Genomic DNA, 57,025 nt, shown 5'->3' on the forward strand with positions numbered 1-57,025 from the left:
CACCTCGATGACGCAGACCGGCATGGTCGTCGGCACCCCGCAGTACCTCTCGCCCGAGCAGGCCCTCGGCCGGGCCGTGGACGCCCGTTCCGATCTGTACTCGGTCGGCATCATGCTGTTCCAGTTGGTCACCGGGCGGCTGCCGTTCGACGCGGACTCGGCGCTGGCGATCGCGTACGCGCATGTGCAGGAGGAGCCGGTGGCGCCCTCCTCGGTCAACCGTGCCCTGCCGCCCGCCGTGGACGCGCTGGTCGCCCGCGCGCTGAAGAAGAACCCGAACGAACGCTTCCCGACCGCCGAGTCCATGCGTGCCGAGTGCCTGCGGGTCGCGGCCTCCTTCCAGGCGGCCCCGCCGAGCATCGTGCCGGGAGCCGGGCCGCAGCAGAGCGGCTCGGGTGTCGGCTCCGCGGTGTTCCCGCCGGTCGGACAGGCGACCCCGGCGCCGCAGGGGCAGGTGCAGACGCCGTACCAGCCGGCTCCGGTCCCGAACCCGTACGGCCACCCGACGCCCGCCCCGGCCTACGGCTACCCGCAGCAGGGCGGTTACCAGACGCCTCCCACGGGCTACGGCCCGCAGGCCGCGGCCCAGACCCCGCCGCCGTACACCATCTCGCCGCAGCCGGCCGGACAGTCCGCCGGCGGCGGCCGGAGCAGGCGGCCGGTGGTGATCGGCTCGGTCGCGGTGGCGGCCATCGTGGTGGTCGGGCTGATCGTCGCGCTGACACTGAAGAACGGCGGCGACGACACCGGGGGCGGTGGCGGTGGCTCCAGCGCCTCGGCGGCCTCGTCGCACCGCGCGGGCTACCGCGGGCCGGACCACACCCGGCGGATCGACACGGAGAAGTGCACCGATCCGCAGGAATCGTGGAAGGACCCGAAGAAGGCCGAGATGCCCGACTTCCGCTACAAGGACATCGACTCCGTGAAGCAGTGCCTCCAGGCCGCGGGCTGGAAATGGGACATCAAGGACCAGGAGGAGAACACCTGGGGCGACGGAACCGTGCTGAACCAGTTCCCCGCCGCGGGCACCGACATCGACCCGAAGGATCCGGACAGCATCCAGCTGAGCGTGTCGACGGGCAATCCCGCGCAGTGATCCCCGCGAGGCCGGCCGGGCGAGAGCTCCCGCCGGTCCGGCGGGCCGGGGCACGGCCCGGGACATAGGTCGGGCCCGGCGGTCGTCCGCCGGGCCCTTCGTGTGTCATGGCCGACCGGGGTGTGGGGGCCGCGTACGGGTACGGCCCGCCCCGACTACAGGTACGGCCCGCCCGAGCGGCCGCCCACGTGAGGGTCGTCCCCGCCCTCGTGACCGGAGACTCCCGGCGGGAGCGCGCGGCGCATCTGCTCCAGCTGGGCCCGGGCGGCCATCTGCTGGGCGAACAGCGTCGTCTGGATCCCGTGGAAGAGGCCTTCCAGCCAGCCCACCAACTGTGCCTGCGCGATCCGCAGTTCGGCGTCGCTCGGGGTGACGTCGTCGGTGAACGGCAAGGAGAGCCGCTCCAGTTCCTCGACCAGCTCCGGGGCCAGACCGTCCTCCAGCTCCTTCACCGAGCTGGCGTGGATCTCCTTCAGCCGTACCCGGCTGGCCTCGTCGAGGGGAGCCGCACGCACCTCCTCCAGAAGCTGCTTGATCATGCTGCCGATCCGCATGACCTTGGCCGGCTGTTCCACCTGCTCCGTCACCGGGGTCTCACGGGAGTCCTCGTCCCCGCCGCCGCCGAGCGCCATCCCGTCCTGACCCACGACGAGGATCTGGGGATTCTCCGGCGACCGTTCGTTCCTCGGCATCTCCATGCCGCCATTCTCTCGCACGCCAACACCTCATCACCGTGGTGCCCCCTCATGGGGTTGATCCACCGTTTAGACCCTACGGCCCAATCCGAAATGCCCGATGAGGCATTGAATGTGAGGCTTATTCCCGTCGGTTATCCATAAGTCACGACACCTGGGCTCCGGGAGGTCACCGACGTGACTCCACGCCTACGCCTCGCATTCCGCTGGCTGAGGCTGCTGGCCGTCCTGACGGCAGCGGCTCTGCCGGTGTACGGCGCCGCCGCCGCGTACGGCGGCACGGCCGCGTACACCACAGAGCCGGACCCCTCCCGTGCCTCCGGCACGGGCCACGGGGAGAAGCAGCACGGGCCGGCGCGGCACGCCTCCCCGGAGCACTCCGCCCCGCGGCACGGGCCGCCGGACCACCCCTCCGCGGACCACTCGGCCCCGGCCCGGGGCCACGCGCAGGAGCAGCGGCCGGGGCACGACGGCCCGAGCCCGGAGCCGTCCGCCCCCGTCGGCCTCCAACTCCCGGACTCGCCCGTGCCCATGCCGTCCGACTCCGCGTCGGCGTCGGTCATCCCCTCTCACTCCCGCGCCTCCGCCTCGCCGTCCCGGGCGGGCAGCCAGGCCGGTGAGGGCCGGATGCGGCCGGGCCGGCCGGACGGACCCGGGACCGAGGTGGAGGGCGACGACCCCGGTTCGGCCACCCCCGCCGCACAACCCGCCGAGCCGGAGACCACGAACCTGCCCACCGCCTCCGAGCCGGCCGTCGAGACCGGCCTCGACTCCGCCACGCCTCCGCCGACGCCCGACGCCCAGCAGGCGGCCGATCAGGGCGAGGCTTCCACGGAGCCGGTCCTGCGGATCCTCCCGCTGGGCAGCGGCCTGGTCCTCATAGGCCTGGGCCTGGGGCTGGCATTCCTGGGCCTGCGACTCCGCAGGAACTGACCGCCCGGCACCGGCCCGGCCGCTACGGCGCCACCAGCAGCACCTTGCCGACGTGACCGCTCGCCTCCACCAGGCGGTGCGCCTCGGCCGCCTCCGCCATCGGCAGCTCACGGTCCACGACGGGGCGGATCTGTCCCGTGGCGAGCAGGGGCCACACATGCTCACGGACGGCGGCGACGATGGCCGCCTTCTCGCCCAGCGGCCGGGCCCGCAGCGAGGTCGCGCTGATGGCGGCCCGCTTGTTGAGGAGCGCGCCGATGTTCAGCTCGCCCTTCGCTCCGCCCTGCATGCCGATGATCGCGAGGCGCCCGTTGACGGCGAGGGCCTGGACGTTGCGGTCCAGGTACTTGGCGCCCATGTTGTCGAGGATGACATCGGCACCCGCGCCGCCGGTGGCCTGCTTGATCTCGGCGACGAAGTCCTGCTCGCGGTAGTTGATCAGCACGTCCGCGCCCAGTCCGGCGCACTGGTCCAGCTTCTCCTTCGTGCCGGCGGTCACCGCGACCCGGGCGCCGAGGGCCTTGGCGAGCTGGATCGCCATCGTGCCGATGCCGCTGGAGCCGCCGTGCACCAGCAGCGTCTCCTCCGGACGCAGGTGGGCGACCATGAACACGTTGGACCAGACCGTGCAGACCACCTCGGGCAGCGCCGCCGCCCGGGTGAGGCCGACGCCCTCGGGCACGGGCAGCAGCTGCCCGGCCGGTACGGCCACCTTCTCGGCGTAACCGCCGCCCGCGAGCAGTGCGCACACCTGGTCGCCGACGGCCCAGCCCGAGACGCCGGGGCCGAGCGCGGCGATCGTGCCGGAGCACTCCAGGCCGGGATAGGGGGAGGCGCCGGGCGGCGGGTTGTAGAAGCCCTGACGCTGCAGGATGTCGGCACGGTTGACGGCGCTGGCCGCCACCTCGACCAGCACCTCGCCCTCGCCGGGCACCGGATCGGGGACCTCGTCCCACACCAGCGCCTCGGGACCACCAGGTTCGGGAATCGTGATCGCATGCATGCCGGTGACGCTACTCCTCACCGGTCCCGTCACCCGTGTGGCAGGGGACGGATGTCGGGGGTGACCCGGGTGCCCGGGCTGGCCCGGACGATGGTGATGAGCCGGTCGGTCAGCTGCAGGGTGCCGACGGACGGATCGTCGTAGCCCAGCACCCGGTGCCCGCGGACGACGCTCACCACGAGGTCGTCCGTCTCGCGCGGTTTCCTGCCCACCTCGCCGCGGACCACCGGGCGTTCGATCAGGTCCAGCCCGCTGCCCTGCTGGATGAGGTCCTCCATCACCATGCCGGCGGCTGGGCTGAGCACGGACAGGCCGAGCAGCCGGCCGGCCGCGCCGGAGCTGGTGATGACGGCGTCGGCGCCGGACTGCTTGAGCAGCGGGGCGTTCTCCTCCTCGCGCACGGCGGCCACGATCTTGGCGCCGCGGTTGAGCTGGCGGGCGGTCAGCGTGACGAGGACCGAGGTGTCGTCGCGCTGCGGGGCGACGATGATCTGCCGGGCCTTGTGGACCTCCGCCCCCTTGAGCACGTCACTGCGGGTGGCGTCGCCTATGACCCCCGCGTAGCCCTCGGCGGTCGCCGCCTCGATCGCCTTGGAGCTGGGGTCGACGACGACGACCTGCTCCTTCTTCAGCCCGGTCGCGCAGACGGTCTGGATGGCCGCCCGCCCCTTGGTGCCGAAGCCGATGACGACGGTGTGGTCGCGCAAGGTGGACCTCCAGCGGTTCAGGCGCCATTCCTCCCGGGTGCGTTCGGTGAGGACCTCCAGCGTGGTGCCGACCAGGATGATCAGGAACAGCACACGCAGGGGTGTGATGACGAAGATGTTGGTGAGCCGGGCGCTGTCACTGACCGGGGTGATGTCGCCGTATCCCGTGGTGGAGAGGGTCACGGTCGCGTAATAGAACGCGTCGAGCAGGTCGACGGGGCCGTCGGAGTTGTCCTGATAGCCGTCGCGGTCGGCGTAGACGACGAGCGCGGTGGCGACCAGGACCACCAGGGCCATGACCAGCCGCTTGACGACCTGGCGGATCGGGCGCTCCACCACGGCTCTGGGGAGTTTCACCCGATGGGCCACCAGATGGTCGCCCGGCTGGCGGGCGATGGCGTCATGGCCCGGAAGTTTCACGTGAAACACACCCCGATTCCGGCGGTCGCCCATGGCAGGTCCAGCAGTTCCGCCTCCTCGCCCTGCCGGGTCCCGCCCGGCGGTACGACGGCCAGCGCGTCGGCGGCGGCGATGCCGCGGAGCATGGCCGGGCCGTTGTAGTGCAGCGGCGTGGCGTGGTCACCCCGCAGCACCACGGGGATCAGCCGGGTGTCGTACGGGTGCCCCTGCACCGCCTCCCCCAGGGGCAGTGTGTACGGCTCGGGGGCGGGGTGGGCGGCGAGGGTGCGCAGCAGGGGCTCGGCGAGGGTGAGCAGGCCGGAGACGGCCGCGAGGGGGTTGCCGGGCAGGCCGACCAGGTGCTGGTGGTCCGTGACGCGGGCCAGCAGCATGGGGTGCCCGGGGCGCACCTTGACGCCGTCGACGAGGAGTTCGGCGCCGATGCGTTCCAGGATCGGGTGGACATGGTCGACGGGCCCGGCCGCGGTGCCGCCCGTGGTGACGATCAGGTCGGCCTTGGAACCGGTGACCGCCTTGCGGAGCGCCCGGGCGTCGTCGCCGATCCGGCGAACGGCCACGACGTCGGCGCCGAGCGCGCGCAGCCAGGGCGGCAGCATGGGGCCGAGCGCGTCCCTGATCAGCCCGTCGTGCGGCAGGCCCTCGGTCAGCAACTCGTCTCCGAGGACGAGTACTTCGACGCGGGGGCGGGGTACGACGGTGACCGTGTCGTAGCCGGCCGCCGCGGCGAGACCCAGGACGGCGGGGGTGATCAGGGTGCCCACGGGCAGCAGCTGGTCGCCGCTGCGGCACTCCTGGCCGCGCGGGCGGATGTCCTGGCCGTGGAGCATGTCGCGGGTGGTGTGCAGACGCCCCTGGGCGTCGATCCGGCCGTGTTCGGTGCGCAGGACGGCGGTGGTGTCGGCGGGGATGCGGGCGCCGGTGGCGATACGGACGGCCTCGCCGTCGGTGAGCGGCTCGGGCTGCGCGTGCCCTGCGAGCACTCCCTCCTCCCGGACCTGCCAGGGGCCGGGCCCGGCGACCGCCCAGCCGTCCATCGCGGAGGTGTCGAAGGAGGGCAGGTCGGTGAGCGCGTCCAGGGGGGCGGCCAGGACCAGTCCGAGGGCGTCGCCGAGGGGCACGGAGACGGGGGCGCGCCGGGCACCGGTGGGGGCGCCTCCCGCGCCCTTCGGGCCCTGGCCGCGCGCGGCGCGGGCCGCGATCTCGCGGGCCCGGGTCCAGGGGGTGGCCCTGTGCCGTTCGGCGGGCCGTTCACCGGCGGGGCGCGGGGACGGGTTGGACACCTGACCCGGGCCGTCGTCCGTGCCGTCGTCCCGGGACTCCCGGTGGCCTTCCCTCACCAGCGCCAGGGCCTCCTCGACATCGAGGTCGTCGGTGTCCCCGGCGGGCGCGTCGGCCCGGGTGCCGGGGGCGGTCATCCGGCGTCCGGGGCGCTCGGGCCCCCGGTGCTCTCGTCCTTGCCCCCGGCGCTCTCCTCTTCCCACCTGAGGGCCAGCGCGGCTGCCTTGCGGGCGGCCTCGGCGACGGCCTCCGGGTCGCCCTTGCCCTTCGCCGCGGCGTAACCGACGAGGAAGGTGGTCAGCGGGGCGGCGGGGCGGGCCACATTGTGTGCGGCGTCCCGGGCCAGGTCGAGCAGGACGCCGGTGTCGACGTCCAGGTCGATGCCCAGTTCGTCCTTGACTGCGGAGATCCATTCATCCAACACGTGGCCATGCTCCCTGATCCGTGCCCTGGCGGCGGCGATGTCGTCCCAGGTGTCGCAGTCGAACGAGGCGAGCGGGTCCGGGACGCGGGTGAGGCGGAGGGCGCCGGTCAGCCGGCGCAGGGGCAGCCCGGTGAGGCCGTCGTGCGTGGTGGCGAGGGCGGTCAGCTCGCGGCGCAGGGCCGCGGTGCGGTAGGCGGCCACGAGCGGCTGGTCGCGGCCGTCGGCGTCGGTGAGCAGCGCGCCGTCGGCACCGGTGTCCTGAAGTACGGTCAGCAGCCGCTCGACGGTGCCTCGTTCGAGGAAGGGCAGGTCGGCGGAGAGCACGACGGTGTGCCCGGCGGTGGTGTGCCGCAGTCCGGCCTCCAGCGCGGCGACCGGCCCGCCGCCGGGCGGCTCCTCGCGCGCCCAGCGCACCGGGCGGGCGGTGGGCCGGGGTGCGGCCACGACGACGGTCGTCCGGGCGTCCGTGCAGGCCGCGAGCACCCGGTCGAGCAGCGCGCGGCCCCCGACCCGGAGCCCGGGCTTGTCGGCCCCGCCGAGCCGCCGGGCGGCCCCGCCGGCCAGCACGACGGCGTCGTACGGCGCGGGCGCCCCGGAAGCGGCGGGTGGGGTCTCGGTCACCCCCCGAGTATGTCCTGCCCGCCGCTCCTTCCGGACCCGTCGTACGTCACAGCGTGCGCACGCTCATCTCTCACAGCGTGCGCAGCAGCACCGCCGGCTGTTCCACGCAGTCCGCCACATACCGCAGGAACCCGCCTGCCGTGCCGCCGTCGCACACCCGGTGGTCGAAGGTGAGCGAGAGCTGGACGACCTGGCGGACGGCGAGTTCGCCCTCGTGCACCCACGGCTTGGGGATGATGCGGCCGACGCCGAGCATGGCCGCCTCGGGGTGGTTGACGATCGGGGTGGAACCGTCGATGCCGAAGACGCCGTAGTTGTTCAGCGTGAACGTCCCGCCGGTGAGGTCCCCGGGGGTGAGCGTCCCGGTGCGGGCCGCCTCGGTGAGCCGGGCGAACTCGGCGGTGAGGGATTCGGCGTCGCGCGTGTGGGCGTCCCGGACGACCGGCACGACCAGCCCGCGATCGGTCTGGGCGGCGAACCCGATGTGGACCTGGTCCAGCCGGACGATCTCGCGGGCGTCGGTGTCGACGTAGGAATTCAGCTCGGGGAACCGGGCCAGGGCGGCCGTGCTGATGCGGGCGAGCAGCGCGAGGAGGGAGATCTTCGGTGCTCCGGCGGCGTTCATGGCGGCCCGGGCGCGCATGAGTTCGGTCGCGTCGGCGTCGACCCAGCAGGTGGCGTCCGGGATCTCCCGGCGGCTGCGGGACATCTTGTCGGCGATGGCACCGCGGACGCCCTTGAGCGGGATCCGGACCCCGGCCTCCGCCCGGGGGGCCGGCGCGGGGGCCGGTACGGCCTGCTCGGCCGCGGTGAGGGCAGGGGCGGTGCCGGCCCGCAGCGCGTTCTCGACGTCCGCGCGCAGGATGAGTCCGTCCGGGCCGGAGCCGGCGAGCCGACGCAGGTCGACTCCGTTGTCCCGGGCCAGCCTGCGCACGAGGGGGGAGATCACGGGGACCGGTCCCCCGGCGAGCGCGGCGGCGGGCACGGGCGCGGCCGGGGGCGCGGCGGCCGGCGCCTGCGCGGACGCGGACGTCTGTGCCCGGACCGGCACGGACCCGCGCGCGTGCGGTGGCGCCGGGACGGACTCGGGAGTCCTGGTGTGACCGTTGGCGGTGGTGGTGGCCGCGGCCGACCGGACCCGGCGCCGGCGTGCCGCCGGGGCCTGGGTGCCGTACCCCACGAGGACGTTGCCCGAACCCTCCGGCTCCGTCGCCGGTTCGCCCACGGCGACCGTCAGGAGCGGGGCACCGACGGGCAGTTCGGTGCCCTCGTCGCCGTAGCGCGCGGTGACCACGCCGCCGTACGGGCAGGGCACCTCGACCATCGCCTTGGCCGTCTCGACCTCGACCACCGGCTGGTCGACGGTGACCACGTCACCGACCTGGACCAGCCAGCGGACGATCTCCGCCTCGGTGAGTCCCTCGCCGAGGTCGGGCAGCTTGAACTCCAGCACCTGAGCCATCAGCCCTCGGCCTCCCACTGCAGCCGGGCCACGGCGTCCAGGATGCGGTCGACGCCGGGCAGGTGGTGCCGCTCCAGCATGGGCGGCGGGTACGGGATGTCGAACCCGGCGACGCGCAGCACCGGCGCCTCCAGGTGGTGGAAGCAGCGCTCGGTGATCCGGGCCGCGATCTCGCCGCCCGGCCCGCCGAACCCGGTGGACTCGTGGACGACGACCGCGCGGCCGGTGCGCCGGACGGCCGCGCAGACCGTCTCGTCGTCGAACGGCACCAGGGAGCGCAAATCGAGGACCTCCAGGTCCCAGCCCTCCGCCCGGGCGGCCTCGGCGGCCTCCAGGCAGACCGGCAGCGAGGGGCCGTAGGTGATCAGCGTGGCGCTGCTGCCCGGGCGGCGCACGACGGCACGGCCGATGGGCTCGACGTCCGTCGGCTGCTCGGCGTTCCAGGTGTCCTTCGACCAGTACAGCCGCTTGGGCTCCAGGAAGACGACCGGGTCGTCGGAGGCGATGGCCTGGCGCAGCAGTCCGTAGGCGTCGGCGACGGTGGCCGGGGTGACGACGTGGAGCCCCGGGGTCGCCATGTAGTAGGCCTCGGAGGAGTCGCTGTGGTGCTCGACGCCGCCGATGCCGCCGCCGTAGGGGACGCGCACGGTGATCGGCAGGGGCATCCGGCCGCGGGTGCGGTTGCGCATCCGGGAGACGTGGCTGATCAGCTGCTCGAACGCCGGGTAGGCGAAGGCGTCGAACTGCATCTCCACCACGGGCCGCAGGCCGTACATGGCCATGCCGACGGCCGTGCCGAGGATGCCGGCCTCGGCGAGCGGGGTGTCGGTGCAGCGGTCCTCGCCGAACTCCTTGGCGAGCCCGTCGGTGACGCGGAAGACGCCGCCGAGGGTGCCGACGTCCTCGCCCATGACGTGCACGGTGGGGTCGGCGGCCATGGCGTCGCGCATCGCGCGCGTGAGGGCCTGTGCCATGGTGGCGGGCTTGACGGCGACGGTCGTCATCGGGCGCCGCCTTCCCGCGCGCCGGGCTCCTCGCCGTGCTGTTCCTGCTCGGCCTCCAGCTCGGCCCGCAGCAGGGCGCGCTGCTCGCGCAGTTGCGCGGTGGTCTCGGCGTAGACGTGGTCGAAGAGGTCCATGGGGTTGAGTTCGGGGTCCCGGTTCATGCGTTCCCGCAGGGAGGCGGCCATCGTCTCGGCGTCCTGGCGGGCGGCGTCGACGGCGGCCTCGTCCAGCAGTCCGCGCGCGGTCAGTTCGCGTTCCAGCAGCTCGATCGGGTCGTGGGCGCGCCAGGCCGCCACCTCGGCGTCGCCGCGGTACCGGGTGGCGTCGTCGGCGTTGGTGTGGGCGTCGATGCGGTAGGTCACCGCCTCGATCAGGGTCGGTCCGCCACCCGCGCGCGCGTGCCGTACCGCCTCGCTGAGGACCTCGTGCACGGCCACGGCGTCGTTGCCGTCGACCAGCCGGCCCGGCATGCCGTACCCGACGGCCTTGTGGGCCAGCGAGGGGGCGGCGGTCTGCTTGGCGAGCGGGACAGAGATGGCGAAGCCGTTGTTCTGCACCAGGAAGACGACCGGTGCCTGCCAGACGGCGGCGAAGTTCATCGCCTCGTGGAAGTCGCCCTCGCTGGTGCCGCCGTCGCCGACCATGGCGAGCGCGACCACGTCGTCGCCCTTGAGCCGGGCGGCGTGGGCGAGGCCCACGGCGTGCGGCAGCTGGGTGGCCAGCGGGGTGCTGAGGGGGGCCACGCGGTGGGTGTAGGGGTCGTAGCCGCTGTGCCAGTCGCCGCGCAGCAGGGTGAGCGCCTCGACCGGGTCCACGCCGCGGGCGACGACGGCGAGCGTGTCGCGGTAGCTGGGGAAGAGCCAGTCGCGCTCCTCCAGGGCCAGGGCGGCGGCGATCTCGCAGGCCTCCTGGCCGGTGCTGGACGGATAGACGGCGAGCCGGCCCTGCTTGGTGAGGGCGGTGGCCTGCACGTTGTAACGGCGCCCGCGCACCAGCTCGGCGTAGAGCCGGCGCAGCAGGCCGGGGTCGGCCTTTCCGGCCGACTCGGTGCCGAGGACGCGGTAGGGCTCGGCGTCGGGCAGCAGCGGCGCGGGGTCCATACGGGGCTGCCAGGCGGGCGGCGGCGAAGGCCGGTACGCGCCCCGCTGCTCCAGAACCGTCATGACGGCACCTCCTCGTGGGAGCGGCTACGGGAGACGTGTCGCCTGTGACCCGCCTCACCTACCGATTGTTCGGTCGTCGGCACATTTTGGCTACAGGCCCCGTCAGGCTGTGGACAAACGGTTCTCCACAGCCTGGAATGAACGCAGGACGTCCACGGCGAGGGAGCGGGGGGACATGGAGCCTGAACAAATGGCCGAAGGGCCGCTGGATGGTGTCGCGCTTCCGCCGCCGCGCCCGCTGGACTCCATCGATCAGGACATCCTGCGGATCCTGCAGGCGGACGGCCGCTCCTCGATACGGTCCGTCGCCGAACGTGTCCACGTCTCGCGCGCCAACGCCTACGCGCGGATCAACCGGCTCGTCGAGGACGGGGTGATCCGGGGCTTCAGCGCCCGCGTCGACCACGAGCGGGCGGGCCACGGCACGTCCGCGTACATCACGCTGAAGATCGTCCAGAACACCTGGCGCACGGTCCGCGACCATCTCAGGCAGCTGCCCGGCGCCTCCCACATCGCTCTGGTGGGCGGCGACTTCGACGTGCTGCTGCTGGTGCACACGCCCGACAACAGGGCGCTGCGCGAGCTGGTGCTGACCCGGCTCCAGGCGATCCCCGAGGTGCTCAGCACCCGCACGCTGCTGGTGTTCGAGGAGGAGGACCTGGAGCCGGACAGCTGAGGTCAGTCCTCGCGCAGCCCCGAGAAGACCAGCCGGACGACGGCGTCGGCCACCTCCCGGTCGTTCGCGCCGCGCGCGTCCGGCCGGTACCACTCCACGATGGAGTTGACCATTCCGAAGACCAGCCGGGTCGCCAGACGGACCTCCACGTCACCGCGCACGTCCCCGTCGGCCGCCGCCGCCTTGAGCAGCTCGGCGACCCGGTGGTCGAAGTCGCGGCGGCGTTCCAGCGCCCACCGTTCGGTCTCGGTGTTGCCGCGCACGCGCAGCAGCAGCGTCACATAGGGCAGTTCGGATATGAGCACCTCGACCATCCGGCGCACCACGTGCTCCAGCCGGTCGACGGCCCGCCCCGCGCACGCGTGCTCCTCGTCCAGGATGGCGAACAGGCCGTCCAGGGCGCGGCTGACGGCCCGGCGCAGCAGCTCCTCCTTACCGCTGACGTGGTGGTAGATCGACGACTTGGAGATGCCGGCGGCCTTGGACAGATGCTCCATGGAGGTGCCGTCGTAGCCGCGCTCGTTGAAGACCCGCACGGCGACGGAGAGCAGCGTCTCGGGCGTGTAGGTGTCGCGTCTGGCCGTGGTCATACGGTGCCCTCCCGCTTGTCGATGGCGTACGCGTGGCGGTAGAGCGCGAGGGAGGGCGCGTAGCGTCCGGAGGGGTCGCGCTCGTGCATCTCGTCCAGCACGTCGAAGGCGAACTCGCGGCCGAGCCCGCGGTCCCACCGGAAGGGGCCGAGCGGGTAGTTGACGCCCAGGCGCATCGCGGTGTCGATGTCCTCCTCGGTGGCCACGCCCTTGGCGACGGCGTCGTGCGCGAGGTCGATGATCCGGGCGACCGTACGGGCGACGATCATGCCGGGGACGTCCCCGATGACGCTGACGTCCTTGCCCAGCGCCTGGAACAGACCGGTGGCCTCGGCGAGCGTCTGCGGCGAGGTGTCCTGGGAGGCGGACAGGGCGATCCGGGTGGCCGCGCGGTAGTCCAGGGCGAGGTCGAAGTGGACCACGTCCCGGAACTCCGCCGAGGTCTGGCCGTCGGCGAGGACCAGATGGCCCCCGCTGGGCAGCACCAGGCGGCAGCCGTTGTCCTCGTCCTCCTCGCGGACCTGGATGCCCGCCTCGCGGATCAGGGTGACCAGCGCGGCGGCCGGGCCCAGGCCGCCCTCGGCGACGACATGGGCCGGCGGCTGCTCCTTGTCGGCCGTGTGCGGCTCGGGCCGCTCGGCGCCGTCGGCGTAGTCGTACCAGCCGCGTCCGCTCTTGCGGCCGAGCCGGCCGGACTCCACCAGCCGGCGCTGGGCCAGGGAGGGGGTGAAGCGCGCGTCCTGGAAGAAGGACTGCCACACGGAGTGGGTGACGGACTCGTTGACGTCCTGGCCGATCAGGTCGGTCAGTTCGAAGGCGCCCATCCGGAACCCGCCGCACTCGCGCAGGACCGCGTCGATGGTGGCGGGGTCGGCGGCCTGCGCCTCGTAGACGGCGAACGCCTCGGCGTAGTAGGGGCGGGCGATGCGGTTGACGATGAAGCCCGGGGTGTCCGCGCAGGCCACCGGGGTCTTGCCCCAGGCCCGGGCGGTCTCGTACGCGCGCGTGGCCGACGTGACGTCGGTGGCGAACCCGGAGACCACCTCGACCAGGGGCAGCAGGGGCGCCGGGTTGAAGAAGTGCAGGCCGACGAAGCGGCCCGGGTGGCGCAGGGCACCGCCGACGGCCGTCACCGACAGCGAGGAGGTGTTGGTGGCGAGCAGGCAGTCCTCGGCGACGACCTCCTCCAGCTCGCGGAAGAGCTCCTGTTTGACGTCCAGCCGCTCCAGGACGGCCTCCACCACCAGGGCGCAGTCGGCCAGCTCCGTGAGGCCGTCCACGGGCCGGAGGCGAGCACGGGCCGCGTCGCGGTCGTCACCGGCGAGCCGGCCTTTGTCCACGAGCCGGTCGAGGCGCGTGCCGATCGCTTCGGCCGCCTCCCGGGCCCGCCCGGGAGCGGCGTCGTAGAGCCGCACGGGGTGGCCGGCGACCAGCGCGACCTGGGCGATTCCCTGGCCCATGGTGCCGGTGCCGACGACGGCCACGGGGCTGCTGAGGTCGAGTGCTGTCATGTGCGCGATCCTCCCGCACGGTGTTTTCCACAGATGCGCCGGACCCCTTGTCCCGACCGATCGTTCGGTTACTCTATCTCTGACGGGCAGCCCCTGCCCAGGTCACGGACTCGACGAAGAGCTCTCCAGACGAGGAGTTGGTCCCGCATGGCCGCCGAACTGACCGCCCACGAGCTGATCGAGAAGCATCGGCCCACCCTGGACCAGGCACTGGAAGCGATCCGCACCCGCGCGTACTGGTCCCCGCACCCCGAGCACCCGAAGGCGTACGGCGAGAACGGCAGCCTGGACGCGGCGGCGGGCAAGGCCGCCTTCGACGCCCTGCCGGGCTCCCGGCTCGACCTCGGCCAGCCCGGCACGGACGACTGGGTGGGCGGCGAGGTCTCGCCGTACGGCATCGAGCTGGACGTGTCCTACCCGCACGCGGACGTCGACGTGCTGATCCCGGCCATGCGGGCCGGGCAGCGGGCCTGGCGGGACGCGGGACCCGAGGTCCGTGCGGTGGTGTGCCTGGAGATCCTCAAGCGGATCAGCGACCGGACGCACGAGTTCGCGCACGCGGTCATGCACACCAGCGGCCAGGCGTTCATGATGGCGTTCCAGGCCGGCGGCCCGCACGCCCAGGACCGCGGCCTGGAGGCGGTGGCCTACGCGTACGCGGAGCAGGTCCGCACGCCCGGGACGGCGGAGTGGACCAAGCCGCAGGGCAAGCGTGACCCGCTGGCCCTGACCAAGCGGTTCACGTCCGTCCCGCGCGGCATCGGCCTGGTCATCGGCTGCAACACCTTCCCGACCTGGAACGGCTACCCGGGCCTGTTCGCCTCCCTGGCCACCGGCAACGCGGTCCTGGTCAAGCCGCACCCGCGCGCGGTGCTGCCGCTCGCGCTGACCGTTCAGGTCGCCCGGGACGTGCTGGCCGCGGCCGGCTTCGACCCGAACCTGGTCGCACTGACCGCCGAGCGCCCCGGCGAGGGCGTCGCCAAGACCCTCGCCACCCGCCCCGAGATCCGGATCATCGACTACACGGGGTCGACGTCCTTCGGCGACTGGCTGGAGGCCAACGCCCGTCAGGCGCAGGTCTACACGGAGAAGGCCGGCGTCAACACGGTGCTCGTGCACTCCACGGACGACTACAAGGGCATGCTGTCCAACCTGGCCTTCTCGCTGTCCCTGTACAGCGGCCAGATGTGCACCACCCCGCAGAACCTGCTGGTTCCCCGCGACGGCATCACCACCGACCAGGGCCCCAAGACCTTCGACGAGTTCACCGCCGACCTCGCCCGCGCGGTCGACGGCCTGCTCGGCGACGACGCGCGCGCCAACGCCCTGCTGGGCGCGATCGTCAACCCGGACGTCAAGGCCCGCCTGGAGGCCGCGGCCGGTCTCGGCGAGGTCGCCCTGGCCTCCCGCGAGATCACCAACCCGGAGTTCCCGGACGCGGTGGTCCGCACCCCCGTCATCGTCAAGCTGGACGGCGCCAAGCCGGACGACGAGGCCGCCTACATGAGCGAGTGCTTCGGCCCGGTCTCCTTCGCGGTCGCCGTCGACTCGGTGACCGACGCGGTGGAGCTGCTGCGCCGCACGGTCCGGGAGAAGGGCGCGATGACGGTCGGCGCGTACACGACCGACACGGAGACCGAGCGGGCCGTCGAGGACGTCTGCCTGGAGGAGGCGGCCCAGCTCTCCCTGAACCTGACCGGCGGGGTCTACGTCAACCAGACGGCCGCCTTCTCCGACTTCCACGGCTCGGGCGGCAACCCGGCGGCGAACGCGGCCCTCACCGACGGCGCCTTCGTGGCCAACCGCTTCCGGACGGTGGAGGTGCGGCGGGAGGCGTAGCAGCTCCCGCCGTCACCGGCGAAGTGCCGCGGACCGGCTCCGGACGGACCGCGGCACGGGGCCGTCCCGGCCGTCCGGCCGCCACCCCGCCCCGGTACGGTCCGCGCTCCTCGCCCCTTGACCGCCGTTGCGCGGGCCGGAGCCGGCTAGAGCTCGTCCCCGGGGACGCCGGCGCCGGTCGCGCTCCAGTGGTACAGCGTCATCGCCACACTGGTGGCCAGGTTGTAGCTGGAGACCTGGGGGCGCATCGGGAGGCGCAGCAGGTGGTCCGCGCGGGCACGGAGCTCCGGCGACAGGCCGGTGCGCTCCGAGCCGAAGGCCAGCACGGCGTCGTCGGGCAGCCGGGTGCCGCGGATGTCCTCGCCCTCCGGGTCGAGGGCGAACAGAGGTCCGGCGGGCAGCTCGCCGACGCCGAGGCGTTCCACGGCGGTCGCGAAGTGCAGGCCGGCGCCGCCGCGCACCACCGTGGGGTGCCAGGGGTCGAGGGTGCCCGTGGTGACCACCCCGGTCGCCCCGAAGCCGGCGGCCAGCCGGATCACGGCACCGGCGTTGCCCAGGTTGCGGGGGTTGTCCAGGACCACGACGGGGGCGGTGCGGGGCGCCCGGTCGAGTGCGCGCAGGTTGGCCTCGCGGGACGGCCGTACCGCGAGGGCGGCCACGCCGGTCGGATGGGGGCGCGGCACGAGGGTGGCGTACGCCTGCCCGGACACCTCCGTCAGGAGGGCGTCCAGGGTGGCGCGTACGTCCCCGGCGAGCTCCTCGGCGAGGGCCAGTGCCTCCGCCCGGTCGGTGGTGACCGCGACCGGCACCTCGGCGCCGAAGCGCAGCGCGTGCTTCAGGGCGTGGAAGCCGTCGAGCAGGACGGCCCCCTCCGCGTGCGCGCGCCAGCGGCTCAGCGGGTCGGTCATGCCGTGAACCCTACGTGGTCGGCCGTGCTGTCCTCCGGGGAGCGTGGCGCCGGGACCGTACCGCCGGTGCTCCGCGTGAGCCGTCCACGCGCGCGTGCGGCCAGGTCGCCGAGCCGGCGCAGGAACGACGTCGGCAGGAAGACGGCGTCGGCGGCGATCATCGCGAGCGAGAAGAACGGCAGGCCGAGGACGACCGCGATCACCGCGTGCTCGGTCATCATCAGCACCAGCAGGACGTTCTTGACCCGCCGGTTGAACAGGGTGAACGGGAAGGCGACCTGCACCATGACCGTCCCGTAGGCCACGATCATCATGATCGTGCCGCTGGAGGACATCAGGTCGGCGAGTCCGGGCCAGGGGGAGAAGTAGTCCAGGTGGAGCGGGTAGTAGACGGCGGTGCCGTCCTGCCAGCGCGAACCCTGCACCTTGTACCAGCCGGCCGTGGCGTAGATCAGGCACGCCTCGGCCATGATCACGACCAGGGCGCCGTTGTGCAGGACGTTGGCGATGACGTCCAGCAGGGCGCGGGGCTCGTGCCAGGCCGCCCGGCGTCCGACGGCCCACCACAGGCCGAGCACCGCCCACGCCGTCCACAGCAGCGCCGGGATCAGCCAGCCGTTGTCGAACCGGCCGGTCAGCGTCGCCGTGCCGAGCGCCAGGCCGAGCACCGCCCACAGCACCGGCCCCACCCGGTCGGCGGGTACCCGCTCCCCTCGCGCGCGCGTCGCCGCGACGCGTGCCGCGCGGCGGGCGTCGAGGGACCACACCTGTCCGCAGCGCGTGAACACCAGGTAGATGGACATCAGGTGCAGGACGTTGTCACCGCCGTCGCCGACGAAGACGCTGCGGTTCTGCAGCGAGAGCACACCGACCATGAACAGCAGGGAGGCGGTCCGGGTGCGCCAGCCGAGCATCAGGGCCGTGGCGGCGAGGACGGCCAGCGTGTAGCAGAACTCGAACCAGAGCCGCCCGTCGGACCACAGCAGTGCCGTGAAGGCGTGGTTGTCGGCGGTCAGCTCCTTGGCGAGGTTCCAGCCCCACGGTCCGGAGGGGCCGTACAGCTCCTGGCGGTGGGGGAACTCGCGCAGCAGGAACAGCAGCCAGGTGCCGGCGAAGCCGATCCGTATCACGGCGCTCTGGTACGGCCCGAGGGCCGCCTCGGTGACCCGGGCGACACCGCGGGACAGGGTCAGGGAGAGACCGTTCACCGCACGCCTCCCGCGGCCTCGTCGGACGTCAGGGACCACCAGGGCAGCACGCGGTAGACGGGCTTGTCGGAGATCTGCTCGCGGCTCCACGACGGCGGCGGCACATTGGTGGTGCTGGAACGGACCTGCACGCGCTGGATCACGCCTTCCCGGCTCGTCGGATCGTCCCGGTACAGGCGCATCGCCACGAGGCGGCGCAGGTACTGCTCGGAGAGCGAGCCGCGCATGCCCACGGGACGGTTGTCGCCGCCGTGCGTGGCGGCGAAGAAGTCCCAGGCCCGGCGCAGCTCGTTCTGCTGGGTGTGGCTGGGCACCGGGTTGCCGTCGATGGCCCGGCCGTCCTGGGCGGACAGGTCGGTCCAGCCGGTGGTGCGCAGGCCGCCGTCCCGCATCCGCACCTCGGCACGGACCTGTACGGCGATGTTCTGCTGGAGCGGGTTCGGGGCGAACAGCTTCCAGTTCTGCTCGAACTCCGGGTACACCCAGTCCTGTACCGCCTGGCCGTGCTGCTTCGTCACCGTGTTCGCCGGGGCGAGGCTGAGGAACACCATCAGCAGATGCACACAGCCGGCGACGGCGACCACCGCGAGCGCCAGTGCCGCGGCGACCTGGTAGCGGGGCGAGAGCGCGGCGACGCCGGTGCGCGGCGGGGACGGCGGATGGTGCTCCGGGGGTTCTTCCGGGAGACGCGTCCCGGCCGACCCGTCGGGTGCCTGGGGGCCCCGCGAGTCCTCGTCGTACGCGTCCATTCCGTTCCGTCCCCCGTCTCGGCTCATGCGGTCGGCTCGTCGTCCAGCTGGGTCGTGCGGCCGGGCCGGCCGGCTCAGCGGTGGGCTGAACGGGCCGGCCTGTGACGCGGCGCCCGTCACAGGCGCCGCGGGCTTCACGAGCGCCACGTCTCGGCACTCGCACGGAACGGTACTCAGCCCCGGGCCCCGGGCGCAGCCCCGGGTACGGGCCGATGACGGTGGTCCTCGCCACGCGGTGCGGCTCCCGGCGCCGGCCCGCCCGCCCCTCCGGCCTGCTCCGGGGCGTTGTCCACAGGCGGATCCGCCGAGTTTTCCACAGCGGTTGACACCCCGTGGCGCCCCGGCACACCATGGATACGCACGGACCGAACGATCGGTCGGGACAGATCGAACAGTCAGTGCTCACCGCAGAGCCCGAGGTCAGGGGGACCGCATGGCCATAGCAGCCGCGCAGCGCACGGCCCGCACACCGGCGGACGGCGCGCCGGACACCGTCGACACGGCGGCCTACCAGCACGCCTTCGACACGGCCGTGGCCGCCGACGAGCGCATCGAACCGCGCGACTGGATGCCCGACGCCTACCGCGCGACCCTCGTCCGGCAGATCGCCCAGCACGCGCACTCCGAGATCATCGGCATGCAGCCGGAGGCCAACTGGATCACCCGGGCGCCGTCCCTGCGCCGCAAGGCGATCCTGATGGCCAAGGTCCAGGACGAGGCCGGCCACGGCCTGTACCTGTACAGCGCGGCCGAGACCCTCGGCACCAGCCGCGACGAGCTGCTCGACAAACTGCACGCCGGCCGCCAGAAGTACTCCTCGATCTTCAACTACCCGACGCTGACCTGGGCCGACGTCGGTGCCATCGGCTGGCTGGTGGACGGCGCCGCGATCACCAACCAGGTCCCCCTGTGCCGCTGCTCCTACGGCCCGTACGCCCGCGCGATGGTGCGGATCTGCAAGGAGGAGTCCTTCCACCAGCGCCAGGGCTACGAACTGCTGCTGGCCCTCAGCAAGGGCACACCGGAGCAGCACGCCATGGCCCAGGACGCCGTGAACCGCTGGTGGTGGCCGTCGCTGATGATGTTCGGCCCGCCGGACGACGAGTCCCAGCACTCCGCGCAGTCGATGGAGTGGAAGATCAAGCGCCACTCCAACGACGAACTGCGCCGGCGCTTCGTGGACATCTGCGTCCCGCAGGCCGAGTCCCTGGGTCTCACCCTCCCCGACCCGGAGCTGAGGTGGAACGAGGAGCAGGGGCACCACGACTTCGGTCCGATCGACTGGACGGAGTTCCAGGAAGTCCTCAAGGGCAACGGCCCCTGCAACGAACAGCGGATCACCCAGCGCAGGCGGGCCCACGACGAGGGCGCCTGGGTACGGGAAGCCGCCGCGGCCTACGCGGCGAAGCACACCGGCGACACCGGTGAGACAGGAGCGACGCGAGCATGAGCACCACCGACTGGCCCCTGTGGGAGGTCTTCGTGCGCTCCCGGCGCGGCCTCTCCCACACCCATGCCGGCAGCCTGCACGCACCCGACGCCGAACTGGCCCTGCGCAACGCCCGCGACCTGTACACCCGGCGCGGCGAGGGCGTCTCCATCTGGGTCGTACCGGCCGCCGCGATCACCGCCTCCTCGCCGGACGAGAAGGACCCCTTCTTCGAGCCGTCCGCCGACAAGCCCTACCGGCACCCGACCTTCTACGAGATCCCGGAAGGGGTGAAGCACCTGTGACCGCCACCGGCCCCGCCACCGTCCCGGTGACCGCCGCGCTCGCCCTCGGCGACGACGCCCTGGTGCTCTCGCACCGCCTCGGGGAATGGGCCGGGCACGCCCCCGTGCTGGAGGAGGAGGTCGCCCTCGCCAACATCGCCCTGGACCTGCTCGGCCAGGCCCGGGTGCTGCTGTCGCTGGCCGGCGACGAGGACGAGCTGGCCTACCTGCGCGAGGAGCGCGCCTTCCGCAACCTCCAGCTGGTCGAGCAGCCGAACGGCGACTTCGCCCACACCATCGCCCGCCAGCTGTACTTCTCCACGTACCAGCAGCTGCTCTACGCCGAACTGGCAGCGGGAACCGGACCGTTCGCACCCCTGGCCGCGAAGGCGGTGAAGGAGGTCGCCTACCACCGCGACCACGCCGAGCTGTGGACGCTGCGCCTCGGCGACGGCACGGAGACCAGCCATGAACGGATGCGGCTGGCCTGCGACGCGCTCTGGCGGTTCACCGGTGAGATGTTCCAGCCGGTGGAGGGCCTGGACGCGGGCCTCCCCGCCCTGGAAGCCCGTTGGCTGGAGTCCGTGACCGACGTGCTCGGCCGGGCCGGTCTGACCGTCCCGGAAGGCCCGCGCACCGGAGCCTGGTCGGCGGGAGCCGGCCGGCAGGGCCTGCACACCGAGCCGTTCGGCCGGATGCTCGCCGAGATGCAGCACCTGCACCGCAGCCACCCGGGAGCGTCATGGTGACCGCCACCGCCCTGGAGGCGGAGCTGCTGGAGCTGGCCGGATCGGTGCCCGACCCCGAACTGCCCGTGCTCACCCTGCGCGAGCTGGGTGTGCTCCGCGCGGTGCACCTGCACGGCACCGACGCGGTGGAGGTCGACCTGACCCCCACCTACACCGGCTGCCCGGCCATCGAGGCGATGAGCTCCGACATCGAGCGGGTGCTGCGCGCCCACGGCATGCGCGAGGTCACGGTCCGCACGGTGCTCACCCCGGCCTGGTCGACCGATGACATCACCTCCGAAGGACGCGACAAGCTCCGGGAGTTCGGTATCGCCCCGCCGCGGGTGCGGCACGACAGCGGCCCGGTGACGCTGACCCTGGGCCCGACCCGCACCCAGGACGAGGGGAGCGCGACCGAACCGGTCCGCTGCCCGCACTGCGGCTCGGCCGGCACCGAGCTGCTGAGCCGGTTCTCGTCCACCGCGTGCAAGGCGCTGCGCCGCTGCCTGGACTGCCGGGAACCGTTCGACCACTTCAAGGAGTTGTGATGGCGCGCTTCCACCCGCTCCCGGTGGCCGCGGTCGACCGGCTCACGGACGACTCCGTCGCCCTCACCTTCTCCGTCCCGCCAGAACTGCGCGAGGAGTACCGGCACGCGGCCGGCCAGCACCTCGCCCTGCGCCGCCGTGCCGACGGCGCGGAGATCCGGCGCACCTACTCGATCTGCTCGCCCGCCCCCGACCCGGCCGGCGAGGGACCGGCCGTCCTGCGGGTGGGGGTGCGCCTGGTCGACGGCGGCGCCTTCTCGACGTACGCGCTGAAGGAGATCGCCGTCGGCGACGAGCTGGAGGTGATGACCCCGGCCGGCCGCTTCACCCTGGACCCGGCGCCGGGCCTGTACGCGGCGGTGGTCGGCGGCAGCGGCATCACCCCGGTGCTGTCCATCGCCGCCACACTGCTGGCGCGCGAGCCGGCGGCCCGGTTCTGCCTGGTCCGCAGCGACCGCACGGCCGCGTCCACGATGTTCCTGGAGGAGGTCGCCGATCTGAAGGACCGCTATCCGCAGCGGCTTCAGCTGGTGACCGTGCTCTCCCGGGAGGAGCAGCAGGCGGGTCTGCCGTCGGGCCGGCTCGACCAGGAACGGCTCACCGGGCTGCTGCCCGCGCTGCTGCCGGTGGAGCAGGTGGCCGGCTGGTTCCTGTGCGGACCGTACGGGCTGGTGCAGGGCGCGGAGCGGGCGCTGCGCGAGCTTGGCGTGGCCCGGGGCCGGATCCACGAGGAGATCTTCCACGTGGACGCGGGGTCGGCCCCGGCGACGACGGTCGCGGCGCCCGCGCACAGCACCGTCACCGCGCGGCTCGACGGTCGCGGCGGCAGCTGGCCGGTGCGGGACGGGGAGTCGCTGCTGGAGACGGTGCTGCGCAACCGGCCGGACGCGCCCTACGCCTGCAAGGGCGGGGTGTGCGGGACGTGCCGGGCCTTCCTGGTCGAGGGCGAGGTGCGCATGGACCGCAACTTCGCGCTGGAGACGGAGGAGACGGACGCCGGGTACGTACTGGCCTGCCAGTCGCATCCGCTGACGGAAAGGGTGGAGCTGGACTTCGACCGCTGAGGGCCGTCGCACGGGGAGGGACGGACCAGGCGGCCTGCCGCCGCGGCCGTCTTCGGGGCACCCGAGCGCTCCGGGGCCGTTCCCTTCTTCTAGAACCTGTTCTATCTTGACGCACCGTCAGGTCGCTGGCCGTCAGACCGTCGTCCGCATCGTCCGCCGGACCGGCCGGTCAAGTGACCACACCCGTCGGAAGGACAGGCTGTGGACTTCACCTTCAGCGAGGAGCAGCTGGCCGCGGCCGAGGCGGCGCGAGGAGTGTTCGCCGCGGTGGTGCCCGACTCGGTGCCCAGCCCGGCGCTCACCACCGGCGCCGTGGCCGAGGGCTTCGACCGGGCGCTGTGGTCCCGGCTCGCCGACGCGGACCTGCTGAGTCTGCTGCTGGCCGAGGCGCACGGCGGCTCGGGCCTCGACGCCGTCGCGCTGTGCCTGGTGCTGCGCGAGGCCGGCCGGGTACTGGCGCGGGTGCCGCTGCTGGAGCACAGCGCCGCCCTGGCGGCCGTGCAGGTCCACGGCGGCCCGGAACACGCCGGCCGGCTGCTGGCCCGGGCGGGCCGCGGCGAGCTGGTGCTGACCGTCGCCGCGCACGGACGTACCGGTCACGACCCGGCCGAACCGGCGGTCACCGCGCGGCGGGACGGACCGGCGTGGCTGCTGGACGGGGTGCAGACGGCGGTGCCGTGGGCGTACGACGCGGACCTGGTCGTCGTACCGGCGCACACCGAGGGCACGGCCGCCGGCCGGACCGTGCTGGCGCTGGTGCCGCGCGAGGCGGACGGGCTGTCGGCGGCCGAGCAGATCTCCACCAGCGGTGAGCGGCTGGCCGAGCTGCGGCTGCGGTCCGTGCGGGTCGGTCCGGAGGACGTGATCGAGGCGGACGGCGCCTGGGAGTGGCTGCACTCCCTGCTGGTGACCGGGACGTGCGCGCTGGCGCTCGGACTGGGCGAGCGGGTGCTGCGGATGACCGGTGACTACACCGGCAAGCGGGAGCAGTTCGGGCATCCGATCGCGACGTTCCAGGCGGTGGCCGTGCAGGCAGCCGACCGGTACATCGACCTGCGCGCCATGGAGGCCACCCTGTGGCAGGCCGCGTGGCGGATCGCCTCCGGGGCACCCGGGGCGCTGCCCGCCGCCGGGGACGTCGCCGTGGCGAAGATCTGGGCGGCGGAGGGGGTACGGCGCGTGGTGCAGACGGCACAGCATCTGCACGGCGGGTTCGGCGCGGACACCGACTACCCGCTGCACCGGTACCACGCCTGGGCCAAGCACCTGGAACTGGCACTCGGCCCGGCGGCGGCGTACGAGGAGAGGCTCGGCGACCTGCTGGCCACCCATCCCCTCGGCTGACGAGAGCGGCCTCCCGGGGGCTGCGGCACAGTGCCCGACGGCTCCGGATGCGGGGGCCGCACGGTCAGGAGGCCTGGACGGCCCGGAAGCCCCCGGACGGCCCGGGAGGCTTCGGCTCAGAGGACGAAGCCCGGCTTGCCGTCGTCGGTGACGACCGCGCGGCCCGTCTGCTCCCAGTACTGCATGCCGCCGTCGACGTTCACCGCGTCGACGCCCTGCTGGGCCAGGTACATGGTGACCTGGGCCGAGCGGCCGCCCGAGCGGCAGATGACGTGGACGCGGCCGTCCTGCGGGGCGGCCTCGGTCAGCTCACCGTAACGGGCCACGAACTCGCTGATGGGAATGTGCAGCGCTCCCTCGGCGTGGCCCGCCCGCCACTCGTCGTCCTCGCGGACGTCCAGCAGGAAGTCACCGTCCTTGAGGTCCGTGACCTGGACCGTGGGCACACCAGCTCCGAAATTCATGGCCCCGACGCTACCCGAAGCGAGGGCTTCGCAGCCCTGGCCCGGCTGGACGGCTCAGCCCTGCCCCAGCAGAGCGGCCAGCTCGGCCTCGCGCTGGGCGATGTCGGCGCGCAGCCGGTCACCGATCTCCTCCAGCAGCCCGTCCGGATCGTCCGGAGAGAGGCGGAGCAGGCCCGCGATCGCGCCTTCCTCCAGCTCACGGGCGACCAGAGCGATCAGTTCCTTGCGCTGGGCGAGCCATTCGAGGCGGGCGTACAGCTCCTCGGCGGGGCTCGGACGGCGCTCGGGCGGCACCGGCCCGGCGGCCCACTCCTCGGCCAGCTCCGTGAGAAGGGTCTCGTCACCGCGGGCGTACGCGGCGTTGACCCGGCTGAGGAACTCCTCGCGCCGCTTGCGCTCCTCTTCCTCCTGGGCCAGGTCGGGGTGCGCCTTGCGGGCGAGGTCGCGGTAGAGCTTGCGGGCCCCCTCGCTGGGCCGCACCCGCGGCGGGGGCTGCACCGCCTGGCCGGTGAGCATGGCGGTGGCCTCCGGGAACAGGCCGTCCCCGTCCATCCAGCCGTGCAGCAGCTCCTCCACGCCCGGGATCGGCTGCACGCGGGCGCGGGCCTCCTCGGCGAGGCGGAGGTCCTCGGGATCACCGGTTCGGGCGGCCTTCGCCTCGGCGATCTCCGCGTCCAGTTCCTCGATCCGGACGTAGAGGGGGCCGAGGCGCTGCTCGTGCAGGCGGGAGAAGTTCTCGACCTCGACGCGGAAGGTCTCCACAGCGATCTCGTACTCGATCAACGCCTGCTCGGCGGCCCGTACGGCCTGTTCCAGCCGTTCCTCGGGACGCGGCGGCCGGGACCGGTCGGCTTCGGGGGTCGTCACCCGCCCAGCGTAGCGCTGCGCTCGGCCTGGGCCGGGGTCCGAGGTTCCGGTCCGGTGAGGATGCGGTGGGCGTGGGTGGGGATGCGGTGTCTCGCCGTGGGGCGATGGGTCCGCTGCCGGGTGCCGGGCCGTCGTGGCCGCTCGCGCAGTTCCCCGCGCCCCTCAGGAAGCCGCAGTCACGCCTGCTCGACAGCCCCCACCGACCCCAGGAAGCGGCAGGCACGCCTGCTCAGCATCTGCCCACGAGCCTCAGGGAACTGCGGTATCGCCTGCTCGACAGCTCCCCACCGGCCTCAGGGAACTGCCCTCTCGCCTGCTCAGCACTGCCCGCGTCCCCACCCAGCTGCCGCGCCGTCCGCTCAGTGGCGGCCCGGGCTTCCTCACGCCTCCGTCTCGGCCGCCAGCCGGCCCGTGCGGATGGCTGTGAGGAGGTCGGTGTGGTCCGCCTCGGTGCGGTCGGCGTAGGAGACGGCGAACGTGGCGATCGCCTCGTCGAGCTCCTCGTTCTTGCCGCAGTACCCGGCGATCAGCCGCGGGTCGGCGCTGTGGGAGTGGGCGCGGGCCAGCAGCGCGCCGGTCATGCGGCCGTAGTCGTCGATCTGGTCGGTGGCGAGGGCGGCCGGGTCGACGCTGCCCTTGCGGTTGCGGAACTGACGCACCTGGTACGGGCGCCCCTCGACGGTGGTCCAGCCGAGCAGGATGTCGCTGACGACCTGCATCCGCTGCTGGCCGAGGACCACCCGGCGGCCCTCGTGCGCGACCGGCCGGGTCGCGAGCCCGGCCGTGGCCAGGTGCGGGACGAGCACGGAGGGCCGGGCCTCCTTCACCTGGAGGACCAGGGGCTCTCCGCGGTGGTCGAGCAGCAGGACGACGTACGAGCGGGTGCCGACACTGCCGGTGCCCACCACCCGGAAGGCGACGTCGTGCACGGCGTGCCGGGCCAGCAGCGGGCGGAGGTCCTCGCCGAGGGTGTCGACGTACGGCTCCAGGGCCGCGACGACCGCCGCGGCCTCGGCGTCCGGGATGCCGCGCAGCACCGGCGGCGCGGGCACGAACCGGCGTCCGCCGTCCTCGGCCGCCTCGGTCGACTTCGCCGCGAACCGGCCGCTGGTGTTGGACCGGGCCTTCTCCGAGACCCGCTGCAGCGTGCCGAGCAGGTCGTGGGCGTCGGTGTGGGAGACCAGTTCCTCGTCCGCGATGGCGTTCCAGGCGTCGAGCGCGGGCAGCTTCGCGAGCAGCCGCATGGTGCGGCGGTAGGCGCCGGCCGCGTCGCGGGCCGCCGCGTGGCAGGTGTCCTCGTCGGCGCCCGCCTCCCGGCCGGCGAGCACCAGCGAGGTCGCGAGCCGCTTCAGGTCCCACTCCCAGGGGCCGTGCACGGTCTCGTCGAAGTCGTTGAGGTCGATCACGAGGTCGCCGCGGGCGTCGCCGTACAGCCCGAAGTTGGCCGCGTGCGCGTCCCCGCATATCTGGGTGCCGATCCTGGTCAGCGGAGTGCGCGCGAGGTCGTACGCCATGAGCCCGGCCGAGCCGCGCAGGAAGGCGAACGGGCCGGCTGCCATCCGGCCCACGCGGAGCGGGGTCAGCTCGGGGATGCGGCCGGCGTTGGACTCGGTCACCGCGCTCACCGCGTCGGGCCGGGCGGGGTCAAGGTCGAGGGCGCTGTGCGCGGAGCGGGGCACGCTCGACCGGAGCGCCTTGCCCTCCTCCTTCGGCGAACCCTGCGAGCCCCGCGGCGGCCACTCGGCGAATCCGCGCACCCGGGGCAGCCGGCGCGCCGCCCGGTCCGCCACGTCCGCCGCTCCCACACCGGTTCCGGTCACCGTGACCGCCTCCCCCGTACTGTCCGCACGCCGTGAACAGGCGTCCCCACGAACATCAACTCGAAGAGACCGTACAGCCGGTGGCCGAAACGCGTCAGACCCTGTGGACAACTCCGCCGGACGGCCACCGGGGAACGGCCCCCCACGGCCTCACCCGCCGCATCACCCCGCCGCCACCGCCCCGCCGGCACCGCCCTGCGACCCCGCCGCGAAATGCCCTGCCGCCCCACCTGATTGGGGACGCACGCGGAGAGCGCGCCGACGGAAGACACCGCGCACACCGCCCACTGCACCCACCCGCACCACCCGGGTGACCCGGCTCTCATGAGGCGGACGCCACCCCGTGACACCGGTCATGTGACCCGCGCCTCGCCCGGCCGCCACCTGCCCCCGCACTCGACGCACCGTCAGTCCGCACTGCCCCCACCGGCCTGAGAGCTTGCTCACAGCCGAGGCCCCCACGCGCGGGCGGCACGAAAACGACCAAGGGCCCATCGTTTTCACGATGGGCCCTTGGCCTCTGTGTGCGCGAGGGGGGAGTTGAACCCCCACGCCCTTGCGGGCACTGGAACCTGAATCCAGCGCGTCTGCCTATTCCGCCACCCGCGCATTGGGTGTGTCTTCCGTTTCCCGCCCTTTCGGGCCGGCCCCTTCCGACACCCAGAACATTAGCACGTCGTACGGGGTGGATTCACATCGCTTCCCGCCCGCCCGCCTCCGCCTGCCCGGCCCGCACGCAGGCCCCCGGGACCCCGGCGCGCGCCGCACGCACCGCGCCCGCCGCGCCCGGAAACACCCGCACCTGCACCCGGCGGACCGTGCCGTGGCTCACGTGTCCCGTACGTATCAAGGAGACACGCCTCACGTATCAACCTCGTACCGGTCCAGGTCATCTGCCCAGGAGACGGACCGGGTCCACAGCCGGGTGCGGGACACTGGTCTTCGCCCCCCTCTACGATCCATGGCAGCGGGACACGCGCCGAGAGTTCGAAGGGGAGCCGCTCGGGGAACCGGCTGATTGACGGGCGCGTAGATACGATCAGTGAGCAGTACCGGCAGTACCCGGCACGGCAGCGGCACAGAGCAGGCAAGACGACGGCAGGGACGGAGGAGGTGCCCCATGGGAGTCCTGAAGAAGTTCGAGCAGCGTCTCGAAGGTCTGGTGAACGGCACCTTCGCCAAGGTGTTCAAGTCCGAGGTCCAGCCCGTGGAGATCGCCGGAGCGCTCCAGAGGGAGTGCGACAACAACGCGACCATCTGGAACCGCGACCGCACCGTCGTACCCAACGACTTCATCGTGGAGCTGAGCGCGCCCGACTTCGAGCGCCTCAGCCCCTACTCCGGGCAGCTCGGCGACGAGCTGGCCGGCATGGTGCGCGACTACGCGAAGCAGCAGCGCTACACCTTCATGGGGCCGATCAAGGTCAACCTGGAGAAGGCCGACGACCTGGACACGGGTCTGTACCGGGTGCGCTCGCGCACCCTCGCCTCCTCCAGCAGCCAGCAGGGCGCGCCGGGGGCGGCCCCCGGCGCTCCGGCGGCCGGCCGCCCCGGCCAGCCGGCCCCCGGCGGCTACGGCTACCCGCCCGCCGCCCCTGCCGGCGCCCCCCCGATGCCGTCCGCGCCGCCGCCCGGCGCCCGCCCCGGCGGATACGGTTACCCGCAGCCCGCCACCCAGCGGCCCGCCGCGGCCCCGATGAGCGGCGCGCGGACCCGCTACTGGATCGAGATCAACGGCACCCGCCATCAGATCTCCCGCTCGACGCTCGTGCTGGGCCGCAGCACCGACGCCGACGTGCGGATCGACGACCCCGGCGTCTCCCGCCGGCACTGCGAGATCCGGACCGGAACGCCCTCGACGATCCAGGATCTCGGCTCCACCAACGGCATCGTGGTGGACGGGCAGCACACCACCCGCGCTACGCTCCGCGACGGCTCGCGGATCGTCGTGGGCAGCACCACCGTTATCTATAGGCAAGCCGAAGGGTGAAGCGGGGGCAATGTCAGAGCTGACCCTCACGGTCATGCGGCTGGGTTTCCTGGCCGTACTGTGGCTGTTCGTGATCGTGGCCGTGCAGGTCATCCGGAGCGACCTGTTCGGTACGCGCGTCACTCAGCGCGGATCGCGTAGGGAAGCGTCCCGGCCGCAGCAGTCCGGCCGGCAGCAGGCCCGGCAGCAGGCCACGCCGCCGCCGCAGCGCGGCCAGCAGGGCGGCGGTGGCCGCCGCGGCCGCAACGCCCCCACCAAACTGGTCGTGTCCGAGGGCACACTGACCGGCACCACCGTGGCGCTGCAGGGGCAGACGATCACGCTGGGCCGGGCCCACGACTCCACGATCGTGCTGGACGACGACTACGCCTCCAGCCGTCATGCCAGGATCTACCCCGACCGCGACGGCCAGTGGATCGTCGAGGATCTGGGCTCCACCAACGGCACCTACCTGGACCGGTCCCGGCTGACGACCCCGACGCCGATCCCGCTGGGCGCACCGATCCGCATCGGCAAGACCGTCATCGAGCTGCGGAAGTAGTGCTACATCATGAGTGAGCGCGAGCGGAGCGAGCACGCAGCGGCAGGCCGCCACCCGGTCTCCGGCGCGCTCCCGACCGGAGGGTGGGCAGTGTGGCTCGACACGACCGGCTGTACCCGGAGCCGACAGGCGAGGTGCGCATGAGTCTGTCCCTGCGCTTCGCCGCCGGATCGCACAAGGGCATGATCCGGGAGGGCAACGAGGACTCCGGTTACGCCGGTCCGCGCCTGCTCGCCATCGCCGACGGCATGGGCGGCCAGGCGGCCGGCGAGGTCGCCTCCTCCGAAGTGATCTCCACCCTGGTCGCGCTCGACGACGACGTGCCCGGCTCCGACCTCCTCACCTCCCTGGGCACGGCCGTGCGGCGTGCCAACGACCAGCTGCGCACCATGGTCGAGGAGGACCCCCAGCTGGAAGGCATGGGGACGACCCTCACCGCGCTGCTGTGGACCGGGCAGCGGCTCGGCCTCGTGCACATCGGCGACTCCCGCGCGTATCTGCTGCGTGACGGCGTCCTCACCCAGATCACCCAGGACCACACCTGGGTGCAGCGGCTCGTCGACGAGGGCCGGATCACCGAAGAGGAAGCCACCACCCACCCGCAGCGCGCCCTGCTGATGCGCGCCCTCGGCAGCGGCGACCACGTCGAGCCCGATCTGTCGATCCGCGAGGTCCGCGCCGGCGACCGCTACCTGATCTGCTCCGACGGCCTCTCCGGCGTCGTCTCCCAGCAGACCCTGGAGGAGGCTCTCGCCAGCTACCAGGGCCCGCAGGAGACCGTGCAGGAACTGATCCAGCTCGCCCTGCGCGGCGGCGGCCCCGACAACATCACCGTCATCGTCGCCGACGTGCTCGACCTGGACACCGGCGACACCCTCGCCGGGCAGCTGTCCGACCAGCCGGTCGTGGTCGGCGCCGTCGCCGAGACCCAGCACCACCTGCACGACAACGGCATCATGCAGACGCCGGCCGGCCGAGCCTCCCACCTGGGCCGTCAGGGCCGGCGGCACGGCGGCGGCGAGTTCGGCCCGCCCGGCTCCGGCGACACCACCGGCTACATCCCGGCCGACGACTACGCCGACGACGACTTCACCAAGCCGCGCAAGCGGCGCTGGCTGAAGACCTCGCTCTTCGGCGCCCTCGCCCTCGCCGTGATCGGCGGCGGCCTGTACGGCGGCTACCGCTGGACGCAGACGCAGTACTACGTCGGCACCAAGGACGAGCACATCGCGCTGTACCGCGGGATCAGCCAGGACCTGGCCTGGGTCTCGTTGTCGAAGGTGGAGAACGACCACCCCGAGATCGAACTCAAGTACCTGCCGCCGTATCAGCAGAAGCAGGTGAAGGCCACGATTCCGGAGGGCGGTCTGGAGGCGGCCCGGACGAAGGTCCAGGAGCTGGCCGTGCAGGCGTCCGCCTGCCGCAAGCAGACCGAGCGCCAGGCCGCCGAGGAGGCGCGGCGCAACGCCAAGAACGGTGGCAAGGACAAGACCACCGGCTCCGGCACCGCGCGCAGCACCACGGGTGCCGTCACGCAGACCGCCTTCACCAAGGCCTCCCCGACGCCGAACCCTTCGGCCTCGAAGACGTCCCCCACGCCCCCTTCGAAGTCTCCGTCCACGACCCCGTCCGCGACCCCCAGCCCCGGCCCCACTCTCTCGGAGGATGAGCAGAAGGTCGTCTCGCTGTGCGGTAAGCAGTAGGCAAGCCGTGAGAGGCCCTGTCACACGATGAGCAGTACTACGAACTCGCCGACGCATCACACGTCCACGATCGGCGCCATCGGCGCCCCGAGCCGCCGCAACACCGAGCTGGCCCTGCTGGTCTTCGCCGTGGTCATCCCGGTGTTCGCCTACGCCAACGTGGGCCTGGCCATCGACGACCAGGTGCCCGCGGGCCTGCTGAGCTACGGACTCGGCCTCGGTCTGCTGGCCGGCGTCGCCCACCTCGGGGTGCGGAAGTTCGCGCCCTACGCCGACCCGCTGCTGCTGCCGCTGGCCACCCTGCTGAACGGGCTCGGTCTGGTGTGCATCTGGCGGCTGGACCAGTCGAAGCTGCTGCAGTCGCTGCCCAACTTCGTCACGGCCGCGCCCCGCCAGCTGCTGTACACCGCACTGGGCATCGCCCTGTTCGTCGTGGTGCTGATCTTCCTCAAGGACCACCGCGTCCTGCAGCGCTACACCTACATCTCGATGTTCGGCGCCCTCGTGCTGCTCATCCTGCCGCTGGTGCCGGGCCTCGGTGCCAACATCTACGGCGCAAAGATCTGGATCCGGGTGCCCGGCCTGGGCTCGCTGCAGCCCGGTGAGTTCGCGAAGATCGTCCTCGCCGTCTTCTTCGCCGGCTACCTGATGGTGAAGCGGGACGCCCTGGCCCTCGCCAGCCGCCGCTTCATGGGGCTGTACCTGCCGCGTGGCCGCGACCTCGGTCCGATCCTGGTCGTCTGGGGCATCTCGATCCTCATCCTGGTCTTCGAGACCGACCTCGGCACCTCGCTGCTGTTCTTCGGAATGTTCGTCATCATGCTGTACGTCGCCACCGAGCGGACCAGCTGGATCGTCTTCGGTCTGCTGATGTCCTCGGCCGGTGCCGTCGGCGTGGCGAGCTTCGAGCCGCACGTGAAGATGCGTGTCCAGGCGTGGCTCGACCCGATGAAGGAGTACACCCTCAGCCAGCAGGGCGTGCTCGGCCACTCCGAGCAGGCCATGCAGGCCCTGTGGGCCTTCGGCTCCGGCGGCACGCTCGGCACCGGCTGGGGCCAGGGCCACTCGGACCTGATCAAGTTCGCCGCCAACTCCGACTTCATCCTCGCCACCTTCGGCGAGGAACTGGGGCTCGCCGGCATCATGGCGATCCTGCTGGTCTACGGCCTGATCGTGGAGCGCGGCGTGCGCACCGCCCTCGCCGCCCGCGACCCGTTCGGCAAGCTGCTCGCCATCGGCCTGTCCGGCGCCTTCGCCCTCCAGGTCTTCGTGGTGGCGGGCGGTGTCATGGGCCTCATCCCGCTGACCGGTATGACCATGCCGTTCATGGCGTACGGCGGTTCCTCCGTGCTGGCGAACTGGGCGCTGATCGCCATTCTCATCCGCATCAGCGACACCGCCCGGCGCCCGGCGCCCGCCCCCGCCAGCAACCCTGATGCCGAGATGACCCAGGTGGTCCGCCCGTCATGAACAAGCCCCTGCGCCGTATCGCGATCTTCTGCGGTCTCCTCGTGCTGACCCTGCTCCTGCGGGACAACTGGCTCCAGTACCTCAAGTCCGACAGTCTCAAGGAAGACCCCAAGAACCGCCGCGTCACGATCGCCCGCTACGCGACGCCGCGCGGCGACATCATCGTCGACGGCAACCCGATCACCGGGTCCGTGGAGTCGAGCAAGACCGGCCTGAACGACCTGAAGTACAAGCGGACCTACAAGAACGGCGCCATGTGGGCGCCGGTCACCGGCTACGCCTCGCAGGCCTTCGGCGCCACCCAGCTGGAGTCCATCGACGACGGCATCCTCACCGGCAACGACGACCGGCTGTTCTTCCGCAAGACCCTGGACATGATCACCGGCAAGGAGCAGCAGGGCGGGAACGTCGTCACCACGCTCAACGGCGCCGCCCAGAAGGCCGCCTTCGAGGGCCTGAAGAAGCAGGGCGGCAAGGGTGCCGTGGTCGCCCTGGAACCCTCCACGGGCAAGATCCTGGCGCTGGCCTCCTACCCGTCGTACGACCCCTCGTCCTTCGCGGGCAACAGCGACGACGACGCGGCGGCCTGGAAGAAGCTCCAGAAGAAGTACGACCCCAACGACCCGATGCTGAACCGGGCGCTGCGCGAGACCTACCCGCCGGGCTCCACCTTCAAGGTGGTCACGGCCGCGGCGGCGCTGGAGAACGGCAAGTACACCTCGGCCGACCAGAAGACCGACTCGCCGCTGCCGTGGGTCATGCCGGGCACCACGACCCAGCTGAAGAACGAGGGCAACATCCCGTGCAAGGACGCGCCCATGCGGGTCGCGCTCCAGTACTCCTGCAACACCGTCTTCGGCAAGATCGGCTCCGACCTCGGCAACGACAAGATGCTCGAGGAGGCGAAGAAGTTCGGCTTCGACACCGAGCAGTTCACGCCGGTCCGCGCCACCGCGTCGGTGTTCTCCGACGACATGAACCAGTCGCAGACCGCGCTGTCCTCCATCGGCCAGTACAACACCGCCGCCACCCCGCTGCAGATGGCCATGGTCGCCTCGGCGGTCGCCAACGACGGCAAGCTGATGAAGCCGTACATGGTGGACGAACTGGAGTCCAACCTGGACCCGATCGCCAAGACCGAGCCGGAGGAGCTGAGCCGGCCGCTGTCCGCGGAGAACGCGCAGATCCTGCAGGACATGATGGAGACGGTGGTCGAGAAGGGCACCGGCACGAACGCCAAGATCGACGGCGTGAAGGTCGGCGGCAAGACCGGTACCGCCCAGCACGGTGTGGAGAACAGCGAGAACCCGTACGCGTGGTTCATCTCCTACGTCAAGCAGAGCGACGGCAGCTCGCCGGTCGCCGTGGCCGTGGTGGTCGAGGACGAGAGTGCCAACCGCGACGACATCTCCGGCGGCGGCCTGGCGGCGCCGATCGCGAAGAACGTCATGGAGGCGGTCATCAACTCCAGGAAGTGACCGCCGACGGCCACCGAGAGTGACACCTCTCACATCCCCTTCACATCGTTGCACGTTGCGATACCGGTCCTGTATCGGGTTACGGGCTTGGCCAGGTCACACAGAACGAGCCGGGTACGGTAGGCCCGGACGGCAGCCTCCGGCCGCGCACGCAGATGCGTGGCCGGGACCGACGGAGAGGGCTGGTAGGTAGCTATGGAAGAGCCGCGTCGCCTCGGCGGCCGGTATGAGCTGGGCCAGGTGCTCGGCCGCGGTGGCATGGCGGAGGTCTACCTCGCGCATGACACCCGGCTCGGCCGCACCGTGGCGGTGAAGACGCTGCGCGCGGATCTCGCGCGCGACCCGTCCTTCCAGGCCCGGTTCCGCCGGGAGGCCCAGTCGGCCGCCTCGCTCAACCATCCCGCGATCGTCGCGGTCTACGACACGGGCGAGGACTACATCGACGGGGTCTCCATCCCGTACATCGTGATGGAGTACGTCGACGGCTCCACGCTGCGCGAGTTGCTGCACTCCGGCCGCAAACTGCTGCCCGAGCGCGCGATGGAGATGACCATCGGCATCCTCCAGGGCCTGGAGTACGCGCACCGCAGTGGCATCGTCCACCGCGACATCAAGCCGGCCAACGTCATGCTGACCCGCAACGGGCAGGTCAAGGTCATGGACTTCGGCATCGCCCGCGCCATGGGCGACTCCGGCATGACCATGACGCAGACGGCGGCGGTCATCGGCACGGCCCAGTACCTCTCGCCGGAGCAGGCGAAGGGCGAGCAGGTCGACGCGCGGTCCGACCTCTACTCGACCGGCTGCCTCCTCTATGAACTGCTGACGGTGCGGCCGCCCTTCGTGGGCGACTCCCCGGTGGCCGTGGCCTACCAGCACGTCCGTGAGGAACCGCAGGCCCCGTCCGTCTTCGACCCCGAGATCACGCCCGAGATGGACGCGATCGTCCTCAAGGCGCTGGTCAAGGACCCCAATTACCGCTATCAGTCGGCGGACGAGATGCGCGCCGACATCGAGGCGTGCCTGGACGGCCAGCCGGTCGCGGCCACGGCCGCGCTGGGCGCGGTGGGCTACGGCGGCTACCCCGACGACCAGCCGACGACCGCGCTGCGCTCGGACGCGGGCGCGGGAGCGACCACGATGCTCCCGCCCATGAACGCCGACGACGGCGGCTTCGGCTACGACGACCGTCCGGACCGCCGCCGCCAGCAGAAGAAGTCCAACACCTCCACGATCCTCCTGGTGGTCGCGGGACTCCTGGTGCTGGTCGGCGCGATCCTGATCGGCAAGTGGGCCTTCAGCGGCGGGAACAACGACCAGTCGTTCAAGGCGCCGAACTTCGTCGGACACACCTTCGCCGAGGCCCAGAAGATGGCGGCGAACTCCGATCTGAAGCTGGCCTCGCCCACCCGCGACGAGTGCGCGGACCAGCCGAAGGGCAACATCTGCTCCCAGAACCCCGAGGCGGGCACGGACATCGAGAAGGGCGCCACCGTCTCCCTGGTGATCTCCAAGGGTGCTCCGAAGGTCCAGGTGCCGGACGTGCTCGGCGCCCAGGCCGACCAGGCGGAGGCCCAGCTCAAGGAGAAGGGCTTCAACGTCGAGAAGAGGTTCGAGGTGTCGGACCGCACGCCCGGCGTCGTCACCGACCAGGACCCGGACGGCGGCACCAGCCAGGAGAAGGGCACGACGATCAAGCTCACGGTCGCCAAGGCCGAGGAGAAGGTCGCCGTCCCCGACGTCACCGGCAAGTCCTGTGACGAGGCGAAGGCCGAGCTCCAGGCCAAGGGCCTGGTGCCGAGCGCCAGCTGCACCGAGACCCCGGTCACCGACCCCGCCCAGGACGGCAAGGTGCAGAACACCAACCCTCCGGCGGGCCAGGAAGTCGTCAAGAACACCAACGTGGTGATCAACGTCGGCAAGGTCCAGCAGCAGCAGACGCCGGTGCCGAACGTCGTCGGCCAGCGGGTGAAGGACGCCAAGAACCTGCTTCAGCAGGCCGGCTTCAAGAACATCCAGTTCGCCCCGGGCAGCGCCGGCGACGACAACGCGTTCGTCACCCAGCAGGATCCGCCGGCGAACACTCCCGCCGACCCGAACAACACGACGATCACGCTGACGACCGTCTCCTTCGGCGGCGGCGGCAACGGGAACGGCAACAACGACAACGGCGGTCCGACCATCTTCGGCGGCACCGACGGCTGACGCCTCCGGCACACAGTCGTGGGCCCCGTCCGGGAGATCTCCCGGACGGGGCCCACGTCGTTCCGCCGTCCCGCCACGGGCTCGGGCGGCACGAACTCAGTCGAGCAGCTCCTTGGGGGGAGTGCGCTCGCTGTCCACCTTCTGCACGCGGACCAGCTCGCCCCACACCACGTACCGGTAGCGGGAGGTGTAGACGGGCGTGCAGGTCGTCAGGGTGATGTAGCGGCCGGGCTTCTCCTTGCCGGACTCCTCCGGGACCGACGACAGCACCTTGACGTTGTACTTCGAGGTCTCCGGGAGGATCGAGTAGACCTTGTAGACGTACCAGTCGTCCCGCGTCTCGAAGACGATCGGGTCGCCCTCCTCCAGCTGGTCGATGTTGTGGAACTTGGCGCCGTGCCCGTCCCGGTGGGCGGCGACGGCGAAGTTGCCCTTCTTTCCCGTCATGGGCAGCGTGGCCTTGACCGGGTCGGTGTAGTAGCCGGCCACACCGTCGTTCAGGACGTCCGTGCCCGTGCCCTTCTCGACCAGCACCTCGCCGTTGTCCATCGCCGGCACGTGGAGGAACCCGATGCCGTCCTTGGTGTCGAGCGCGCCGGGACCGGAGTCCTGACCCTGCGCCCAGTGCTCGCGCACCTTGCCGGCCTGCCGGTCGGCCTTGCGGTCCGCTATCACGTTCGTCCACCACAGCGAGTAGACGACGAACAGGCCGAGCAACACGCCCGCCGTGATGAGGAGTTCTCCGAAGACGCTGACCGTCAGCGCGATCCGGCCGGGGCGGCGGCGCGGCTCCGGATCCGGTTCGGACGCGTCCGTGGTCTCGTCGGTCTCGTCGGCGGTCGCTGCCACAGTTCCTCTGCCCTTACTCGATGAGCCCTACTCGATGAGCGCGTCCGGCTTGCCCTGGCTGCGCGGGCGTTCCTGGACCATTTTGCCCCAGACGATCAGCCGGTACTTGCTGGTGAACTCCGGCGTACAGGTGGTGAGCGTGATGTAGCGGCCGGGCTCGGTGAAGCCGGAGCCCGGGGGAACCGGGTTCAGCACACCCGTGTTCGACGGCGGGGTCACCGGAAGCATCGAGGTCACCTTGTACACGAAATAGGTGTCCTGCGTCTCGACGACGACCTCGTCACCGGCCTTGAGCCGGTTGATGTACCGGAACGGCTCACCGTGCGTGTTGCGGTGCGCCGCGAGGCCGAAGTTGCCGGTCCTGTCCTGCGGCATCGCCGTCTTCAGCGGAGCCTCGCCGTAGTGCCCGACCATGCCCTTGTCGAGCACCTTCTTGTTGCTGACGCCCTCCGCGATGGGCGCCACCACGTCCAGCTTCGGGATGTGCAGGATGGCGAAGCCCTGCCCCGGCTCGAAGACGCCCGGACTGCGCTTGCCGCTGGCCCAGTCGTCCTGGAGCTGGTGCGTCTCGCTGCCCGCCTGCGCGTGGGCGCGGACGTTGGTCCACCACAGCTGGTAGGTGACGAACAGCAGCATCAGCACGCCCGTGGTGATGAACACCTCGCCGATGGCGCGGCTCGCGACGGTCGCCGGGCTCGGCTTGCGCAGCCGGGCCTGCCGCCGGGCCTCCACCCTGGTCAGGGGCCGCTCGGAAGCCCGCTGCGCCGGGGCGGCCGCCGTCTCCCGGGGACCGCCGCCGTGCCGGCCCCCGCCACGCCGCTTGGCGGCCTTTCTCCGGGCCGCACGGCCGCCCGGGGTGACTTGGGTGCCAGAAGGGGCCGAGGAGGCCCCAGCGGCCCGTCCGGCCCCGCTCCGCCGGTGGAATTCCTCCGCCCCCGGGACGCGCAGCGCCATCGTCTCGTCGTCGACGGCGGGCAGCGGCGCCGTGAAGTCCTCGGCCGCCGTGCGGGACGGCACGGTCGGGCCGTCCGCGGCCACCCGGGGCATCGGGGCCGTCGGCGGGTCCGGCCGGCGTCCCGTGTACGACCGCGCACCGCCGGAGGACTTGTACGGTCTCTCCCCGCCGTACAGGTCCTCGCGCTCGGGGCGCAGGGCGGTCACGCCGTGGCCCTGCCCACCACCGGGGCGAGCCCCGCAGACCTCGCCACGGCACCGTGGTCGCCGCACTCCACCAGCCAGTTGGCCAGCATCCGGTGTCCGTGCTCGGTCAGCACCGACTCGGGGTGGAACTGCACACCCTCGACCGGGAGCTCCCGGTGCCGCAGGCCCATGATGATGCCGTCGTGGGTGCGGGCGGTCACCTCCAGCTCGGCCGGGACCGTCGCCGGTTCGGCGGCCAGGGAGTGGTAGCGGGTCGCCGTGAAGGGCGAGGGCAGGCCCGCGAAGACGCCCTTGCCCTCGTGCTCGACCGGCGAGGTCTTGCCGTGCAGCAGCTCGGGCGCCCGGTCGACCACACCGCCGTAGGCCACCTGCATCGACTGCATGCCGAGGCACACCCCGAAGACCGGCACCCCGGTCGCGGCGCAGTGCCGGACCATGTCCACGCACACGCCGGCCTGCTCAGGCGTCCCCGGCCCGGGTGAGAGCAGCACGCCGTCGAAGCCGTCCTGGGCGTGTGCCGTCGACACCTCGTCGTTGCGCAGCACCTCGCACTCGGCGCCCAACTGGTACAGGTACTGGACGAGGTTGAAGACGAAGCTGTCGTAGTTGTCGACGACGAGAATCCGCGCACTCACTGGTTGTCCACCGTCACATCGTTGAAGGGCAGCAGCGGTTCGGCCCACGGGAAGACGTACTGGAAGAGGACGTAGATCACGGCCAGGACCAGTACCAGCGAGATGACCGCCTTCACCCACGCGTTCCCCGGCAGATGCCGCCAGATCCAGCCGTACATGCCGTCCCTTGCCGTCCCTTCCGTATCCCTACGGCACCAGACCCACGCCGTACGTCACCAGACTAACGGCGCAGAGCCTTCGGTTCGCCTGCCTCCACAGGCTGTGTGGAATCCAGGTGCGCCCAGACGATCAGCCGGTGACTGTGCCCCCATTCCGGATCACACGTGGTCAGCGTCAGATACCGGCCCGGACGCGTATACCCGGACTTACGTGGGACAGGGTCGATCACCTCGACGTCGGTGGGCACGGTTTTGTAGGGCCCTTTGTCGATCCGATACGTGAACCAGGTCGTGCCGTCCGTGAGCACCACCGGGTCGCCCGGCCGCAGCTCCGGGAAGTCCTTGAGCGGGTCGCCGTACGTCCGCCGGTGCCCGGCGACCGCGAAATTCCCGGTCCCGCCGAGCTTCGCGGTCCCCCGATAGTGGGCGAGTCCCTTGGCCAGGACATCACGACCGGTGCCCTCCAGCACCGGCTTGTTCCACGTGAAACCGAACCGCGGGATGTACATGATCGCGAAGGCCTCGCCGCGGCGGTACGGCTCCGGCCGCGTCGCGGAGACCGTCCGCTCGCCCGGTCCGTCCGTCGGCCGCACGCTCCCCCGGGACCACTGCCGGTGCAGCTGGTCGATCTGGTCGCTCATCGCGGCGTCCGCGCGCACCCCCGTCCAGAACAGCACGTAGACGACGAAGAGCACGATCAGGGTGCCGAGGGTGATGCACAGTTCGCTGACGGTCCTGATGATCACACGCACCGGCGGCTCCTGCCAGAGACCTACCTGTCCACGGGCTTCGCGTAGTGCAGATCCACTGTGCCGGAGTAGCCGGGAAGAGTCACCGTCCCGTCGTCGGCGACTTTCCAGCCGAGGCCGTACACGTTGACGTAGACCATGTACGTCTGGATCGCCTTGCTGTCGGCGAGCGACTGCTTGAGCCGGTCCGGGTCCCCGATCGCCGTGATCTTGTACGGCGGCGAGTAGACCCGGCCCTGGAGGATCAGGGTGTTGCCGACACAGCGCACCGCGCTGGTGGATATCAGCCGCTGGTCCATGACCTTGATCCCCTTGGCGCCGCCCTGCCACAGCGCGTTCACCACGGCCTGCAGATCCTGCTGGTGGATGACCAGGTAGTCGGGCTGCGGCTCGGGGTAGCCGGGGAGCTTGGCGGTGGCGTCCGGCGGGGCGTCGTTCAGGGTGACGGTGATGGCCTTGCCGGTCAGCTTCCGGGTGCCCGCCCGCTCCTCGAGGCCGCCTAGCTTCTCGTCCTCGGCCTTGGTGCTGCCGTCGTCGCTCTCGGCGAGTGACTCGACGCTGTCGCGCAGGGTCGCGTTGGACTCGTCCAGCCCCTTTGTTCTTGCGGCTGCGCTGCTGGATCAGGTCGGACAGCTTCAGCAGGGAGCCGTCCTGGCGGATGTCGGTGCCCTTGGCCGTGTTGAAGCTGGTGAAGAAGATCAGCCCGGCGAGGGCGAAAACGGCGGCCGTGAGCACCCGCACCGGCCGGAAACGCAGCCTGCGGGCGGGGCTGCCCGTTGATCCCGTCCCGGGGGAGTCGGCAGAATTGCTCAACGTACCCTTATCTCCTTCGGCGCCACGGAAGCACTACGCTAACGGACGCCCGGGGGAGTACACAGAGTCGTCATGTTGGCCGCTTGTACGCTGCCCGAGCCCGACCCAGTTCCCTGCGCGGCCACGCAGCGCATCGACAGGAGAGACCCTCGTGCCGAAGTCACGTATCCGCAAGAAGGCCGACTACACGCCGCCGCCGGCGAAGCAGGCTCAGGCCATCAAGCTCACCAACAGCGCGTGGGTCGCCCCGGTCATGCTGGCCATGTTCCTGATCGGCCTGGCCTGGATCGTCGTCTTCTACGTGACCGACGGTTCGCTGCCGATCGACAGCCTGGACAACTGGAACATCGTGGTCGGCTTCGGCTTCATCGCCGCCGGGTTCGGTGTCTCCACGCAGTGGAAGTAGCCAGGGCCGAAACAGCTCTCCCCAGGGCTATCCACTGAGTTATCCACAGCCGTTTTCCACAGTGGGGAAAAAGAACGACGATCTGTGGATAACCCGTCGGGTGTTGACGCCGGTGTGACTGGTCCAGCGTCCCTCAGACATCCGTTCGCCCCCTGTCCGACCTGCGGAAACACATCCGAGCGACAGGGGGCACAGCTGTGCCCGAACGGTGTGCACAAGATCCGCCACCCGCTGTGGACAACGGTTCGGTATCGACCTGTTCCCCAGCCCCTCAGGAGCCCCTCAGGTGAGCTGGGCCGTCCTGACCAGCACAAGGGCCAGGGCCAGTGCCAGAACGACGGCACAGGTGCCGTACTGCACCAGCGACCTCCGCTCGCGCGGCGCGTGGACCATCGCGTAGCCGGTGACGACACCGGCGACGAGCCCGCCGATGTGCGCCTCCCAGGAGATGTTCAGGGACGAGTTGAAGGTGAAGATCAGGTTGATCACCAGCAGCGCGAGGACCGGCCGCATGTCGTAGTTCAGCCGGCGCATCAGTACGGCGGTGGCGCCGAAGAGCCCGAAGATCGCGCCCGAGGCGCCGAGCGAGGGTTGGTTCGGTGCGGCGATCAGATAGGTGAGCGCGCTGCCGGCCAGGCCCGAGACGAAGTAGAGGGCCAGATAGCGGGCGCGGCCGAGGGCGGCTTCCAGGGGTCCGCCGACCCACCACAGTCCGAGCATGTTGAACACGATGTGCGCATAGCCACCGTGCAGGAACATCGACGTCAGCAGCCGGTAGTACTGCCCCTCGGCGACTCCCTGCACCCCGTCGAGGAAGGGGGCGTAGGCCTGGCCGATGAGTTCGAACCGGTTGGTGAAGCGGTCACCGACGGACAGCTGGACCAGGAAGACCGCGAGGTTGATCCCGATCAGGATCTTGGTCAGCAGCCGGGGGTCCGCCGTGACCGTGCCGCCGGCGACCGTTCGCGGGCGGGAGGCGCCCGGTGCGTGCCCCGTGCCGGAACCGCCGCGGACGCACTCCGGGCACTGGAAGCCGACCGAGGCGCTGACCATGCACTCCGGGCAGATGGGCCGTTCACAGCGGGTGCAGCGCACGCCGGTCTCGCGGTCCGGGTGCCGGTAGCACACGGGCACGCTGTGGGCGTCCTGCGTGCTCCCTGCGGCCTGCTCCATCAGATCCCCTTGCTTTTCGTGTCCCTGCTGACGCCACTATCCTGCCCCGCTCATCCTTACGGTCGAGCGGGACGTTTGGTTCCCCTCGGGAATCTCCGGTGAGCGGTGTGGCGGAGGGGCTCAGTCCGCGCGCGTCTCGATGACCACCGTCTCGATGACGACGTCGGTCAGGGGCCGGTCGTTGCGTCCGGTCGGCACGCTCGCGATGGCGTCGACGACCTTCCGGCCGGCCGGGCCGGTGACTTCGCCGAAGATGGTGCGCTTGCCGTTCAGCCAGGTGCTCGGGGTGACCGTGATGAAGAACTGCGAGCCGTTGGTCCCCGGGCCCGCGTTGGCCATCGCCATCAGATACGGGGTGTCGAAGGCCAGGTCCGGACGGCACTCGTCCTCGAACCCGTAGCCGGGGCCGCCGAGGCCGTTGCCCAGGGGATCGCCGCCCTGGATCATGAAGCCGCCGATGACGGAGTGGAAGACCGTGCCGTCGTACAGCCGGTCTCTGCTCTTCACGCCGGTGCCGGGATGCGTCCACTCGCGTTCGCCGCGGGCCAGCTCGACGAAGTTCCTGACCGTGACGGGAGCGCGCAGCGGGAAGAGCCGGACCTCGATGTCGCCGAGGGAGGTCTTCAGGGTCGCGTACAGCTGCTCGGCCACGGTCCGCCTTCCGTTGTCGTCCGTCGCACCTCGATCCTTCCACGCCCCCGGCCGCGCGTCGCCAGGCGGCCATGACTTCCGCCGGGCGGGCGGCGCGTCCCGGCGATTCGTGGCAGTGTCGACGACGGGCCCTTGTTGCCCGGAAGCACGCGGAAGGAAGCGATCGGCACCCATATGCCCGTCCGCGCATGCCGCACCGGCCCCGGGCAGGCATGATCCGTAAAAGGGTGGAAAGTCGAAATACCGTACGCCACCGAGGAGGAGGAAACCCGTGACCCGCATCGACAGCGTGCGCGCCGCGACCGGCTCGGCGAAGGACAGCGTGCTGCACGCCGCGGAAGTGGTGGCGCCCTACGCCGACACGGCCAAGGAGCGTGCCGCGTACTACGCGCAAGAGGCACGCGTACGGCTGGCGCCCGTGGTGTCGCAGGCCGCTGAGCAGGCCCGCGAGCAGTACGACGCCCGGCTCGCCCCGCGTCTGGAGCAGGCTCTCGCGCATGTGCCGCCGAAGGTGGACCTGGCCGCGCACGAGGCCGCCGTCCGTACCCGAAAGGCGGCCCGGCAGGCCGCCGACTACTCACGTCCCAGGATCGAGCACGCGGTGGCCGCGACGGCCCCGGTGCGCGACGAGGCCGCCGCGCGCGGCGCCGCCGCGCTGGCCGCGCTGCGCGGTCAGGTCTCGGCTCGGGACATCCAGAAGCTTGCCCGGCGGAACCAGCGGCGGTGCCGGGCCGGCCGTGCCCTGAAGTACACCGCGCTGCTGGCCGCCCTGGCGGGTGGCGCCTTCGCGGCCTGGAAGTGGTGGGACAAGCAGGCCAACCCCGACTGGCTGGTCGAACCGCCCGCGCCGACGGAGGTCCCCGACTCGCCCCACCTCACCTCCGTGGACGGCACCGGCACCTCGGGCCTGGACCCCGAGGTACAGGCGAAGCAGGCGGAGGAGGACGCGGCGGACCCCGACGATCAGGCCTGATCCCGTCCCTCCGGTTGTCCTCGACGGGCCCTCGCCGACCGTTTACCGGTCGGCGAGGGCCCGTCGGGCGTTTACCGGTCGCCGAGGGCCCGTCGAGTGTTTGTTCACGGCAGCAATGCCGTCGGCGGTGTTCCGGGCTGTGGACCGGGAGTGAAGCCCTGCGGATGCGAAGAGCCTGCGCCGGGCGGCGGCGGTGCGGGCGCCCGGGCGGCCACCTGGGCGTGCCCTGCTCGGTGGCCACGGGGATCTTCGGGGTGCCCGGCTCGCGCTGGGTCGGGCGGCTCACGGTGAGGCGGGCGGGCGTGTCGGCGGCCGGCACCAGGGTCGTGGCGGGCCACGGCGGGCCGTCGGCTGCCGTCGGGAGGAGCGCGACCGTCTTCCGGCCCGCGCCCGGGCGTCTCTTCCGGCGTCGGCTCCGGCGGCACGGGACAACACGGCGAACCGGCACAGGCGTTGGCCCGGCCACGGCGGGAAGGCGGCACCGATCACGCCCCGGCCAGGGCGACCATCGACGACAAAAGACCCCTCGGACCACGTTTCCGCAGGTCAGAGGGGTCTACCGGGGTGGAGCCTAGGGGAGTCGAACCCCTGACATCCGCCATGCAAAGACGGCGCTCTACCAACTGAGCTAAGGCCCCGGGAAGCAGCTCCCGGCCGGAGGGTGTGGATTCCGGCGGGTGCCGCAGACCAGAGTACCGGGTCACCCCCCGTATCCCGCAAAAAGATTGGGGGTCCCCGCGGATGACCACTCTCCGTAAGATGCTCGTCGTGGTTCGCTACAGCGAACCGCGGTTTTTCAGGGGAAGCGATGGGGAGACGCAATGGACGCCGCACAGCAGGAAGCCACCGCCAGAGCGCGGGAGCTGCAGCGGAACTGGTACGGGGAGCCGTTGGGGGCGCTCTTCCGTAAGCTCATCGACGATCTCGGGCTGAACCAGGCACGGCTCGCGGCGGTCCTGGGCCTGTCCGCTCCGATGCTCTCGCAGCTGATGAGCGGCCAGCGCGCGAAGATCGGCAATCCGGCGGTCGTCCAGCGGGTGCAGCTGCTGCAGGACCTGGCGTCCCAGGTCGCGGACGGCAGCGTCAGCGCCGCCGAGGCCACGGAGCGGATGGACGAGATCAAGAAGTCGCAGGGGGGCTCCGTGCTCAGCAACACCACGCAGACCACGAGCAGTTCGGGTGCTCCCACGGTCAAGCGAGTGGTGCGCGAGATCCAGTCGCTGCTTCGGTCGGTGGCCGCCGCGGGTGACATCATCGACGCCGCGGACACCCTCGCGCCGAGCCATCCCGAACTCGCGGAGTTCCTCCGGGTCTACGGCGCCGGCCGCACCTCCGACGCCGTCGCGCACTACCAGTCCCACCAGAACTGATCCATGGGCCGGCGGACCGGAGGGTAGCCGGGCCGGCCGGGTCGGAACGCTCGTCTCTTGGGTAGGGAGGGGAGCGAGGGAATCCACGGGGGAGAAGAGGTCGGGGGGCTTCGTGGGGCCGGTGGGTTCGAGGGCGCGGTGGTGTCACCGGACCTGGGGGGTCGCAGAGCCTCCGGGTTCGCCGGGCCTGTGGGGGCGTAGAGCCTCTGGTTTCGCAGAACCAGTGGGTTCACAGAGCCAGTGGGGAGGAGCGGCGGCTGCATGGGTGAGGTCTTCGCCGGCCGGTACGAGCTGGCCGACCCGATCGGACGCGGTGGCGTGGGTGCCGTGTGGCGCGCCTGGGACCACCGCCGACGGCGCTACGTGGCCGCCAAGGTCCTTCAGCAGCGCGATGCCCACTCGCTGCTCCGCTTCGTCCGGGAGCAGGGACTGCGCATCGACCACCCGCACGTCCTCGCCCCGGCCAGCTGGGCCGCCGACGACGACAAGGTGCTGTTCACCATGGACCTGGTCGCCGGCGGCTCCCTGGTCCACCTGGTCGGCGACTACGGCCCCCTCCCGCCGGCCTTCGTGGCCACCCTGCTCGACCAGTTGCTGTCGGGGCTCGCCGCGGTGCATGCGGAAGGCGTCGTGCACCGGGACGTCAAGCCGGCCAACGTGCTCCTCGAAGCCACCGGTACGGGCCGGCCGCGGCTGCGGCTGTCCGACTTCGGCATCGCCATGCGGCTCGGTGAGCCCCGGCTGACCGAGACCAACCTCGTGGTGGGCACGCCCGGCTATCTCGCCCCCGAGCAGATGCTGGGCGCCGAACCCGACTTCACGGCCGACCTGTTCGCCGTCGGTCTCGTCGCCCTGTACCTCCTGGAGGGGGCCAAGCCCGACGCCAAGGCGCTGGTGCAGCACTTCCTGGAGCACGGGACGCCCGGTCCGCCCAAGAGCATCCCGGAACCGCTCTGGCAGGTCGTCGCCTCACTGCTCCAGCCCGATCCCGCGGACCGTTTCCGCACCGCCACGGGGGCGCGCAAGGCGCTCGCCACCGCCGCGGAACTCCTGCCGGAGCCGGGGCCGGACGACGAGCTCATCGAGATCTTCGACCAACTGGGCCCGCTGCCGCCGGGGTTCGCCCACGACGGCCCCCTCCAGCAGGCCTCCGGCGTGGTGTTGGAACTGATCTCGGGCACGACCACGGCAACGACCCTGCGCAAAGCACCGGAACGGCCGACGGATCCGGAGGCGGAGGCAGCCCCGGGCGGGAGCGCGGGCCCCGGTGCGCAGGCGAGCGCGGCTGCGTCCGCCGGTCCGAGTGCGGGCGGGGGCACGACCACGGGTACGGGCGGTACGGGCCCTGACGCGGGTGCGGGTGCGGGTGCGAGTCCGGGGGCGGGCTTGAGCGCGGGCGCGGGCCTGGAACCAGGTGCGGGCACAGGGCTTGGTGCGGGCACAGGGTTCGGTGCAGGTCCGGGACTTGGTGCGGGCACAGGACCTGGTGCGGACAACGGGCGTGGCGCGGGTGCGGATCCCGGCGCGTCCACCCACACCGGCTCGATGTCGGACACCGGAAGCTTCCGGCTGCCGCCGCCCCACCACGGCCCGGCGCCCGATCCGACCCCGCTCCCGTTCCCCGTCCAGGCACCGGACCCGATGCCGTACCAGCCCGCCTCTCCGCCACAGGCGCCGCCTCCCCTGCCGACCCCGCTGCCGGGCACCCCCGTCGACACCACCACCGCCGCGTACACCACCCGCGATGCCCAGGCGGCGCCCCACACTCCGCCTCTGCCGGAAGCGCTCACCCCACCCACATCACCCGCACCCCGCGCACGGGGTCGCCGGGCGCGCCGCAGGCCCGGCCCCCCGGCCAAGGCCGCCATCCCCCTCCTGCTGCTGGCGCTGGCCTGCTACGCGGTGGGGTTCTGGGCACTGACCCGTCTCTGAACACGCCCCCGAGCCCATAACCCCAACCCCAACCGAACACCTCACCGAGCCCGCGCGTGGGACCGGCGGGACGTCAGGGTCCAGACGGCGAGGACGAACAGCAGCGCGGTTCCCGTGCCGATGCCCCCGACGGCGATCAGCCGCATCACGCGGTCGTCGTCGCCGCCCCCGGTGTCCCCGGTCAGCGTGGCCAGCCGCTCCTGCTCGGTGACCGTGAAGACGTCCTTCGGCGCGGGACTGCCCGCGTACGCGGGCCCCCCATGCGCCTGTCCGTCCACCCGGACCCGCAGGGTCACCTCGAACGGCCCCTGGCCGAACGTGTCGGCCAGCCGCGTGCTGAGGTGCAGGACGAGGTAGTACTCGCCGGCGAAGCGGACAGAGGTCACGCCCGCCTGGACGGCGTACCGGTTGGCGTACTCCACCGGCGGCAGCGGCGCGAGGGCGGCGGGCTTGGCGACGCCGGTGTAGCCGACGGCGGCGTCGTCGACGTAGCCGCGGACGGGGTTGTAGAGGGAGAGGTTCAGGGCGCCCCCGACGTAGCCGTGGCCGGAGGCGCCGCCCAGCTCGGCGGAGGCGTGCAGCTGCCGGCCCCAGTCCAGCGGCACCTTGTAGAAGCGGGTCTCACCGGGCGCGAGCGCGGTCCGCCAGACCCCCTGGCCCAGCGGGCGCGCCCCGGCGAACCCGGTACCGCCGGTGCGGTCGCGGGGCCGGCCGGTGAGGGGTGCCGGGGTGGCGGAGTTCCAGGTCCGCGGCGGATCGGTGGGGCCGGCCCGCTTCAGGCCCGGTTCCGTGGCGGGCGCGATCTCCAGGCCCCACGGCTCGGCCGAGGCCGCCGCGCCGGAACCCTCGGCGTCCAGACGTTCCACGAGCAGGTGGTACGTCCCCCCGCCCTGGCACAGCGCCTTGCCCGTCTCGCGCTGCGCCAGCGCCGTGACCGGGCGCGGGCTGAGCCCGGCGCCGAAGCGGGCGGAGGAGTAGAAGCAGGAGGTGCCGTTCGGGTCCCGGAGCGAGACACGGATGCCGTCGGTGGCGGAGACGGTGGTGTCCGCCGGCGGTACGGCGGTGACCGCGACGTACGCCGTGTCCTGGGCGGTGAGCCGGAGGCCGTAGTAGAGCCTGCCGCCGCGCGGCAGGGAGCTGCGGTAGGTGTGGCGGGCGTCCAGCGGGACGGCGTCCGCGGTGGCCTCCGCGCCCTCGACGTTCCGGGCGCCGGGCGTGAAGGAGTACGGACCGGGCCGCGCGCCCGCGTCGGCGGCGGCCGCGGCACCGGCACCGGCACCGGCACTGGCCGGCAGGACGACGGTGGCGCAGAGTCCCAGCAGCAGGATCACGGCGGACCGGGCGGTGACGGCCCGCCACCGCGCCCACGCCGTACGCCCTCGCCCCCGCACGCGCCACCACCCCCAGGTCGTCGCAAGGCCCTGCCGGACCGCAGGCCCCATCCTGCCCTGACCGCCCCTGCGCCATCCGGGCAACGCGTACGCCCGTCCGAATCGCCCGGCAACATCCGGCACCGGCCGGCACCGCTCACCGTCCCGCTTACCGCACCCGCCGGGCCCCCGCAACACGAGGCACCGTAGGGGCTCCCCGGACCACGGACCACGGGCCCCGCCCCGGGCCCCGGACAACACAAAACCCCGACCGCTCGGGCGGCCGGGGTCTGTTCAGATTCGGTGTCAGATTCGGTATCGGGACTCACGAACCCGTGGGCACGGAGTCAGTCGCCTCCGTCCACAGGTCCTGCTCGGCGCGATCCGCCTGGATCTGGCGGTACACGAGGAGCCCGCCGATGGCGGCCAGTGCGACCAGGAGCAGCTTCTTCACCGCGCGACCTCGTCTTTCCTTGACGTAGGGGACCTCTGGCGCCCGACTATACACACCGACCGATATCGATCGGTGACCTGCGTCGGGGCCCAACTCCCGCCCCCGACAGCGCAATAGGCCAGGTCGGACGCCATTCGGGCCGGAGGGTGACCGTGCCCGCACGGACGGTTACTTTGCTCCCCCTTCGCTCGCGCTCAGCGTGATTTGTGAGCTTTCAGGGCTCTTGCGTCCATACGAGTGGTGTTCATCGGAACATCGACGCGCCACGGCCATAGGTCCACCACTTCGCGACGCTCATACACATCATGAACAAAGTACGCAAATCGCCCAACCTGAAAGTGAGGGGCCATGACCCAGAACAAGGTCATGAAGCTGTGGACCACCATCGTCACCGCCTTCCTCGCGCTGTTCACGGCGCTCGGACTCGTCTCCGCCGGAACCGCCACCGCCGCCGCGGCCGGACCCCGGGCCGAGACGCCCCTCACCGGCACCGCGCACCGCACGATCCCGACGATCCCGGCCCCCTGGGCCTGGTCCCATGGCAGGGCCCTGCCCCCCACGATGAAGCAGCGGATCCGGGCCGAGGCCCACGGAAAGACCCCCGGCTGCCGGCACCGCGCCCTGACGGAGACACAGGCGGAGCCCCAGGCCCCCGACGCCACCTCGCCGGAGCTCGACTGCTGAGCCTGCGCCCCTGACGCAGTACCGCAACGTCTCGACACAAGGCGACTTGCGTACGCACCAGTCGAAACGGAAAGACCCCCGGCCGGGATCGGCCGGGGGTCTCGCGCTGTTCAGGGCTCCGCCGTGCGCCATGCTGGCAGCGACAAGAGCGAGAAACCCGCCCCGCCCACGGAAAGGTGGTGAGCGCCCCCGTGAGCCGGCGCGTCACCGTAGTCACCGCTGTCCACGGCCCGTCCGCCCGGTTCCTGCCGGACGCCTACGCCTCCCTGCGCGCGCAGCGGCTGCCCGCCGGCTGGGAGTGGGACTGGGTCGTCCAGCAGGACGGCACGACGGACGACGTCCGCCCGTACCTCCCGGACGACGGGCGCGTGAGCTTCCGCCAGGGCCGTCCGGGCGGTCCCGGTGTGGCCCGGACGATCGCGCTGGCTCGCGCCGAGGGCGCGTACGTCAAGGTGCTGGACGCGGACGACCAGCTCATGCCCGGCGCGCTCGCCCGGGACCTGGCCGTGCTGGAGGCCGACTCCACCGTCGGGTGGACGACGTGCCGCGTCCTGGACCTGTTGCCCGACGGCTCCACGGTCGCCTTCCCCGGCGACCCCGGCGACGGTCCGCTCGAACGCGGTGCCGTCCTCGACCACTGGAAGCGCAACGGCTTTCGCGCGCCGGTCCATCCGGCGAGCCTGTGCGTACGGCGCGAGCTGCTGGTCGCCCTGGGCGGCTGGATGGCACTGCCGGCCTCCGAGGACACCGGCCTGCTGCTGGCACTGGACGCGGTGAGCCGGGGCTGGTTCTCGGCGGAGGCGGGTCTGCTGTACCGCAAGTGGGAAGGGCAGGTCACGGGCCAGGCCGCCCATGTCGACCCCGCCGAGCTCGCGGCCCGGACGTCGGTCGCCGAGGGCCGGGCCCGCGCGCTGGCCGACTTCGGCTGGGGCTATCCCCCGGCCCCGGCCGCCCCCGCGTCCGCCGCCCCCGCTACCCCTCCCGCTCCGTGACGGCGATGGCCTGCGAGGGGCACTTCTCGGCCGCCTCCCGGACCGCCTCCCGCGTCCGCGGGTCATCGGCGGCCTGAGCGGCGCCGGGGCGTACGACGCCGTATCCGTCCTCGAACGCGAACACGGCGGGCGCCCGGTGCGCGCACTCGGCCGAGCCGTAGCACAGGGAGCGGTCGACGGAGACCTTCATGCGTCCTCCAGCCGTCAGCGGTGACCTCCAGGACGTCACTGCCCGGCGAACCACCCACCGAACCGGCGCGCGGGCCCGGCGCCTTCCGGCCGGACCGGGCCGACCCGACACGAACGGAAGGCCCTGGGGTCTCTCTGATCCGAACGCCAGGCCCTTAACCCCGGCCGCCCGCCATGGACAGCCACTGGGCCACCCGGCGGACGGTGGGCTCGTCGAGCCGGTCGGCCAGGATCCGTACCGTCTCGCCGTCCTCGGGGCTCAGGTCGTACAGGCCCGCCTTGCCGAGCCCGGCCATGAGCACCTGGTGACGGCGGTCCGTCATGCGCTCGGTGAGCCGGGCCGGTTCCGGTGAGCCTTGCGCGGGCCGCTCCGGCGCGGGTGCGGGTGCCGGGGCGGACGGGGTGCCGAAGAGGCGCCAGGCACCGTCCTCGGGCCCCCAGAGCGCGACCGCCACCTCGTCTCCCCGCGCCCGTACGGTCCGGGTCATGTCGCCGACGGCGTACAGCACCGGGCCCCGGTACGGGGACTCCGCGCCCACCGTCCAGGTGCCCCGGGCGGACTCGTGGAACATCGCGACCCAGCGAGGCTCGCCGGGCGGTCGCGGGCACCGGGAACGCTGCTTCTCCATGGCACTCATCCCTTCGGGAACGGCCGGCGAGGCGACCGTAGCTGACACACCATCAGATTTCCAGGCACGCGGCGGCCGACAGCCGCCCGCCACCCCAGGGTCCGCGCCCTCAACACCCGACAGCCGCCCGCCGCCTCCGTCCGCGCCCTCAGGCCTGGCAGCCCACAGCCCGCACCCCGCGCCCCCAGCCAAGAGCCGACACCCGGCACCCCGCACCCCGGCACCCCGGCACCCCGGCACCCCGCAGAAACCCTCGCGCTTGTGTGGTCTCCTCGCGTCCGGCGTGGCACCCTGCCCGCGCCCGCCCCGCGCGGTGACGGAGCGGACGGTGTCGTCCCGGGAGCCGTCCCGGGAGAGGAGGCCGGAGGATGAGCGTGAGCGGACGGGAAGCGGCGGCGGCCGCGGCGGACACACGCGCACAGGAACTGCGCCGGGCCCACGGCGCCCGCGCCCACAGCGCCTACGACCGCGCGGTCGCCGCGTGCCGGCACGCCGGTGTCGGCCGGGACGCCGCCGAGATCGTGCCGAAGGACGCCGTGGGCCGGGCCGCCAACGCGCTACGGCTGTCGGCACAGTCACTCGACGCCCTGGCCGCGAGCGTTCCCGACCCGGCGGCGGACGCCCGCTGCGCCCGCAACGCGGCCGCCACCGCCGCTCTGGCCACGCAGCTGGCCGCGGCCCGGGACGGCGGGCCGGCCGGTGCGACGGCACTGCGCGCGGCACTCGCGGCCTCCCGGGCCGCGGCGGCGGCCGCCGGCGGCACCGCACAGGGGCGGGACGCGGCGCTGAACGACGACGCCGAGGAAACCGAGCGGCAAGCCGTCACCACGGCCCGCGACGCGGGTTGGCTCGGCTGACGGATTCTGCTTCCCGACCGCCCGGCACCGGTCCCTCCCCTCGTGGGGACCGGTGCCGAACGGTGCGAGGCCGTCGACCCGTACCGTGTCGGCGCTGCGGTGCGGGTCGAAGAACGGGGTCGGTTTCCGGGGCGCGCGGGCTCATTCGCCGGGCGCGGCACGGGTCGACCGAATCTGGCCGAGAACATTCGGCGCCTCGGGCCGTCTCTCCGAGCGGCGAGCCGGTGGCCAGTCCGGACGGTATGTGACCGTTCCGCTACCGGGATGGGATCCTGCCACCTGTGGCCGCCGACGAGGAGGTTCCGGTCTCCGGCCCACCCCTTCTCCGCAGGTCAGCCGTATAGGGTGAGTTTTCCGGTCCGGACGTCCGCACGCGGGGGAGAGTAAGGGGTGGAACCTTGAGTTTCGACTCAGGGGCACGCACAGCCTTCGCCGAGCGGCTCGCGCTGCTGTACAAGGAGGCCGGAAATCCTCCCCTGAAGAGCGTCGCCGAGGCGGTCGTACGGCTGCAACGGGTCGACGAGCGCGGCCGGCCCGTACGGGTGTCCGCGCAGCGGATCAGCGACTGGCGCCGGGCCAGGAACGTACCCGCCCAGTTCGCCGCCCTCGCGGCGGTCCTGCAGATCCTGATCCCGGAGGCCCGGCGCCTGAGTCCCGCTCCGGTCTCCGCCGGGCTGTACGACATCACCCACTGGCAGCGGCTGTGGGAGCTGGCCCTGGCCGGTCCGGCCGGCGACCGCGCCGCGCCGCCCGCGGAGGAGAACCGGCGGCCACCGGCCCAGGCACCACCAGCCGTCGCCGGTGGTGTGTGCCCGTACCGGGGGCTGGCCCCGTACCGGCGGGAGGACGCCCGGTGGTTCTTCGGCCGGGAGCGCAGCACGAACACCCTCGTCGCGCAGCTCCACGCGGCCGAGCGGTCGGGTGGACTGATCATGCTGGTCGGCGCCTCCGGAGCCGGGAAGTCGTCCCTGCTGAACGCCGGTCTCGTCCCCGCGATCCGGGGCGGCGCCCTGAACACCGGCGCCGGCGCCGGACGGAACGGCCCGCAGGCCGACGGGGCGGCCCAGGCCCAGCAGTCCCAGAAACTCCCCTCCGCCCCCTCCGCCTCCTCAGGCCCCTCTGCCTCCTCAGGCCCCACCGCCCCTTCCGGCTCCTCCGCCTCATCGGGTCCGTCCGCGCTCTCCGGACCCCCCACCCCCTCCGCCACCTCACAGCCGGCGCCCCCGCCCGCCGCTGGTTCCCCCGCCGGCCCTGTCGCCGATCCCGCCGCCGGTCCCCCCGGCCCCGTCCTCCAGCTCGTCCCGGGTGCCGATCCGCTGGGCGAGCTGGTCCGCCGCGTCCCCGGACTCGCCGACGTCGCCGCCGAGGCGCGCGAGGCCGAGCGGCAGGCGTCCCGGAACCCGGCGCTGCCCGGGGGCGACGCCCCGCACGTCGCCCGGGGCGTGCGCAAGGCGTTCGCGGCCTGGGCGAGCCACGCGAACTCCCCCGCCGACCGGCCGGTCGTCATCGTGGACCAGTTCGAGGAGGCGTTCACCCTCTGCTCCGACGAGGTGGACCGCCGCACCTTCATCCAGTTCCTGCACGCCGCCTGCACCCCGCCCGCCGGCTCCGGCGAACCCGCGCCCGTCCGGGTCGTCCTCGGTATCCGCGCCGACTTCTACGAGCAGTGCCTCGGCTACCCGGAACTGGCCGACGCGCTCCAGCACCGCCACATGGTGCTCGGGCCGCTGACCAGCACCGAACTGCGCGAGGCGGTGACCGGCCCGGCCAAGGCGGTCGGTCTCGAACTGGAGTCGGGGCTCGCCGAGCTGATCGTGCGCGAGGTGAGCGCCGACGGCCCGCGCGGCGCGCACGACGCGGGCGTGCTCCCCCTGCTGTCGCACGCCCTGCTCGCCACCTGGCAGCGCCGGAAGGCCGGAAAGCTCACCCTGGCCGGCTACCGCGCGTCGGGCGGCATCCAGGGCGCGGTGGCGGCGACCGCCGAGCGCGCCTGGTCCGGCCTGGACCCCGCGGCCCGTACCGCCGCCCGGCTGCTGCTGCTGCGACTGGTCCGGCTCGGCGAGGACACCCAGGCCACGCGCCGGCGCGGCACCCGGCGGCAGCTGGCGGAGGAGTCCGCGGACCCCGGCAAGACGGAGGAGTCGCTGGAGGCCCTGGTGCGGGCCCGGCTGGTGACGCTGGACGCCGACACGGTGGAGATCACCCACGAGGCACTGCTGCACGCCTGGCCCCGGCTGCGGCACTGGATCGACGAGGGCCGGGGCGACCATCTGCTGCGCCAGCGGCTGGAGGAGGACGGCCGGTCCTGGGAGGACTCGGGCCGGGACAGCTCGCTGCTGTACCGGGGGTCCCGGCTGGAGCAGGCCCGCAGCTGGGCCCGGTCGGCCGGCGACACCTATCTGACCCGCAGCGCGGTGGAGTTCCTGGCCGCCTCGGTACGGCTGCGCAAGCGCTCCGTGTGGCTGAGCCGGGCCGCGGTGGCGGCGCTGGTCGCGCTGGCCGTCCTCGCCGCCGGTACCGCGGTGATCGCCTGGAAGCAGCGCGACGACGCCGTCTTCGAACAGGTGCTCGCCGAGGCCGACCGGGTCCAGCACACCGACCCCTCCCTCGCCGCCCAGCTCGACCTGGTCGCCCACCAGCTGCGCCCCGGCGACGAGGGCACGTACAGCCGCCTGCTCTCGATCGTCAACGCTCCCCTGGCCACCCCGCTGTCCGGGCACCGGGGCGCCGTCTACCTCACGTCGTTCAGCCCGGACGGCAGGACGCTGGCCACGGCCGCCTACGACCGCACGGTCCGGCTGTGGGACGTACGGGACCCGAACCGCCCGGCCCCGCTCGGCAAACCCCTCACCGGCCACACCAGCTGGGTGAGCAGCGCCGTCTTCAGCCCGGACGGCCGCACCCTGGCCAGCGCCGGCGACGACGGCACGGTCCGGCTGTGGGACGTCACCGACCCCGCGCACGCCGTACCGCTCGGCGCACCGCTCACCGGCCACCGGGGCACCATCTACCTGGTCGCCTTCAGCCCGGACGGGCGCACGCTGGCCACGGCCGGCGAGGACCGCACCGTGCGGCTGTGGAACGTGGCCGACCCGCACCGGCCCACCCCGACGGCCACGCTGCGCGGCCACACCGCCGCCGTGCGCTCCGTGGCGTTCAGCCCGGACGGGCACACGCTCGCGACCGGCGGCGACGACGACACCGTCCGGCTGTGGGACGTGACCGCCGCACGCCGGCCCGAGCCGGTCGGGACGCTGCGCGGACACACGGAGCTGGTGCACTCGGTGGCCTTCAGCCCCGACGGGAACACGCTGGCCAGCGGCAGCGCGGACGACACCGTCCGGCTGTGGGACGTGACCGACCCCGGCCGCGCGGCACCGGTCGGCTCCCCGCTGACCGGGCACACCGGACCCATCTGGTCGGTGGCCTTCAGCCCCGACGGCGGCCGGCTGGCCGCCGCGAGCGCGGACAGCACGGCGAGCCTGTGGAACGTCACCGACCCCGCGTCCCCGTCCCAGGTCGGCGAGCCGCTCGCGGGCAGCAGCGGCGAGATGTACGCCCTGGGGTTCAGCCCGGACGGCCGTACCCTCGCCACCGGCAGCGGGGACGGCAAGGTGCGGCTGTGGTCGGTCCCCACCTCGGACATGGTCGGCCGGAGTGGAGCGTTCCGCCCGGACGGCAAGGTCCTGGCCACCGCTGCCCGGGACGGCAGGCTGCGGCTGTGGAACGTGACGCGGCCCGGCCGGCCCGTCCCGCTCGGCAAGTCGTTCATGCACGCCGACGGCGACCAGCGCTCCCTGGTGTTCTCCCCCGACGGCCGCACACTCGCCGTCCTCACCGGCGTCCGGTCGGTCTACCTGTGGGACGTCACCGACCCCGCCCACCCCGTCACCGCCGGCCCTCCGCTGTCGCTGCGGACCCGCTTCATGGGACCGAACGCGCTGGCGTTCAGCCCGGACGGGCACACCCTGGCCACCGCCTACGACGACCGCACCATCCAACTGTGGAACGTCGGTGACCCCCGGCACGCCGTCCCGGTCGGCAGGCCGGTCACCGGCCACCGCGGCTACATCAACGCCCTCGCGTTCAGCCCGGACGGCCGCACCCTGGCCGGCGGCAGCGCGGACAGCACGATCCGGCTGTGGAACGTCACCGATCCCGCGCAGGCCGTACCGCTGCGGGGGCCCCTCACCGAGCACGCCGGACCGGTCAACGCCCTCGCGTTCAGCCCGGACGGCCACACCCTGGCCAGCGGCAGCGACGACGACACGGTCCGGCTGTGGAACGTCACCGAACCGGCCACGGCGAGCGCCCTGGGCGACCCGCTCACCGGGCACACCGAGGCGGTGACGTCGCTGACCTTCAGCGCCGACGGCCACACCCTGGCCAGCGGCGGCAACGACAACACGGTCCGGCTGTGGAACGTCACCGAACCGGCCGGGGCGAGCGCGATCGGCCAGTCGATGAGCCCCAACGCCAAGACGGGCAACTTCCTCTCCTTCAGCCCCAACAGCCGTGTCCTCGGCGTCTCCAGCGGTGCCGACACCGTGCGCCTGTGGAGCCTGGACGCCGACACGGCCATCCGGCACATCTGCTCGGTCACCCGGGGCGTGCTGACCCCGCAGCGGTGGCACGAGTACCTGCCCCGTCTGTCCTACGACCCCCCGTGCGGTCGATGATCAGCCAACGTGCCCGAATCCTCACCGACTTGCCCCCACGGAACCGGCAACCTTGTTACCCTTGGCCATAGCCCGATCG

General features: G+C 72.4%; 51 protein-coding genes, 2 tRNA genes and 1 pseudogene (1 of these 54 only partly in view). 24 read left to right on the forward strand and 30 right to left on the reverse strand.

Going from position 1 to position 57,025, the window contains the following annotated elements; translation table 11 throughout:
• Positions 1-1,096 carry the 3' portion of a protein kinase domain-containing protein gene (locus tag FHS34_RS21125; protein WP_184967707.1) on the forward strand. Its footprint begins 539 nt before the window's first position, so only the last 1,096 of its 1,635 coding nucleotides appear in the window; its start codon lies beyond the left edge, outside the window; the stop codon is at positions 1,094-1,096.
• Between the two features lie 155 nt (positions 1,097-1,251).
• Here FHS34_RS21125 and FHS34_RS21130 read toward each other — a convergent pair whose 3' ends face one another.
• Entirely contained in the window at positions 1,252-1,794 is a 543-nt protein-coding gene (locus tag FHS34_RS21130) for a bacterial proteasome activator family protein (protein ID WP_184967708.1), read from the reverse strand.
• Between the two features lie 174 nt (positions 1,795-1,968).
• On the opposite strand from FHS34_RS21130, the gene FHS34_RS21135 reads away from it, so the two are divergent.
• On the forward strand, positions 1,969-2,724 hold the full coding sequence (locus FHS34_RS21135) for a hypothetical protein (RefSeq protein ID WP_184967710.1): 756 nt from the start codon (positions 1,969-1,971) through the stop codon (positions 2,722-2,724).
• Positions 2,725-2,746: 22 nt separating this feature from the next.
• Here the strand turns inward: FHS34_RS21135 and FHS34_RS21140 are convergent, their stop codons facing one another.
• From FHS34_RS21140 to pdhA, 7 genes are all read right to left on the reverse strand, one after another.
• Positions 2,747-3,727 (reverse strand): NAD(P)H-quinone oxidoreductase, encoded by a 981-nt coding sequence (locus FHS34_RS21140; RefSeq protein WP_184967713.1) that lies wholly within the window; start codon positions 3,725-3,727, stop codon positions 2,747-2,749.
• Positions 3,728-3,756: 29 nt separating this feature from the next.
• Positions 3,757-4,854 (reverse strand): potassium channel family protein, encoded by a 1,098-nt coding sequence (locus FHS34_RS21145; protein WP_184967715.1) that lies wholly within the window; start codon positions 4,852-4,854, stop codon positions 3,757-3,759.
• On the reverse strand, positions 4,851-6,269 hold the full coding sequence (locus FHS34_RS21150) for a molybdopterin molybdotransferase MoeA (RefSeq protein ID WP_184967717.1): 1,419 nt from the start codon (positions 6,267-6,269) through the stop codon (positions 4,851-4,853). The genes FHS34_RS21145 and FHS34_RS21150 overlap by 4 nt, the downstream gene beginning before the upstream one ends.
• Positions 6,266-7,177, reverse strand: coding sequence for an NTP transferase domain-containing protein (locus FHS34_RS21155; RefSeq protein ID WP_184967719.1), 912 nt, complete (start codon positions 7,175-7,177; stop codon positions 6,266-6,268). Before FHS34_RS21155 ends, FHS34_RS21150 begins: the two co-directional genes overlap by 4 nt.
• Positions 7,178-7,247: 70 nt before the next feature.
• Positions 7,248-8,639, reverse strand: a complete 1,392-nt coding sequence (locus FHS34_RS21160; RefSeq protein WP_184967721.1) for a dihydrolipoamide acetyltransferase family protein — start codon at positions 8,637-8,639, stop codon at positions 7,248-7,250.
• Positions 8,639-9,643, reverse strand: coding sequence for an alpha-ketoacid dehydrogenase subunit beta (locus FHS34_RS21165; protein ID WP_184967723.1), 1,005 nt, complete (start codon positions 9,641-9,643; stop codon positions 8,639-8,641). Before FHS34_RS21165 ends, FHS34_RS21160 begins: the two co-directional genes overlap by 1 nt.
• Positions 9,640-10,806: a pyruvate dehydrogenase (acetyl-transferring) E1 component subunit alpha gene (gene pdhA / locus FHS34_RS21170; RefSeq protein ID WP_184967725.1), complete on the reverse strand. Its 1,167-nt coding sequence runs from the start codon at positions 10,804-10,806 to the stop codon at positions 9,640-9,642. The genes FHS34_RS21165 and pdhA overlap by 4 nt, the downstream gene beginning before the upstream one ends.
• Before the next feature lie 190 nt (positions 10,807-10,996).
• On the opposite strand from pdhA, the gene FHS34_RS21175 reads away from it, so the two are divergent.
• Positions 10,997-11,482, forward strand: coding sequence for an Lrp/AsnC family transcriptional regulator (locus FHS34_RS21175; RefSeq protein ID WP_184968107.1), 486 nt, complete (start codon positions 10,997-10,999; stop codon positions 11,480-11,482).
• 2 nt (positions 11,483-11,484) lie between these two features.
• On the opposite strand, the gene FHS34_RS21180 is transcribed toward FHS34_RS21175, so the two are convergent.
• Positions 11,485-12,072, reverse strand: a complete 588-nt coding sequence (locus FHS34_RS21180) for a TetR/AcrR family transcriptional regulator (RefSeq protein ID WP_184967727.1) — start codon at positions 12,070-12,072, stop codon at positions 11,485-11,487.
• Positions 12,069-13,583 carry a 3-hydroxyacyl-CoA dehydrogenase gene (locus tag FHS34_RS21185; RefSeq protein WP_184967729.1) on the reverse strand — a complete coding sequence of 505 codons (1,515 nt, stop codon included), beginning with the start codon at positions 13,581-13,583 and terminating at the stop codon, positions 12,069-12,071. The genes FHS34_RS21180 and FHS34_RS21185 overlap by 4 nt, the downstream gene beginning before the upstream one ends.
• Positions 13,584-13,730: 147 nt before the next feature.
• Between FHS34_RS21185 and paaN the strand changes: the two genes are divergently transcribed.
• Complete coding sequence (gene paaN / locus FHS34_RS21190) at positions 13,731-15,422, forward strand: phenylacetic acid degradation protein PaaN (protein ID WP_184967731.1); 1,692 nt, start codon at positions 13,731-13,733, stop codon at positions 15,420-15,422.
• A 146-nt stretch (positions 15,423-15,568) separates the two neighbouring features.
• On the opposite strand, the gene FHS34_RS21195 is transcribed toward paaN, so the two are convergent.
• From FHS34_RS21195 to FHS34_RS21205, 3 genes are read right to left on the reverse strand one after another with little or no spacing between them, the layout of a single operon-like run.
• Positions 15,569-16,330 (reverse strand): TrmH family RNA methyltransferase, encoded by a 762-nt coding sequence (locus FHS34_RS21195; RefSeq protein ID WP_184967733.1) that lies wholly within the window; start codon positions 16,328-16,330, stop codon positions 15,569-15,571.
• Positions 16,327-17,538: an HTTM domain-containing protein gene (locus FHS34_RS21200; RefSeq protein ID WP_184967735.1), complete on the reverse strand. Its 1,212-nt coding sequence runs from the start codon at positions 17,536-17,538 to the stop codon at positions 16,327-16,329. The genes FHS34_RS21195 and FHS34_RS21200 overlap by 4 nt, the downstream gene beginning before the upstream one ends.
• Positions 17,535-18,287: a DUF5819 family protein gene (locus tag FHS34_RS21205; RefSeq protein WP_184968109.1), complete on the reverse strand. Its 753-nt coding sequence runs from the start codon at positions 18,285-18,287 to the stop codon at positions 17,535-17,537. The genes FHS34_RS21200 and FHS34_RS21205 overlap by 4 nt, the downstream gene beginning before the upstream one ends.
• A gap of 433 nt (positions 18,288-18,720) precedes the next feature.
• Between FHS34_RS21205 and paaA the strand changes: the two genes are divergently transcribed.
• From paaA to FHS34_RS21235, 6 genes are all read left to right on the forward strand, one after another.
• The gene (gene paaA, locus FHS34_RS21210) at positions 18,721-19,737 is read left to right on the forward strand and encodes a 1,2-phenylacetyl-CoA epoxidase subunit PaaA (protein WP_184967737.1); all 1,017 of its coding nucleotides are present in this window, start codon (positions 18,721-18,723) and stop codon (positions 19,735-19,737) included.
• Entirely contained in the window at positions 19,734-20,021 is a 288-nt protein-coding gene (gene paaB / locus FHS34_RS21215) for a 1,2-phenylacetyl-CoA epoxidase subunit PaaB (protein ID WP_184967739.1), read from the forward strand. Before paaA ends, paaB begins: the two co-directional genes overlap by 4 nt.
• Positions 20,018-20,749: a 1,2-phenylacetyl-CoA epoxidase subunit PaaC gene (paaC, locus tag FHS34_RS21220; RefSeq protein WP_184967741.1), complete on the forward strand. Its 732-nt coding sequence runs from the start codon at positions 20,018-20,020 to the stop codon at positions 20,747-20,749. The genes paaB and paaC overlap by 4 nt, the downstream gene beginning before the upstream one ends.
• Entirely contained in the window at positions 20,743-21,276 is a 534-nt protein-coding gene (paaD, locus tag FHS34_RS21225) for a 1,2-phenylacetyl-CoA epoxidase subunit PaaD (protein ID WP_184967743.1), read from the forward strand. Before paaC ends, paaD begins: the two co-directional genes overlap by 7 nt.
• Positions 21,276-22,340: a 2Fe-2S iron-sulfur cluster-binding protein gene (locus FHS34_RS21230; RefSeq protein WP_184967745.1), complete on the forward strand. Its 1,065-nt coding sequence runs from the start codon at positions 21,276-21,278 to the stop codon at positions 22,338-22,340. Before paaD ends, FHS34_RS21230 begins: the two co-directional genes overlap by 1 nt.
• Before the next feature lie 201 nt (positions 22,341-22,541).
• Positions 22,542-23,684, forward strand: a complete 1,143-nt coding sequence (locus tag FHS34_RS21235; protein WP_184967747.1) for an acyl-CoA dehydrogenase family protein — start codon at positions 22,542-22,544, stop codon at positions 23,682-23,684.
• 116 nt (positions 23,685-23,800) lie between these two features.
• Here the strand turns inward: FHS34_RS21235 and FHS34_RS21240 are convergent, their stop codons facing one another.
• The 4 genes from FHS34_RS21240 to FHS34_RS21255 all read right to left on the reverse strand — a co-directional run bounded on the left by FHS34_RS21240 (position 23,801) and on the right by FHS34_RS21255 (position 27,444).
• Positions 23,801-24,130, reverse strand: coding sequence for a rhodanese-like domain-containing protein (locus tag FHS34_RS21240; protein ID WP_184968111.1), 330 nt, complete (start codon positions 24,128-24,130; stop codon positions 23,801-23,803).
• 72 nt (positions 24,131-24,202) lie between these two features.
• Complete coding sequence (locus tag FHS34_RS21245) at positions 24,203-25,015, reverse strand: hypothetical protein (RefSeq protein WP_184967749.1); 813 nt, start codon at positions 25,013-25,015, stop codon at positions 24,203-24,205.
• 380 nt (positions 25,016-25,395) lie between these two features.
• Positions 25,396-26,835 carry a DUF2252 domain-containing protein gene (locus tag FHS34_RS21250; protein ID WP_184967751.1) on the reverse strand — a complete coding sequence of 480 codons (1,440 nt, stop codon included), beginning with the start codon at positions 26,833-26,835 and terminating at the stop codon, positions 25,396-25,398.
• A 525-nt stretch (positions 26,836-27,360) separates the two neighbouring features.
• Positions 27,361-27,444, reverse strand: a tRNA-Leu gene (locus FHS34_RS21255).
• 511 nt (positions 27,445-27,955) lie between these two features.
• Here FHS34_RS21255 and FHS34_RS21260 point away from each other — a divergent pair.
• From FHS34_RS21260 to pknB, 6 genes are all read left to right on the forward strand, one after another.
• Positions 27,956-28,825, forward strand: coding sequence for an FHA domain-containing protein (locus FHS34_RS21260; RefSeq protein ID WP_184967754.1), 870 nt, complete (start codon positions 27,956-27,958; stop codon positions 28,823-28,825).
• Positions 28,826-28,835: 10 nt separating this feature from the next.
• A complete protein-coding gene (locus tag FHS34_RS21265; RefSeq protein WP_184967755.1) occupies positions 28,836-29,366 on the forward strand; it encodes an FHA domain-containing protein FhaB/FipA in 531 nt (176 codons plus the stop codon).
• A 92-nt stretch (positions 29,367-29,458) separates the two neighbouring features.
• Complete coding sequence (locus FHS34_RS21270) at positions 29,459-31,069, forward strand: Stp1/IreP family PP2C-type Ser/Thr phosphatase (protein ID WP_184967756.1); 1,611 nt, start codon at positions 29,459-29,461, stop codon at positions 31,067-31,069.
• Positions 31,070-31,096: 27 nt separating this feature from the next.
• A complete protein-coding gene (locus FHS34_RS21275) occupies positions 31,097-32,539 on the forward strand; it encodes an FtsW/RodA/SpoVE family cell cycle protein (RefSeq protein ID WP_184967757.1) in 1,443 nt (480 codons plus the stop codon).
• A complete protein-coding gene (locus FHS34_RS21280) occupies positions 32,536-34,017 on the forward strand; it encodes a peptidoglycan D,D-transpeptidase FtsI family protein (RefSeq protein ID WP_184967759.1) in 1,482 nt (493 codons plus the stop codon). The genes FHS34_RS21275 and FHS34_RS21280 overlap by 4 nt, the downstream gene beginning before the upstream one ends.
• 195 nt (positions 34,018-34,212) lie before the next feature.
• Positions 34,213-36,222, forward strand: coding sequence for a Stk1 family PASTA domain-containing Ser/Thr kinase (gene pknB / locus FHS34_RS21285; protein WP_184967761.1), 2,010 nt, complete (start codon positions 34,213-34,215; stop codon positions 36,220-36,222).
• A 96-nt stretch (positions 36,223-36,318) separates the two neighbouring features.
• On the opposite strand, the gene FHS34_RS21290 is transcribed toward pknB, so the two are convergent.
• From FHS34_RS21290 to FHS34_RS21315, 6 genes and pseudogenes are all read right to left on the reverse strand, one after another.
• Positions 36,319-37,071: a class E sortase gene (locus tag FHS34_RS21290; protein ID WP_184967763.1), complete on the reverse strand. Its 753-nt coding sequence runs from the start codon at positions 37,069-37,071 to the stop codon at positions 36,319-36,321.
• Positions 37,072-37,098: 27 nt separating this feature from the next.
• Entirely contained in the window at positions 37,099-38,232 is a 1,134-nt protein-coding gene (locus FHS34_RS21295) for a class E sortase (protein WP_184967765.1), read from the reverse strand.
• Positions 38,229-38,867, reverse strand: coding sequence for an aminodeoxychorismate/anthranilate synthase component II (locus FHS34_RS21300; protein ID WP_184967766.1), 639 nt, complete (start codon positions 38,865-38,867; stop codon positions 38,229-38,231). Before FHS34_RS21300 ends, FHS34_RS21295 begins: the two co-directional genes overlap by 4 nt.
• Entirely contained in the window at positions 38,864-39,025 is a 162-nt protein-coding gene (locus FHS34_RS21305) for a hypothetical protein (protein WP_184967768.1), read from the reverse strand. Before FHS34_RS21305 ends, FHS34_RS21300 begins: the two co-directional genes overlap by 4 nt.
• Positions 39,026-39,087: 62 nt before the next feature.
• A complete protein-coding gene (locus tag FHS34_RS21310; RefSeq protein WP_184967770.1) occupies positions 39,088-39,777 on the reverse strand; it encodes a class E sortase in 690 nt (229 codons plus the stop codon).
• Between the two features lie 20 nt (positions 39,778-39,797).
• Positions 39,798-40,587 (reverse strand): annotated as a pseudogene (locus FHS34_RS21315) (DUF881 domain-containing protein).
• A 151-nt stretch (positions 40,588-40,738) separates the two neighbouring features.
• Here FHS34_RS21315 and crgA point away from each other — a divergent pair.
• On the forward strand, positions 40,739-40,993 hold the full coding sequence (gene crgA, locus FHS34_RS42665; RefSeq protein WP_061922326.1) for a cell division protein CrgA: 255 nt from the start codon (positions 40,739-40,741) through the stop codon (positions 40,991-40,993).
• 282 nt (positions 40,994-41,275) lie between these two features.
• Here the strand turns inward: crgA and FHS34_RS21325 are convergent, their stop codons facing one another.
• Together FHS34_RS21325 and FHS34_RS21330 are read right to left on the reverse strand one after the other, a co-directional pair.
• Entirely contained in the window at positions 41,276-42,166 is an 891-nt protein-coding gene (locus tag FHS34_RS21325; RefSeq protein ID WP_184967772.1) for a rhomboid family intramembrane serine protease, read from the reverse strand.
• Positions 42,167-42,286: 120 nt separating this feature from the next.
• Positions 42,287-42,817 (reverse strand): peptidylprolyl isomerase, encoded by a 531-nt coding sequence (locus tag FHS34_RS21330; RefSeq protein WP_184967774.1) that lies wholly within the window; start codon positions 42,815-42,817, stop codon positions 42,287-42,289.
• 271 nt (positions 42,818-43,088) lie between these two features.
• Between FHS34_RS21330 and FHS34_RS21335 the strand changes: the two genes are divergently transcribed.
• A complete protein-coding gene (locus FHS34_RS21335; protein WP_184967776.1) occupies positions 43,089-43,790 on the forward strand; it encodes a DUF5324 family protein in 702 nt (233 codons plus the stop codon).
• Positions 43,791-44,355: 565 nt separating this feature from the next.
• Here the strand turns inward: FHS34_RS21335 and FHS34_RS21340 are convergent.
• Positions 44,356-44,428 (reverse strand) — tRNA-Ala (locus FHS34_RS21340).
• 183 nt (positions 44,429-44,611) lie between these two features.
• Between FHS34_RS21340 and FHS34_RS21345 the strand changes: the two genes are divergently transcribed.
• Positions 44,612-45,160 carry a helix-turn-helix domain-containing protein gene (locus FHS34_RS21345; protein ID WP_184967778.1) on the forward strand — a complete coding sequence of 183 codons (549 nt, stop codon included), beginning with the start codon at positions 44,612-44,614 and terminating at the stop codon, positions 45,158-45,160.
• A 261-nt stretch (positions 45,161-45,421) separates the two neighbouring features.
• On the forward strand, positions 45,422-47,092 hold the full coding sequence (locus FHS34_RS21350) for a serine/threonine-protein kinase (RefSeq protein ID WP_184967780.1): 1,671 nt from the start codon (positions 45,422-45,424) through the stop codon (positions 47,090-47,092).
• A gap of 41 nt (positions 47,093-47,133) precedes the next feature.
• On the opposite strand, the gene FHS34_RS21355 is transcribed toward FHS34_RS21350, so the two are convergent.
• Positions 47,134-48,483: a hypothetical protein gene (locus tag FHS34_RS21355; RefSeq protein ID WP_225817455.1), complete on the reverse strand. Its 1,350-nt coding sequence runs from the start codon at positions 48,481-48,483 to the stop codon at positions 47,134-47,136.
• Positions 48,484-48,787: 304 nt separating this feature from the next.
• On the reverse strand, positions 48,788-48,916 hold the full coding sequence (locus FHS34_RS41985; RefSeq protein WP_003999697.1) for a DLW-39 family protein: 129 nt from the start codon (positions 48,914-48,916) through the stop codon (positions 48,788-48,790).
• Between the two features lie 348 nt (positions 48,917-49,264).
• On the opposite strand from FHS34_RS41985, the gene FHS34_RS21365 reads away from it, so the two are divergent.
• On the forward strand, positions 49,265-49,600 hold the full coding sequence (locus tag FHS34_RS21365; RefSeq protein WP_184967782.1) for a DUF6344 domain-containing protein: 336 nt from the start codon (positions 49,265-49,267) through the stop codon (positions 49,598-49,600).
• A gap of 179 nt (positions 49,601-49,779) precedes the next feature.
• Positions 49,780-50,592: a glycosyltransferase family 2 protein gene (locus FHS34_RS21370; protein ID WP_225817454.1), complete on the forward strand. Its 813-nt coding sequence runs from the start codon at positions 49,780-49,782 to the stop codon at positions 50,590-50,592.
• Here the strand turns inward: FHS34_RS21370 and FHS34_RS21375 are convergent.
• Positions 50,573-50,782, reverse strand: coding sequence for a ferredoxin (locus tag FHS34_RS21375; protein WP_184967784.1), 210 nt, complete (start codon positions 50,780-50,782; stop codon positions 50,573-50,575). The genes FHS34_RS21370 and FHS34_RS21375 overlap by 20 nt on opposite strands.
• Before the next feature lie 154 nt (positions 50,783-50,936).
• The gene (locus FHS34_RS21380; protein WP_184968149.1) at positions 50,937-51,410 is read right to left on the reverse strand and encodes a hypothetical protein; all 474 of its coding nucleotides are present in this window, start codon (positions 51,408-51,410) and stop codon (positions 50,937-50,939) included.
• 368 nt (positions 51,411-51,778) lie between these two features.
• Here FHS34_RS21380 and FHS34_RS21385 point away from each other — a divergent pair, with 368 nt between their 5' ends.
• Entirely contained in the window at positions 51,779-52,267 is a 489-nt protein-coding gene (locus FHS34_RS21385) for a hypothetical protein (RefSeq protein WP_184967786.1), read from the forward strand.
• A 398-nt stretch (positions 52,268-52,665) separates the two neighbouring features.
• The gene (locus FHS34_RS21390; protein ID WP_184967788.1) at positions 52,666-56,946 is read left to right on the forward strand and encodes an nSTAND1 domain-containing NTPase; all 4,281 of its coding nucleotides are present in this window, start codon (positions 52,666-52,668) and stop codon (positions 56,944-56,946) included.
• Positions 56,947-57,025 lie beyond the last annotated feature (79 nt).

Source organism: Streptomyces echinatus (assembly GCF_014203595.1).
Lineage (GTDB): Bacteria > Actinomycetota > Actinomycetes > Streptomycetales > Streptomycetaceae > Streptomyces > Streptomyces echinatus.

Bases quoted from the DNA above. Each gene is read 5' to 3' on its own strand.
- FHS34_RS21345 (WP_184967778.1), top strand. From the start codon at position 44,612: ATGGACGCCGCACAGCAGGAAGCCACCGCCAGAGCGCGGGAGCTGCAG.
- FHS34_RS21230 (WP_184967745.1), top strand. From the start codon at position 21,276: ATGGCGCGCTTCCACCCGCTCCCGGTGGCCGCGGTCGACCGGCTCACG.
- paaD (WP_184967743.1), top strand. From the start codon at position 20,743: ATGGTGACCGCCACCGCCCTGGAGGCGGAGCTGCTGGAGCTGGCCGGA.
- FHS34_RS21385 (WP_184967786.1), top strand. From the start codon at position 51,779: ATGAGCGTGAGCGGACGGGAAGCGGCGGCGGCCGCGGCGGACACACGC.
- FHS34_RS21275 (WP_184967757.1), top strand. From the start codon at position 31,097: ATGAGCAGTACTACGAACTCGCCGACGCATCACACGTCCACGATCGGC.
- FHS34_RS21365 (WP_184967782.1), top strand. From the start codon at position 49,265: ATGACCCAGAACAAGGTCATGAAGCTGTGGACCACCATCGTCACCGCC.
- FHS34_RS21260 (WP_184967754.1), top strand. From the start codon at position 27,956: ATGGGAGTCCTGAAGAAGTTCGAGCAGCGTCTCGAAGGTCTGGTGAAC.
- paaA (WP_184967737.1), top strand. From the start codon at position 18,721: ATGGCCATAGCAGCCGCGCAGCGCACGGCCCGCACACCGGCGGACGGC.
- FHS34_RS21305 (WP_184967768.1), bottom strand. From the start codon at position 39,025: ATGTACGGCTGGATCTGGCGGCATCTGCCGGGGAACGCGTGGGTGAAG.
- FHS34_RS21205 (WP_184968109.1), bottom strand. From the start codon at position 18,287: ATGGACGCGTACGACGAGGACTCGCGGGGCCCCCAGGCACCCGACGGG.
- FHS34_RS21175 (WP_184968107.1), top strand. From the start codon at position 10,997: ATGGCCGAAGGGCCGCTGGATGGTGTCGCGCTTCCGCCGCCGCGCCCG.
- pdhA (WP_184967725.1), bottom strand. From the start codon at position 10,806: ATGACGGTTCTGGAGCAGCGGGGCGCGTACCGGCCTTCGCCGCCGCCC.
- FHS34_RS21350 (WP_184967780.1), top strand. From the start codon at position 45,422: ATGGGTGAGGTCTTCGCCGGCCGGTACGAGCTGGCCGACCCGATCGGA.
- FHS34_RS21140 (WP_184967713.1), bottom strand. From the start codon at position 3,727: ATGCATGCGATCACGATTCCCGAACCTGGTGGTCCCGAGGCGCTGGTG.
- FHS34_RS21165 (WP_184967723.1), bottom strand. From the start codon at position 9,643: ATGACGACCGTCGCCGTCAAGCCCGCCACCATGGCACAGGCCCTCACG.
- paaN (WP_184967731.1), top strand. From the start codon at position 13,731: ATGGCCGCCGAACTGACCGCCCACGAGCTGATCGAGAAGCATCGGCCC.
- FHS34_RS21375 (WP_184967784.1), bottom strand. From the start codon at position 50,782: ATGAAGGTCTCCGTCGACCGCTCCCTGTGCTACGGCTCGGCCGAGTGC.
- FHS34_RS21380 (WP_184968149.1), bottom strand. From the start codon at position 51,410: ATGGAGAAGCAGCGTTCCCGGTGCCCGCGACCGCCCGGCGAGCCTCGC.
- FHS34_RS21195 (WP_184967733.1), bottom strand. From the start codon at position 16,330: ATGACCGACCCGCTGAGCCGCTGGCGCGCGCACGCGGAGGGGGCCGTC.
- FHS34_RS21180 (WP_184967727.1), bottom strand. From the start codon at position 12,072: ATGACCACGGCCAGACGCGACACCTACACGCCCGAGACGCTGCTCTCC.
- FHS34_RS21265 (WP_184967755.1), top strand. From the start codon at position 28,836: ATGTCAGAGCTGACCCTCACGGTCATGCGGCTGGGTTTCCTGGCCGTA.
- paaB (WP_184967739.1), top strand. From the start codon at position 19,734: ATGAGCACCACCGACTGGCCCCTGTGGGAGGTCTTCGTGCGCTCCCGG.
- pknB (WP_184967761.1), top strand. From the start codon at position 34,213: ATGGAAGAGCCGCGTCGCCTCGGCGGCCGGTATGAGCTGGGCCAGGTG.
- FHS34_RS21185 (WP_184967729.1), bottom strand. From the start codon at position 13,583: ATGACAGCACTCGACCTCAGCAGCCCCGTGGCCGTCGTCGGCACCGGC.
- FHS34_RS21150 (WP_184967717.1), bottom strand. From the start codon at position 6,269: ATGACCGCCCCCGGCACCCGGGCCGACGCGCCCGCCGGGGACACCGAC.
- FHS34_RS21325 (WP_184967772.1), bottom strand. From the start codon at position 42,166: ATGGAGCAGGCCGCAGGGAGCACGCAGGACGCCCACAGCGTGCCCGTG.
- FHS34_RS21130 (WP_184967708.1), bottom strand. From the start codon at position 1,794: ATGGAGATGCCGAGGAACGAACGGTCGCCGGAGAATCCCCAGATCCTC.
- FHS34_RS21160 (WP_184967721.1), bottom strand. From the start codon at position 8,639: ATGGCTCAGGTGCTGGAGTTCAAGCTGCCCGACCTCGGCGAGGGACTC.
- FHS34_RS21280 (WP_184967759.1), top strand. From the start codon at position 32,536: ATGAACAAGCCCCTGCGCCGTATCGCGATCTTCTGCGGTCTCCTCGTG.